Raw genomic sequence first — 56,985 nt, forward strand, 5'->3', positions numbered from 1 at the left:
ACAAGCTGCTCATTACCTAAATTAAGTTCCTGCGCCTCTTTAAAAGCTTCATCTAATGAACCAGAAAAAAAGGTCTCGCTCACTCCTTGTAAATCTTCCATAAGCGCATTAATTGCTTCTTGCTCTTGTTCATTTAATTCACCATTCACTGACATCGAAAATGAAAGCTCACGAGATTGTGATGACTCACTTACAAATGCTTCATTTCCACCACGCTTACTATAAGCACTGGCAGATTGGCTAGTATACGCATCTGCAAAACTGATACTCACTTCATCGCCTTCTGCTGTCGTGAATGTATACTCAGCATTATTTCGTAAACTTACATACTGTGCTTGGCTTACCGATACAGAAGCTGGCTTAGGGTTAAAAAGACTTTCCTCAAGTTGATCTATACCACTGAAGATACCTTCTTTTGATTTCTCAATACCTTCTTCAATATCATCATTTAGTAGATTTGAATCTTTCAGCTCTTCATAAGCCTCATCAACTCCCATTTGAACGCCTTTTCGGGCTTCACCTAACATACTTTTAAGCTTTTCGTCATCTGCACCATCCGCTTTTGCTTTGCGAATAGCGCCGCCAACAAAATCAAGTACATTCTTAACGATTGCTTCAAAGTCAAACAGGGGCTTATCTTTTTTTTCTTCTACTACAGGTAATCCTAACTCTGCGGCAAGTTTATCGCCGAGTACTTTGGCAGCTAACTCTCGCCCTCTTTGCTGATAGCTATCATGAGCACTTTGAATTGTAGGCTGCTGCAATGGTTGCTTACCATTGTACTTATTTACGTTTGTATTAGGCATATAGCCTTGGTTGCCAATTTTCATGATCCGACTCCATGTGATGATTACCTCATTATCGGCTAAAAGTTAGAAAACTTAAGTTTTCTGTATAAAAAAACAACACCAAAAATAAGTAACAAAACTAGACAAATCTTCTATGCCCCCTACAATAGCGCCGATATAAAGCTAAGAGATAAAAGGTAATCAGCCATGGCGGTTATAAAAATTGATACAACTCAATATGATGCACAACTAAGTGAAAAGGAGCAGCGCATCTTTTCACAGTTTCAACGTTTCGGTGTTGAAAAGTTAGAAGTATTTAGCTCTGATCCAATTCACTACCGTCAACGAGCTGAGTTTCGCGTGTGGCATGAAGGTGATGATCTATTTCATATTATGTTTGATCAACAAACCAAAGAGAAAATTCGCGTTGAGAGCTTTGACCCTGCTGCGCCTTTAGTCGGTGAGGTTATGCAGGCGATGATTGAAAACTTAAAAGGGTGTGAAATCCTACGCCGCAAATTATTTCAAATCGATTACCTATCAACTTTAAGTGGTGAGATTCTTGTCAGTTTGCTGTATCACAAGCCCTTATGTGATGAATGGTTAGAGGCAATTAAAGCACTAAAAGCAAAACTCAGTACACAATTTAACATCGACTTTATTGGCCGCGCACGTAAACAAAAAGAAGTGATTGGTAATGACTACGTCGTAGAGCGCCTAAACGTTAATGGTAAAGAGCTTATTTATCAACAAGTAGAGAATAGCTTTACCCAACCAAATGCCAAAGTAAATATTAAGATGCTTGAATGGGCACAAGCACTTTGTGAGCCATTAGAGAATGATTTACTCGAACTATACTGTGGTAATGGTAACTTCTCGATTGCTTTAGCGAACTCGTTTGATCGTGTACTCGCAACTGAAATTTCTAAATCATCTGTTTACTCTGCACAATATAATATTGCACAAAATAAAGTGGATAACTTAGATATCATTCGCATGTCGAGTGAAGAGTTTACGCAAGCTATGAAAGGTGAACGCACGTTTTCTCGCTTAGAAGGCATTGATCTGAAAAGTTATAATTGTCAGAGTATTTTAGTTGATCCACCCCGTGCAGGAATGGATACACTCACCTGTGATCTCGTAGCCAATTACGACAATATTATCTATATATCATGTAATCCAGATACGCTTGAACGCGACCTTGAACACCTTAGTAAAACACACGAAGTTAAACGCTTTGCTATATTTGATCAATTTCCATACACGCATCACATTGAGTCTGGTGTATTTTTACAACGTAAATAAGTTCAGTTTTCTGCCAGTGCTGCAAATAGCGCTGGCAATTGCTCTTCACTGAACACATCTATATTATTACTTTGTAATAACCGTGCGGTTAAACCCATCCCTATAACCTTATGCCCTGTATGGCTGCCATCATAGATAGTGTTACGCCCGCAGGATGGACTGGATTCTTTTAGTAAAGCAAAACGAATTTTATGCTTTTGGCAAATTTTTAAGGCTTGTTCTGCTCCTGCGATAAATTCAGCAGTGACATCTTCAGCATCTTTCGTTAACACTCGATCTTCTTTAATTTCAGCGGGCGGCCTTGGGATAGGTAAACCACCAGCCACTTCGGGACAAAAGGAAACTAACCTTTTTTGTTGTTTGAGTGATTCTAATCCAGGGTCTAATAAGTTTTGCGATTGGCCATCGTAGCGTACAGGATTCCCCAATAAACAGCTTGATACTAAAACTTTTTCCATGTTCTTCACCAATAAAAAAGCTCCGCGAGCGGAGCTTATTAATATATTTAGCTTATATTATTTATCAGCTAAATAGTTGATAAGGTCAGCCATACCTTTTGCATCACTGATACCTGACTCAGCACCTAAAATTAAACGATATTTACCATTCACAATGAATGTTGGTACACCTTTTAATGCGCCTTTTTGTTTGTAGTACTCTTGATCGCGTTTCATTTTTGATGCCATCGTACGTACAGAAAAGCTATTGTAGTATTTATCAAAATCAGCTTCCGTTACGCCTTGTGATACGAAGATATCTTTCATATCTGCTAATTCATTGATTCGTGCACGTTTACCATGAATATGATTAAAAACAGCAGCCACTAACGCATCTTTTTGTGGTAACACAGCCGCGGTTGCATAAGCTTGGGCTAACATAGATTGAATTTCTGGATCACGAGGTCCTGAAAAGTCTACATGGCTCTTTTTAAAAGCAACACCGTCATTCAAAAGCGGCTTTAGCTGTGCAACGATTGATTCAAAGCTATTACAATGCGGACAATAAAATGAGAAAAACTCTTTTACTTCAGGCTTTTTAGAAGCGCGCGCATCAAATGCTTCGTAATGCTTACCTTCTTCATATTGTGCAGCCGCTGCATTCGCTGCCAATCCTAATGTCATCGCCAATAAGGTGGCTTTAACTAACTTAATCATTACTTCTACACTCCAAAATTATTGTTCTAGTAAAAACTTAACCAGCTCATCAAGCTGCTCTTGGCTCTTGATGGTGTTTAAGTTTATTTTATATTTATCATTTACAATAAATGTTGGTACGCCTGTTAGTGCACCGATTTGTGAATACTTATTTTGTTTGTCTTGCATCGCTTTTTCTGCACTAATTACTGGCATGCTTGCGATTTCAGCATCAAATACTTCATTACTAATACCGTTCGTTGCAAGTAATGCTTTCACATCTTTAATATTTTGTAGTGGCGCACGTTGAACATGGATGCTATGAAAAATTTGATCTGCTACTTGCTCACCCTTTCCTTGTTGCTTAGCAATAAGGTAAGCATAGCTTAGGTTACTTTGTGTTTGTTTTGACACCCCACCTAAAAAGTTAACGTGGTTTTTAACAAACTCAGTACCCTCTGGCAGCGCTGCGGTCAGTGCTTTAGCCACTGGCTCAAACTTAAAACAGTGTGGGCAATAAAAAGAGAAAAACTCTGTCACTTGCGGGGTAGCACTTTTTTCAACTTTCAATACTTCATACTGGTTACCTGCTTCGAAGTCAGCCGCAAATGCAGCAAAAGGTAAACATAGAATGAGTAGACTTAACTTTAATTTTTTAAACATTGTTTTCTCGTCTTTACTTATCTTTTTAAAATTTATGGTAATAATTTTAACGGGGCTTCTTGTAATGCCGCAAGCTGTTCTTTTAGAGCCAGTATTTGTTGCTCCCAGTATTTGTCTTCTGCGAACCAAGAAAAGTTCCGTGGAAATGCAGGATCATCCCAGCGTTTTGCTAGCCACCCCATATAATGCACCATTCGCATGGCACGTAATGGTTCGATGAGTTTAAGCTGATTATGATCAAAATCACAAAACTCTTCGTACGCCGCAACTAAGGTATCTAACTGTAACAGTTGGTTATTACGATCGCCACTTAACATCATCCATAAATCTTGAATGGCTGGACCTTGACGACTATCATCCAAGTCTACAAACATAAGTGCATCACCTGACCAAAGAATATTGCCAGCGTGACAATCACCATGCAGGCGGATTGTTTCAACATTTTTATACTGAGCCGTCGTCTCGTTAATAACCAAATCCAAAATAGTATAAAACGGATTTTCAAGGGCCATAGGCACTAAGTTACTCGCTTGCAAATGAACTTTCGCTGTCTGTAAATATTCTTCGCAGCTAATTTCAGGGCGATGAGAAAAGGATTGTGCCTTTGCAGTTTGATGCATCCGCCCTATTAAGCGCCCAAGGACATCGAGTTGATCTAAGTTATCAACTTCAAAAATCCGCCCTCCTACGCTTGGGAATAATGCAAACAAATATCCATTATGTTCGAAGAGACTCTCACCTTCTCTACAAACCGGCGCAACAACAGGCACTTCAGCTTCCGCGAGTTCAAACGCAAAAGCGTGTTCTTCAAGTATTTGCTCCTTAGTCCAGCGTTCAGGCCTGTAAAACTTAACAACATAACGATAACCATCCTCAGCTTTAAACTGATAAACACGATTTTCGTAGCTATTTAAAGCCAATAGCCCTGACTCTGCGTAAATTCCGATACTTTCTACGGCGTCTAAAATTGAATCTGGCGTAAGGTCGACAAAACTAAATTTACTCATAACGTCCCATTATATAAAAAAAGCGGGAAAACCCCGCTTTTTATTGTATGTGCTCAGTGTACTTAATTATTGTCCCTTAAAGAAGTTGCTGGGCTGTGAAATCTGCACATCAGGCTCTGAATCGACAGAAAGTACAAACTCAAACTTAGTCATAGGCTTTTTCAAATCATAAGGGTCGACGACTAAAGATAGAGGCACATTGTATGATTCCCCAGAAGGAACAGTAAATGTTTGTTTACCTATATATTCAAAGTTATCTAACCCTTCTACAGCAATATTAAAGGTTTGCTCATACTGTGCTTTATTGATGACTTTAAGTGTATAGGTATTCTCTACCAAGCCATTAAAGTCAACGCGATAAAGTTGATTTCGGTCACGAATAATATCGAGTTCCATCGGCTTGCGCATCGCAATATTTGCAACCAGTGCTCCTGTTAAAACAACAAGAATTACCATATAACCTATCAACTTAGGACGTACAGCATGTGTTTTATTTTCAGGTGTTTCTAAGTTACGTTCTGTTGTGTAGGAAATGAGTCCTCTTGGATAATTCATTTTATCCATAACTCCATCACACGCATCAATACAAGCACCACAGTTAATACACTCATACTGCAGACCGTTACGAATATCTATACCCGTTGGGCATACCTGTACACACAAGTTACAATCTATACAGTCACCCAGTCCCAACTCTTTCGGGTCTTGTTTACGTGAGCGAGGGCCTCGGTTTTCACCACGAGCTTCATCATAGCTCACCGTGAAAGTATCTTTATCGAACATAGCCGATTGGAAACGTGAATATGGACAAATATGTAAGCACATAATTTCGCGCATCCAGCCTGCATTCCCATAAGTACATACCGCAAATAAGGCAATACAGCCATAGGAGTAAGCCGTTGCATCGAGTGTAAATACGTCAGGAAGTAAGTCTCTTATCGGTGTGAAATAACCAACAAAAGTCAAAGCTGTATAGAATGAGAATAGCCACCAGCTACTATGTTTTGCGGTTTTTCGCCAGAACTTGTCAAAATCCATTGGCCGTTGATCGAGTTTTTTTCGCTGATTAGCTGTGCCTTCAAACTTCTCTTCAAACCAAATAAAAATAAATGTCCAAACCGTTTGTGGACATGTGTATCCACACCAAACTCGCCCGTAAAAGGTCGTCACTAGGAATAAAGCAAACGCTGCTAACATCAAGATAAACGCTAAAATAGTAAGGTCTTGAGGCCATAGGGTTAAACCGAAAATATTAAATTTTTGACCAACAAGGTCAAATAATACCGCTTGTTGACCCTGAAAGTTAATCCAAGGCAGCAACATAAAAGCAAGCATGCCAATAAAGCCAATACGCTGTCTCAATAGTTGATGTAAACCGGAAACAGCTCTTACGTATATTCGGTTGCGAGGGTTAAATCTATCATCAAGGGAAGCGTTTTCCGGTTTCTGGATCTTTACTTCCGTTGGGATATTTTTAACCTTAATTTGTTTATCCATTAAAATTCCTCAACGCCACTAGGAAATAAATACTCAAACATTATGTTTGTAGTTTACAGATATAGACAATCCGTGAATAAATTAGAATGCATCTCATTACGTTCAAAGATTTCTGAAATTTCCAATTCATCAAAATCATTATACTCAATCTCTAAAAAATTTCAGGGATTGATCACGAATATGTCTGCTTAAATTATTTCATCGTATCTGCTTGCTTTTAAATTGGCCATTTTATTAAACTTGCAACCATACCTTATTCATTCAGATCAAAGTTTGTTGTGCTATGAAAAAATTTCTCATTTTAGTGCTTATAATTTTAGCATTATTCACTATTGATCACCCGTTGATCAAAGAGCCAAGAGAGAAACTACTCGGTGATGGCATTGGCTTTCTTTCAAATGCTAGCAAAGTCAACAGAAGCCCTGCCGCAAACATGGCAAAAAATAATATTAAGTCACAACTAAATTTGTCAGCTTCAGAGCTGGAATACGTCGAAGAAACATTCATAACCGATGAGAAGTTGCAGGTATTTCACCTACGCTATTGCAGAGAGAAAGATATCAACATCTACTTTTATGGTGAGCGTTTAGAGAATGTATGTAGCATTGTTTCAAGTGCATTGAAAGAAAGGCTAAATAAGTGATGGATTTTTCGACTCTGAATAAAAAAGCCAGTGATTCATTTGCAAAGCAGCGTAACTTACTAAAAAAATTAGCTAAGGGACAAACACTACACTGTGAAACCTGCAAAGGTGTTCTTACCCTTGATTTGCAAACAGACCAACCAGGAAAAGGCGTTGTACGCTGCAAAAATGGTTGTACTGATATTATTTTGGAATTAGGTAGTTAGCCTAATTCCACCCCTCATCATTGTACAGCTGACTGTTCATAGCAACCACCTCAATTAACTCAGCAAAGCCCGCTGCAAACTCCCCCATCAACTCGTATTGTTGCTGACAAAGCTGCCCCTCTGTTAGTTCATATTCACTGGCAATTGCGGCAATATCTAATTGCGATAAGCTAAAAAAGCCTAAACTTTGATGAGCGGTATCTAGTGCGGCTTTAAACTCTTCACTAAGCAAAGGCGCAGCTAATAATTTAGCAATATAGTCTTTTGCTCCAAGTAAGAAACCTTGACTCCAATGCTGGCACTCTTGAATATCCAAATATTGTTGCTGTTTTGAATTGACCTGCAAACTGACAGGCAAACTAAACCCAGTTCCAAAAACCTGCTCACTGATCTGCTGATACAATGCCATAAATGCAAACAACACCTGTTCATCCATTTGCCCATCACACCCTGGGCAAACCTGTTCGAGCCACTGATGGACATCAAGAGGTTCTGGCGCACAAATAACAGCAAATAAGTAGCCTTGTGTTTGCGCTAAAGACAGGGCATTTTTTTGCTCTGAAAGAAAGTGTGTTAATAACACTCTTTGCTCAGGTGAAAACTCAGGAATTTGCATATTACTTCTACTATTTACCTAAATTAGAAATTTAATGGGTAACGACCTTCACTATCAGGGCGACCAAGAAATTTAGTTGCATCATGTACTTCTTTAGGAAGACTTGCTTCTGGTTTGATATACCCTGCAACCTTAAAGTCTAAATTCGCTTTTAACGTTGCATCCGCTTCTAAACCTAAGCGGTTTTCAGGGTCAACTAATACAGCGATATCACCAGACTTACAGCTTAAACGACCACTTAAAGGCCCAATACTAAACCAGCCATTTAATCCTTTGACATCAATGTTTGGACTCGTTATTTCACCTGCTAACGTATCGCAGTACGGTTGGCCCGAACTGTACTCATCTAAGTCAACAATTACACGCCCTTGCGCACTAACAGGGAGTGGTAATTGTAAACGCGCCATTGCACGTTCAACGGTTAATCTTAAAACTGCATTCTTGATATCTATGGCTTGGTTAAACAAACCATATGAAAAGTCAGCACGACCGGAGATATCAGCTTTGTCTCTAGGATCACCAAAGCGCACTGTACCAACGAGCTTGCCACTAAAGAGTGACCAGCCCGAAATCTGCCAACGCACATTATTCAGTTGTTCATTTTCAAAACGCGCTTGCATTACACGACCATCCCATAATGAACCGCTGGCTTTACCTAGTTGTAATTGTTTAGGTAGGTATGGAGCGGCTAAATCAAGCGCTACAGCAGCCGGCGTTTTCACTATAGTGAAGACCAAAAAGCACAGTAAAAAAATGGCGACTAATAAAATTGTTTTCTTCATCGTCTACTTCTCTAATACCAACCGACTTACACGAACAAAGCCTGATTTATCATCTTTACTTAAATCCAAATTCTCAATAAGTACTCCTTGAGAATTAACAAGTTCATCAAGCCATTCAACTAATTTATTGAATTCAACAGAGTCAATTGTCAAACGAAGCGAGTTATCGTTTGGTTGCATTTTACTAATAGTGATTTGATAGCGATTACGCGTACTATTTACTATTTGGCTTAAGCTGCGATCATTGGTTACACGAGCACTTCCACTGGCTTTAAGCTTAATGATGCTCTCATCAACCCAAGCAAGCAATTCTTGCTGCTTTATGTTGTCTTGCTCTGCTTTTTCTATTGCATTGTTTAGGGGTCTAAAAATACCCATCACTAATATAAAAATAACAAAAACAGCACCGGCAATCATCACAAGTTGTTGCTCTTGCTCTTTTAAAGAACGCCAATAATTGACTAGTTGCTCTTTCATGCCGCACCTCGCAATTTAATCTCTCCGACAACAAAGTCGCCATCATTATTTAGCGATCCTTGATCAACGGTTAAACCTCGTTGCTCCAAAATTGCTTTCACCTTACCAAATGACTGAAAGTCTTTACCTCTAGCACGGATCCGTAATTCATTTCGTCGTTGATCATAGCGAAGTGTTTCAGGCGAAAAATCTTTTACTTCATCGAAAATCGATACTAAATCACTCGTTAAATCTAAGAAACCTGCTGTACTACCACCATCTAACAAGGCCAGCTCACTGCTGATCTGGCTACGTATTAACTGCGGTCGCACTTTCTTATCGGGAAACGCACGTTGGTAGTTAGATACCACTTGAGTCTTTGTTTGCTCTATTTGGTTATTGAGTTTATAAAGCTCTAGCGACTTAACGCCAACACTACACACTAACGCAACACCTGCTGCAATAGCGGCTTTTTTCCAGTATCCCCACCAAATAGCAGACTTCTTCTTTAACTGATACATGCCTTGGCGTAAGTTAAAGCTGGTATTAGGTAGCTGTTTAGCAAACAATGCTAATGGAAGGTCATAAGACTCTGTTTTAGCTATCAGATTAACCGTATCAGGAAAGCCTACAGCAGGACTGTAATGTATGACATCAGGGTTATTTAAAGCTGTCAAATAACCTTCTAACCAATCAGACTCAACCACTGCCACGTGCCAATTACCTAATTTGCATAACCACTGTTTATTTAGCTCAATCACACTCAGTTGATTAGTTTCATCTGAGCTTGGTAATAGTAATGCGTCAGGTAGTATTTTAAAGACTTCTAAATTATGTTCGTTAAACTGGGCTAACCATTGCTCAAACCATTCTCTGTCTGCCATGGCAATATTAATCGCATGCTTGTCACCAACCATTGTTGGCTCTGCAATTGCGATAAATAGCTCATCAACATCACACGCTATCTCTTCTTCAAGCATGTAAGGGAGGGCTTGTTCTAACTTACGGTTCCACTTAGTTGGGAGCTCAACAGTCTTCAGTTGTACCTGATCGCTTGGCAGTAGCACTATCACTTCTCTTGATTGTGCTTTTTCTGCTAATTCACCTAATTGTGTCGCTGCTGCTATTTCGCCGCTAGCAATGATTTCTTGTTCTGTAGGTGAGTAAATAAGCCAATTTAGGCTATCTGTTAATGTTCGACCCGTACGGATCAACAATATTTCTGTCACTGTACGCCTCCAAATTTTCGCGCCAGTATCGTTACTTTACCATTATTGGCATGCAGTAAGGTGGTCATCGAAAAACGCAGCTCAACAAATTCAGCTTGCGTCTGTAGTTTAAAATATTCACTGTTGATGGTGAGCAAGTCTTTCACGGCATCCACATTTTGTCCGCCTTGTTGCTTAACTTCCTCAAAAAATTCTTCTATATCATCAAATCCTTTATCTGGTCGTGATGATAAAACACTTTGCGCACCTGACAGGCTTAAACCGTCTATCAAGGAACTTAAAATAATTGCACTTTCCGTTGGTAAGGTATTAACGTTAATGGCCAAGCTCTCGTTGCCTGGAATGACACATACAAATGGCAGCACTTTTTCCATAACCAAAGGATTAAACCCTTTAACCAAGCGTAATTCAGAGGTAGACGCAAATAAGCTATTTGCGGTCATATACGGATATTTACGCGATAAATACTCATCTTCTTCTGCTCCCGAACGATAGGTGATGCTGTCTTCATCTAACCAATCGTATACACTATCAGCCATCGCTTCTTCTGATTCATCAGCAGGCAAATCTTCAATATTCTCAAGTAGGGCTAGTAATGCTTTGTGTGCAGGGTTTGTGGTGTTCGATGAACCACTTTGTTGCACCGGTTTTGCATGCAGCGCATTGAGGTTTAAACAGGCTTGTAAATCAGTAATAGTGCCACTTAAGGTGCCATTATCAACAGGATAAGGAACACCGCCTTGCTGTGCCCAAACTTGCCCTAGATTCGTACTATCAGGATCATCTTTCTTGGCTTGGTTTATCGCCTTAATAGCCAGTTCCTCAGCGGCAAATGCATACCACTTAGCCTGTTGGTGACCTTGGATGTTTGTGCTGCGCTGTACTTGCACCATTAGATTTGCACTCATTTCGACTGCCAACATGGCCGCAAGTGCTACAATAAATAGAACAATAACAAGTGCTGCGCCTTTTGAACGCTTTAAGGACATCATGATTGACTCTCAACACCGCCTTCGCCCGGCACTAAAAAGACGCGACGAATAGGCTCTTGTTCTATTTTCTGAATTGTAACAGCAACTGCTTTAGGCAATGCTTTTATTTGCCATTGCTCTTGCCACTCATTTTTGTCATCAAGAAATTCAAACTTTAAGTCTTCGATATCTTCAAGCAGTATTTGTGAGCGTGGCTCCATATTGTCTAGTTGATCAACATACACGCGATATACACGCTCTAGTTTATCGTCAATAACGCGGTAGCCAACGGCTTGTAATTCTGAACGTGGCAACAAGTTAATGGGATTGACCCAGCCATCGCGTACAAACCCAATCCCATCATACTGACTATCCAAAACATACCGTCCTGTCAGAATATAGGTTTCTTGAAAGTCCCCAGCTTCATTACGCACTTGTCTTTTCGTCATTTGACTGAAGTCTTGGTCCATTAAACGAAATGTTGTTTGAAAACCATTAAGCTCGGCAATTGTTTCATCAGACGCGTCTTTTGCTTTTGTGGTTGAGTCTAAAATTTGATGAGTCGATAAAACCACAAAGGCTAGAATCCCCATGGCTATGATTACTTCCAGTAAGGTAAAACCGCGTTGCTTCACTACTTATCACCTTTGTTTAAGTAAGTGGACAACTCATAAACCGGATCCGCGAGTTTTTCATCAGTGAATATATTAATAGTCACTTTTACAAAGCTTTTATCTGCAGTAGGTACAACATCTTGACGCCAATACCATTCATAACCAGCGAGTGTTTCAGTCCCTTTTGTACCGTTTTTGCCCTGCCACTCACGGCCTTTAGCACGTTGCTCAACCATCACATTCTCAGCAACCCATGAAGCATATGTTTGTTCTTCAATCGTAGCGAGATGATTTATATGCTCACCCGTTGCCTGCATTGCTGCAATACCTGCCATAGCGCATATAGCCAAGGCAACCATCACTTCAAGTAATGTAAAACCAGCTGCTTTAATCACTATTTAGGCTCCCTACGAAATTGGACCGGAGCCATAAACTCACCTTCAATAAAATAAATAGGCTCTCGCGCATTCTCAAGTTCGTAAGTAAGTTGAAAGGCACTCACTTCACCCGAGGATAAAATAAGCACTTGCGGTATTTTTAACTTTTTGAGTTCAAGTAAACTATCTTCATCCCCGCCACTCATAAGCTCACGCCAATTAGATTGCTCTAATAAGTTATCCTGTGCCCAAGCCAAATCCTCAAGGTTTAAGGTTAGTTTAAAACGGTTATCGACTTCTACCGGTTCGAATAGCTTTTCGCGATCAAAGGTGACCCATTTTTCACCATCAAAAACGAGAAACTCAAACACGTTTTTATCTAAATGAAAACCTAATTCAACTTGATTCAATATGGCAAATTCTGATGCCAAATTGATTGTGGTGTGTAATCTTAGCGCTTGCTTTTCTAGCTCTTCTTCAGCACCACCATCAAAACTATAGGCGACCATTTTAGTAACAAAGCCGATCACTACCAGCACCATTAGTATTTCGATGAGGCTAAAACCTTTTGTGTGTTTTACGCCTCGAGCCAAATGCAAACGACCAAGGCTTACCATAACAGTAAGCCTTGATGTGTAGATTGAGTAAACATCTGGCTGAGTTTACACATTATTGCTTTTCTTCGTCCCAGTTACCGATATCATCATCAGTACCCGCTTCACCATCTGGACCCATTGAGAAAATATCAACTTTACCAATTTCTCCTGGGCTAATTAGCTGATAAGGATTTCCCCATGGATCTTCCGGTAGTTTTTCAATAAAACCGCCTTCAGGAAAACGGCGAGGAATAGGCTCGATGCTTGTTTTATTCACTAATGCTTCAAGACCTTGCTCAGTGGTTGGATAGGTTTTATTTTTAAGCTTATAAAGACTCAGCGCGTCCTCAATTTGCTGAATATCTAAATGTGCTTTATCTATTGCAGCTTCTTCTTGCTGACCCATAATATTTGGCGCTACGATCGACATAATCATACCGATAATAACCAGCACCACCATAACTTCTAGTAAAGAGAAACCTGATTGTTTATTCACAAAATACCTCTAATTTTCTTCAATATTTATTATAAAACGTCACATCCTCATGATGCGTCGTTTTAACCTTCCTTAATTTAAAGACCAACAGCCTTGTTCATTGCCATAATAGGCTGGAGTATTGCCATAACGATAAACAATACAATAACAGCCATTGATGCGATCATCGCTGGCTCCAAAAGTTTTAAAGAGACATTCACCATACTCTCAAACTCTCGATCTTGATTGTTAGCAGCACGTTCAAGCATTTGTTCTAACTCACCGGACTTTTCACCACTGGCGATCATATGAAGCATCATAGGTGGGAAAAGCTTAGTTTGCTGTAAAGCAGCACGAAGGCTTGCGCCCTCACTGACACGAGTTGCGGCATCTTGCACTGACTTCTTCATTTTTTCGTTGACCAACACCCCACCTGAGATACGCATACCTTCAAGTAATGGTACTGAACTCGACGACAAAATACTTAAAGTTCGCGCGAAACGTGCAGTATTAACACCACGTGCAACCTTACCTATACCTGGCATGTGCAGCACTTTATCATCAAACCAAAAGCGAATTTTTGGCTTCTTTAAAGCATGCTTGATAGCCACAGACACAGCTGTAATTACGATTAAACTAATAAACCAATAGTTCTGTACAAAGTTACTCGCAGCCATCACCCATTCGGTAGTCCAAGGTAATACTTGTTTAGACTTTTCGAATGTTTTTAATATTTTAGGAACAACAGTCCCCAATAATACAGACACAATGGCAATCGCAAACACCACCAAAATGGTTGGATACACCATTGCCTGTGTTATTTGACTACGCATATGTTGGCGTTGTTCCGTGTAATCGGCTAAACGATTTAAAACCTGATCTAAATGACCTGATTTCTCACCTGCTGCTACCATAGCACGGTATAGGTCATCAAACACATGTGGAAACTCACTCATTCCATCAGCGAGGGTATATCCTTCTACAACCTTTGAACGAACCGACATCAACATGCGCTTTAAACGGGGCTTTTCGCATTGCTCAGCCACCGCCATTACAGCCCCTTCAACAGGCAATGCAGATTGAATTAAGGTCGCTAGTTGGCGAGTGATTAAGGCTAAATCTGAAGTCGAAATTTTTGCTTTAAAAAAGCTACCAAATAAGGTTTTTTTCGCTCCTTTAGCTTGCTTTTCACCTTCTGCCGCCGCAACAACCTCTAAGGGCATTAACCCTTGGTCACGTAGTGTCTGGCGAATTTGCTTTACCGTATCGGCTTCAAGAATGCCTTTTTTCTCTTTTCCTTTGCCATCGAGGGCACGGTATTCAAATGCAGCCATGGTTAACCTTCCTCACGTGTCACACGTAAGACTTCTTCCAGTGTCGTTCGCCCTGCTAATACGCGGTTACAACCATCTTGGCGAATACTTGGGCTACGAGTTCGAATATATTTTTCAACACTTTGTTCGCCTTTGCCACTGTGAATCATCTCACGGATTGTCTCGTCAACAACAAGCAGTTCATGAATACCTGTACGACCACGATAACCATTGAAATTACACTCTTCACAGCCCACAGCGCGATAAATTGTTGGGGGCTCAGATGGGTTAACACCTAATAATTGACATTCTCGCTCATCTGCAACATGTCCTTCTTTGCAGCTATTACATAATGTACGCACTAGACGCTGTGACAGTACACCCAATAGTGATGATGAAAGCAAGAAAGGCTCTACGCCCATGTCTTCCATACGGGTAATTGCACCGGCAGCCGTATTAGTATGCAGTGTCGACATAACTAAGTGACCCGTTAGGGATGCTTGCACACCAATTTGGGCCGTTTCAAGGTCACGGATTTCACCAACCATTACAACATCCGGATCCTGACGAAGAATAGCCCGCAGGCCACGGGCAAAGGTCATATCTACTTTCGTATTTACTTGAGTCTGACCAATACCAGGGATCTCATACTCAATCGGATCTTCTACGGTCAAAATATTGCGGTCACGCGAATTAATCTGACTCATACCTGCATATAAAGTGGTACTTTTACCAGAACCTGTCGGGCCTGTTACCAAGATGATACCGTGCGGTTTACTGATAAGATCTGCAAATAGCTCTCGGTTACGCTCTGTCATGCCTAAATCTTCCAGATTTAGGCGGGCATTATTTTTATCTAGTAGGCGCAGTACTACACGCTCACCAAAACTCGATGGCATGGTTGATACACGCACATCAACAGCACGACCCGCAATACGTAAACTAATACGACCATCTTGCGGGATACGCTTTTCAGCAATATCGAGCTTAGCCATAACCTTTATACGTGACACCAATAAAGAGGCAAGTTTACGATTTGGTTTTAATACTTCCTTTAAGACTCCATCAACCCTGAAACGAATAACTAATTCTTGCTCAAAAGTTTCAATGTGAATATCGGACGCACCTTCTTTGATCGCTTCACTTAACATGGCATTAATCAGTTTGATGATTGGCGCATCGTCATCACCAGCAAGGAGATCTTCTGTTTGTGGCAATTCATCAGCTAATGAGAATAAATCAACCTCATTGCCAATATCTTCCATCATTTGCTGTGTTTCAGAACTATCTCGCTGATAAGATGCTTCAAGCAATAATTCAAACTTATCATCTGTCAGTTGCTCTAAAGTAAAGCTATGGCCTGCAATTCGTCGCACTTCAAGCAAAGCATTTACATCTAGTTCGCCACGATAATAAACCGTCCAGTTATCAGCATTTTTACTAAGTAATACGCCAACACGACGCGCATATGAAAATGGCAAACGTTTAGCTGGCAAACTGACAAGATCATCACTTGTTAAAAGCTCACCGTGCTCAGTTGGCTCGTTATGGACTAGCTCGTCATTAATCTCTGTAATTGCATCAGTCATCTTTGCGATCATCTGCGTTTTGTTGTTTTAAATATTCTTCGTACGTTGGTGGCAAGACTAAGGCATCATTCCACTCTGGCAAGATTGGCATTTCTGTCAATGGCATTAAATCAATCCCATCTTCTTTTTGTTTATGCTGCTCACCACGAATGAAATTATATTTCACATGACTGAGTTTATTCATACTCATGCCATCACGAACGATTGTAGGGCGAATAAATACAATTAAATTACGCTTACGCTTGCTGGTACTGGTTGAACGGAATAAATGGCCAAGTACTGGAATGTCACCAAGTAATGGTACTTTTGACACACTTTCTTGAACGTTTTCGTCAATCAAGCCGCCTAATACAACCATTCCACCATCATCGGCCATCACTGTGGTTTTAATTGCACGCTTGTCTAATGAAATATCAACCGCTGTTGCACCACTGACACTCGATACTTCCTGCTCTATCGTTAACTGTACAGCTGAACCATCGTTAATTTGTGGCGTTACTTTAAGCTTTACACCAACTTCTTGACGTTCTACTGTTTGGAAAGGATTTGAGTTATCTGAGCCTGTTTGAGACCCTGTGATTATTGGCACTTCTTGACCAACAATCATTGATGCTTCTTCGTTATCCATAGTGGTTACTGACGGAGTAGCAAGAATATTTGAATTGGTATCAGAAGACACAGCTTGGATAATCGCGCCCCAGTCGTTTTTGACAATACCCATAGCTAAACCATTAATACCACCAAGTAAGGTTGCAAGTGGGCCTAAGTCACCTTCTACAGTTCTTTCGATTGGCGTAACATTACTTGTTTCAGTGCCAATGACGTTATCTGTAATTGTTTTATCTCGCGCTTGTTCGGCGGCAACAGCCAATGAGCCCACTGGCACTGTAGTACCATTATTAAACTGCATCATCCCGCCTTGCTCTGAAATCCATTGCAGACCAAAGTTAATACCATCAGCTTCAAAAACTTCGACAATAATTGCTTCAACCAACACTTGAGCACGGCGTATATCAAGACGCTCAATCACTTGTTCCAATGAACGCATGGTGTCTGGTTGTGCAGTAATAACCAATGAATTTGAGTCTGGATGAGCTTCTATACTGGTTTCGTTTTGATTACGTGTACGAGTTTTAGTTGCGCCGCCTTGAGCATCTTCTGCAAGCGTTTTACTTACACCTTGTAAAACTTTTACAAGCTCATCTGCTTTCGCATAATTTAAATAGATAACCTTAGTATTACCTTGGTTCTCTAATTCACCATCTAAGCGACTAATAAGCTCAACTGCACGAGTTCGGGCTTGAGCTTCACCACTTACAATCACGCTATTGGTTCGGCCGTCTGCCACCACTTTAGGAATTAAAAACTCAGGAACACTTCCCTTACCACTGTCTTTATAAATATTTTCAACAACAGAAACAACATCGTCCGCCGTTGCAAATTTAAGCTTTACGATATCAACACGCTTATCACCAGCTTGGTCAACCGAGCGAATAATTTCAACTAAACGATTTACTGATGCAGCATGTCCAGTAAGCATCATCACGTTAGCTGCATTAAAGTTTGCTACATGACCACCATCTTTTTGGTCGCTAAATTGACGTACTAATGGCCCTAACTCTTGAACGCTCACATTTTTAACACGCACAACGCGTGTCACCATCATGTCGCCGCTTGCTTGATTATCTTCTGTAATCAAAGGAACATTAGACTTTTTAGCGTCAGAGCTTTTCTCAATTTTGATGATACCGTTATCCATTTCTACCGCTGAATAACCATACACTTCAAGTACATTTAAGAAAAATTGATAATAGAGCTTCTCATCCATTAACTCATAACTGCGCACATTAACTTTACCGCGCACATTAGGGTCAATAATGACTGTTTTATTTAGGTTTTTCCCAACGATATTAATAAATTCATTAATATCTGTTCCTTTAAAATTTGCAGCGTACTCTACAGCCGAAACTGAGAGCGATAATCCTGTTAACAAAAAAAGCGCTGCATATTTAGCTAACCCTTTTTTAATTTTTTTGAGGTGTAGCGCGTGAACCATTTTATAAAAACTCCAAAGCTAGTTATTGCAGGCTAAATTGCACATCAATTTGCTCACCATCCCGCTCGATAGTGATACTTGCGTCAGTACTATTGCGTAATTCGTTTATAGCCGACATCGCCTGTTTTAAATCATTTAATTGATAGCCATTTATAGCAACAGCTAAATCATTATTCATTAATCCCATTTGCTTAAATAGCTCTGGATCTTTACCAGGGCTTAAGCGATAACCCACAAGCTCACCATCAACCATCGCTTGCGATACACGAATATAGTCGAATAGTTTGCCAGGATCGTTTAATACTTCTTCGCGCGTTTCAATAATCGCTTCTTTAATGTCTTCATCTACCGTTGGGTTTATTTCTCTTTCGGTATCAAAAGGCTGAGGACCTTCTTGTAATTCGGGCTCCGCCTTTGCGGCCAACACAGGCATAGAGACTGTTTTAGTGAAATCGAGGCCATCTAACATCAATGTTTCAAAACGACCACTCACATCTAAAATAACCCGATCAGGCAAAACTTGAGCTAACTTAGCCCGTGTTCCTTGAATAGCATCATCGACTACATATGTTTCTTGTCTTCCTTGAGATTCAATAATTGCTAAACCTGCTTGATCATCTTGGCTCACTGCGACAATGCCGGTTAAGTTGATACTTAACCGTGTTTCTGGGGCATTATTAATAACATGTGTTTGCTTAGCGGTAGGCTTTTTTGAGTCAACAATCACTTTTCCAAATAAATGCTGATCAATAATTTGTTGAGAACTGACAGTATCTGTGCGAGTCGTATTCAAACTTACTCGATTTGCAGGCAATACTTTTGCATTAGGCTCAGGCCATAACAACCAAAACAACTTAGATGACAAAAATGCTATATAAACAACAACTAATAGCACTACAAATGCACTCAATTTGGCATGTGGTAGGCCATTCAAAAATTGTCTAACTTGTTGTAAGTGTTGATCCATAAACTTTAATTCTTATTTTAATTTACTGCCTAATAGCTGGCTTATACTACCCTTTCATTTTTCATTCAACAAGCGCACATATATTAAACTTTGTAAACAGAGTGATTCTAACGAGTAGGAGTTCAAAGCAAGGCTTTGACTGTTTCTTTATAATTAAGTTTCATGATAAATTTTGCCTATATATTGAGTAGCTTTAGAAGAGCGTAATTGTGTCAAAAGTTAACACTAAACAGTCGCAAGACAAACAAGACGAGTTAAGCGTACGCCTAGATAAATGGTTATGGGCTGCACGCTTTTATAAAACCCGCTCAATAGCACGAGACATGGTACAAGGCGGTAAAGTGCATTATAATGGACAACGTACTAAACCAAGTAAAATAGTCGAAGTGGGTGCAGTAGTAAAACTACTACAAGGGGTCGACGAAAAGATAGTCACGATTGAAAAAATCCTTGATAAACGCCAAGGAGCCCCCATTGCACAAACCTTATACCAAGAAACTCAAGCAAGTATTGAGAAACGCGAAGCAAATGCTATCGCCCGTAAGAACAACAGCTTCTTTGCTCCACACCCTGATCGTAAGCCAGATAAAAAGCAAAGACGTGAACTGTTAAAAATGAAATCAAGTTAGGTAATGCTCCATGCAACAAGATTTACTTCATCGTTATATATTTGATCAACTCGATGTACGTGGTGAACTCGTACAAATAGACCAAACCTATCAAGAGATGATCGCTAACCACAATTATCCTGCCCCTGTGCAAGCTCTACTTGGTGAGTTACTTGTAGCAACTTGTTTACTCACAGCAACCCTAAAATTTGAAGGTGAGATAGCCGTCCAATTACAAGGAGACGGTCCAGTAAAATATGCTGTTATTAATGGCGATGATAAGCAAAATATGCGTGGCATTGCGCGCCTACAAGGTGAGGTGCAAGGGAACACAATTAAAGATTTAATCGGAAATGGTTATATGGTCATTACGATTACCCCAACAAAGGGCGAGCGTTACCAAGGTATTGTGCCTTTAGAGCACGATAGCCTAGATAAATGCCTTGAAAGTTACTTTGAACAATCAGAGCAATTGAAAACACGCTTATGGTTCGCAACAGAAGTGACGACTGACTCTGCCAAAGCGGCAGGCCTTTTCTTACAAGTATTACCGGTTAATAAAGAGAAATCTGTAGAAGACTTCACGCATCTAGAAGCGCTGAGCAACACAATTAAGGATGAAGAATTACTTCACCTAGATGCTAATACAGTGCTTACTCGCCTATATCATGAAGATAACCCACAGTTGTTTGAACCACAAAAAATTACTTTTCGTTGTGGATGCAGCCGTGAAAAAACAATTACTGCGTTAGTTAACCTTGGCCAAGATGCGTTACTTGAAGACGTAAAAGCAAATGGTGAAGTTAAAATTAGCTGCCATTACTGCCTAAAGGATTACATCTTTAACGAGCAAGATATTAAAGCTATTTTCAACTAAAGCAGCTCTTAATAATAATATTATATTAAAAGCCGTATTTATTACGGCTTTTTTGTATAATTTTATGACACCGGTATCATAAAAAACCACTCTTTCATGACACCGGTATCATTGAAATTATTCATGTTTTTTGCCAAATATATGTGTTTTTAAGGCCTTCAGACTATCGAATATCCCTAATCCTTCTGTTACTATTATTTCAGCTTAAGGGAAATAAGAACCCCAGAGCTATCCCGTTCAATCTCACACAATTTAGGTATAAACATGACTGCAAACGCTACTCGTTTTGTCGATCTAACTGCAGCTGAACTTGTCGAACACGCAATCCGTCGTGGCGAAGGGACTTTAGCCGCTAATGGTGCTTTTGTTGCAAATACTGGTCGTCGTACTGGCCGTTCACCAAAAGACCGTTTCATTGTTCAAGAACCAAGTACTGAAAACGAAATCCAATGGGGTAACGTAAACCGTCCTTTCGATGCTGACAAATTCGACGCCTTATGGGCTCGCGTAGAAGCACATGTGCAAAGTAATGACCACTTCATCTCTCACCTAGAAGTTGGCGCAGACCCTGAGCACTATTTACCTGTTGTTGTAACAACAGAAACTGCATGGCATCACATCTTTGCCAAAAACATGTTTATCGAACCTGATACTTATAATGCATCTGATTTACCTCAGTGGCAGGTAATGAATGTCCCTTCTTTTGTTTGTGATCCAGAACGTGATGGCACAAATAGCGATGGCACAGTAATTATCAACTTTGCACAACGTAAAGTGCTACTGGCAGGTATGCGTTATGCCGGTGAAATGAAAAAATCAATGTTCTCTGTACAGAACTTCCTACTTCCTGCAAAAGGTGTATTACCAATGCACTGCTCTGCAAACGTAGGTGAAGCTGGCGACACTGCGCTATTCTTCGGTCTTTCTGGTACAGGTAAAACAACATTATCTGCAGATCCTACTCGTTTCCTAATCGGTGATGACGAGCACGGCTGGGCACCAGGTAGCGTATTTAATATCGAAGGTGGTTGTTACGCTAAATGTATCGATCTATCTCAAAAGAATGAGCCTGTTATTTGGAATGCAATTCGCTTTGGTACAATCTTAGAAAACGTTGTACTTGACGATAACCGTGTGCCAGATTTCCATGATACTAGCCTTACACAAAATAGTCGCGCAGCTTACCCTCTAGAGCACGTTGAAAAACGTAAAGTAGAAAACCGTGCAGGCGAACCAAAAGCCGTTGTATTCTTAACATGTGATGTAAGCGGCGTATTACCACCAGTTTCAGTACTTACTGAAGAAGCTGCAGCTTACCATTTCCTAAGCGGTTACACTGCAAAAGTAGGTTCAACTGAAATCGGCTCAACAAGTGATATTGAATCAACTTTCTCAACCTGTTTCGGTGCACCATTCTTCCCACGCCCAGCAGGCGTTTATGCAGAGCTTCTAATGAAGCGTGTACGTGAATTCGGCGCTAAAGTATACCTAGTTAACACAGGTTGGACTGGTGGCCCTTACGGCACAGGTAAGCGTTTCGATATTCCGACTACACGTGCTGTAGTTGATGCAATCGTATCAGGTAAACTAGCAGATGTTGAAACTCAACACATCGACGTACTTAACCTAGATGTACCAGTTGCAGTTCCTGGCGTAGATAGCCAACTTCTAAACCCAATCAACACATGGGAAGATAAAGAGAAGTACGCAGAGTACGCAAACAAACTAGCTTCTGACTTCACTGAAAACTTCGCTAAGTACGATGTTTCAGAAGCAATCAAATCTGCAGGACCTAAAGCTTAATAACGAGCTTACTTCCTGAATAAAAACGCCAGCTATATGCTGGCGTTTTTGTTTTTACAGTAATAATGTTGGCATACAGCAGTGATTTTACTTTAGTATTAACGCAACCATTTTATTAATAACCTCTGCATTTTAGTCCCGAACAGCAGCGGGTGTAACCCGTCCTCAATAAGAACTACGCCCATGAGTCTCATCACGCGATGTAAAATCGCGACGACACACACAAAAAAGCTGCTGAATTTCTATGTTTATTTGGAGCTATACTGGGCTACGCAGTGGATACCTCGCTTTTTATGGCATCTGCCACACTCTCATTATATTGGATGGCTTATCGCGTAGCCGCGAGCTTACCCCACGTCATTGGCTCTCTATTCGCGGATAGAGCGCGATGTAAAATCGCAACGACAAATGTGTTGGGGCGGCTTTATCGCGTAGCAGCGGGTTTATCCCTGTCTCTTGATCACAACTTTTCATCAAGAGACATTGCTAATTCATAGCCTTCAAGGATGGTTTGAAGTTTAAACCATCCTTCCCATAGCGCTTCCCAGCCTACACGCTCATTCCTTTTACTATCGTGCCATCCCCCTAATTTCCCTATATTCAAGTAAGCCCACCTTAAGGATGGTACTTGCTTTGGTAGGCTTTTCTTCTCTCGCTTTTTCCACAATAACTTCCACTCAACTGTTGTCATTAATAGTTCACAGCTTTGCTTTTCTGCAAGTGATTTATTAAGCCCAAGGTAACGTAATTGATGTATGCGAACTGCAATAAACGCGAGAATAACTATCATCTTATCTAAATTATCTTTGCTGTGCATTCTTAGCTTCTCTACCTGAGTACCACCCGTTTTCCATGCTTTATGGAACTCTTCGACCAACCAGCGTTTTTCATAATAGGTGATGATAAGTTCAGCGTGCTCAGCCGAAGAAACAGACTCTGTTGTAAGCAAGTGCCAGCAAAGTCCGGCATCATTACCTCTTTCAACACAGCTAACATAAAATAAAGGCGTTGATTGACCTGGCTTACTGTAGGGCATTTTTATAGTAACGGATGCAAAGCGAACATCACATAGTGCAGTACGTGCTTTACGACCTCCTTTTTGAGGAATATAAACTTCCCGTGTCCCTGCACTTTGTAACTGGCTACCATAGGCATAGAGCTTGTTATCCGCTTCTTCTATATGACGACTTTGCATCGAACGGACAACAAAGCGTTGGTTGTTTTCATATTTATATTTAAGGTATTCAATCACGTCCGATTCTCGATCACATACGGATATCACTTTTGATATCTCAGGGCCTAATCGTTCGGCCATATTTTTTGAAGCTCGCTCCCACTTATAACTTTCTTTTTCTTCGTATTGCCGCTTAACTGCATTGTTACGCTGCCCCATTTTCCTGATATCACGCGCCCAGCGTGATTGCTCAACTAAACCTAGTACATGCTGCTCATCAGGCGCAAAAAGTAATATGCTGTGAGCTTGTACACCGCGAGCGTTTTTATAGGATGTAATATGGCCCAACTCTTCATGTACACTTGCGTGGGGAAACTGCAAGGAGGTGGTATCTTCTAAGGCGAGCAATGTATCGTAATGCTCAACTTTATCCGCCGTTGCTTTGAAGCCCGATTCAGCAATGGCATCTGCATCAAAGGAGGCGTTTCTAACAAATCGGTAAGCAGCTTCTATTTCTGCTGAAGAACTCGATGCTTTCACAATTGATTTCCCTAATTTATTTGCGAGTGAATGAGCTAATTTAATCAACCTATTCACACGGCGTTTATCGCCTAATTTTGCTTGATAAAATGTATCGTAAGCCCAATCGAGAGAATTGATAAGCATATAAACCTCCAACTATGTTGGAAGATCTGATCATGGATAATGAAAAGAGTTCAAAAAATCCCCAGCAGAGCTAGGAATTTGTGTATAAAAGACAGGGTTTATCCCGCGTCATGGGCTGTCTATTTACGGATAAAGCGCCATGTAAAAGCGCGACGACACACGCAAAAAACCCGCTGCATTGCTGCAACGGGTTTCTTTAATTAGGAGCCTGGCGTTGTCCTACTTTCACATGGCAAATGCCACACTATCATCGGCGCTGTTTCGTTTCACTACTGAGTTCGGCATGGGGTCAGGTGGGTCCAAAACGCTATTGTCACCAAGCAAAATGTGTTGTAAACGCGATATAAAATCGCGACTACTAAATTCGGAATGCTGATTGTAAGTAAATTCTACTTTAGTAATTTAACTTCTGTTTTGCGTTGTTACGCTGCCACAAAACGCGTTTGGCGTTGTATGGTTAAGCCTCACGGGTAATTAGTACAGGTTAGCTTAATGGCTCACACCACTTCCACATCCTGCCTATCAACGTTGTAGTCTTCAACGGCCCTTCAGAGACTTTAAAAGTCTAGTGAGAACTCATCTCGAGGCCTGCTTCGCGCTTAGATGCTTTCAGCGCTTATCAGTTCCGAACGTAGCTACCGGGCAGTGCCATTGGCATGACAACCCGAACACCAGCGGTTCGTTCACTCCGGTCCTCTCGTACTAGGAGCAACCCCTCTCAATTCTCAAACGCCCACGGCAGATAGGGACCGAACTGTCTCACGACGTTCTAAACCCAGCTCGCGTACCACTTTAAATGGCGAACAGCCATACCCTTGGGACCGACTTCAGCCCCAGGATGTGATGAGCCGACATCGAGGTGCCAAACACCGCCGTCGATATGAACTCTTGGGCGGTATCAGCCTGTTATCCCCGGAGTACCTTTTATCCGTTGAGCGATGGCCCTTCCATTCAGAACCACCGGATCACTATGACCTACTTTCGTACCTGCTCGACGTGTCTGTCTCGCAGTTAAGCTGGCTTCTACCATTACACTAACCGTACGATGTCCGACCGTACTTAGCCAACCTTCGTGCTCCTCCGTTACTCTTTGGGAGGAGACCGCCCCAGTCAAACTACCCACCAGGCACTGTCCGTAATCCCGATCAGGGACCAACGTTAGAACATCAACACTACAAGGGTGGTATTTCAAGGACGGCTCCACAAAGACTAGCGTCTCTGCTTCAAAGCCTCCCACCTATCCTACACATGTAGGGTCAATGTTCAGTGCCAAGCTGTAGTAAAGGTTCACGGGGTCTTTCCGTCTAGCCGCGGGTACACAGCATCTTCACTGCGATTTCAATTTCACTGAGTCTCGGGTGGAGACAGCGTGGCCATGGTTACACCATTCGTGCAGGTCGGAACTTACCCGACAAGGAATTTCGCTACCTTAGGACCGTTATAGTTACGGCCGCCGTTTACCGGGGCTTCGATCAAGAGCTTCGTCCGAAAACTAACCCCATCAATTAACCTTCCGGCACCGGGCAGGTGTCACACCGTATACGTCATCTTGCGATTTTGCACAGTGCTGTGTTTTTAATAAACAGTCCCAGCCACCTGGTCACTGCGGCTCCCGTCCGCTTAGAGAGTAAATCTCATCACAGATAGGAGCGTACCTTCTCCCGAAGTTACGGTACAATTTTGCCTAGTTCCTTCACCCGAGTTCTCTCAAGCGCCTTAGTATTCTCTACCTGACCACCTGTGTCGGTTTGGGGTACGATTCGGTATAATCTGAAGCTTAGAGGCTTTTCCTGGAAGTATGGCATCAGCAACTTCACACCCTTGGGTGCTCGTCTCGTATCTCAGTCTTAAGAGTCCGGATTTTCCTAAACTCTCAACCTACTTACTTTCACATGGACAACCAACGCCATGCTTGCTTAGCCTGCTCCGTCCCCCCATCGCAATTATACCAAGTACGGGAATATTAACCCGTTTCCCATCGACTACGCCTTTCGGCCTCGCCTTAGGGGTCGACTTACCCTACCCTGATTAACATGGGATAGGAACCCTTGGTCTTCCGGCGTGCGGGTTTTTCACCCGCATTATCGTTACTCATGTCAGCATTCGCACTTCTGATACCTCCAGCAAACCTCCCGGTTCACCTTCAACGGCTTACAGAACGCTCCCCTACCACTCAAACAAAGTTTGAATCCGCAGCTTCGGTGCATAGTTTAGCCCCGTTACATCTTCCGCGCAGACCGACTCGACCAGTGAGCTATTACGCTTTCTTTAAAGGATGGCTGCTTCTAAGCCAACCTCCTGGCTGTCTGGGCCTTTCCACATCGTTTCCCACTTAACTATGACTTTGGGACCTTAGCTGGCGGTCTGGGTTGTTTCCCTCTTCACGACGGACGTTAGCACCCGCCGTGTGTCTCCCGGATAGTACTTTACGGTATTCGGAGTTTGCAAAGGGTTGGTAAGTCGGGATGACCCCCTAGCCTTAACAGTGCTCTACCCCCGTAAGTATTCGTCCGAGGCTCTACCTAAATAGATTTCGGGGAGAACCAGCTATCTCCCGGTTTGATTAGCCTTTCACTCCTAGCCACAGGTCATCCCCTAACTTTTCAACGTTAGTGGGTTCGGTCCTCCAGTTGATGTTACTCAACCTTCAACCTGCCCATGGCTAGATCACCGGGTTTCGGGTCTATACCTTGCAACTCAACGCGCAGTTAACGCTCGCTTTCACTACGGCTACCCTAATCGGTTAACCTCGCTACAAAATATAAGTCGCTGACCCATTATACAAAAGGTACGCAGTCACCCTCGAAGGGCTCCTACTGCTTGTACGTACACGGTTTCAGGTTCTATTTCACTCCCCTCACAGGGGTTCTTTTCGCCTTTCCCTCACGGTACTGGTTCACTATCGGTCAGTTGGGAGTATTTAGCCTTAGATGATGGTCCACCTATATTCAGTCAAAGTTTCACGTGCTCCGACCTACTCGATTTCACTTAGATTGCATTTTCGTGTACGGGACTATCACCCTGTATCGTCAAACTTTCCAGAATGTTTCACTAACACAAAATAAGCTTAAGGGCTGGTCCGGTTTCGCTCGCCGCTACTTCCGGAATCTCGGTTGATTTCTGTTCCTACGGGTACTTAGATGTTTCAGTTCTCCGCGTTCGCCTCTTACACCTATGTATTCAGTGCAAGATACCTGCAAGCAGGTGGGTTTCCCCATTCGGAAATCCTAGTCTCAAGCGCTTTTTACTAGCTTGACTAGGCTTATCGCAAGTTAATACGTCCTTCATCGCCTCCAACTGCCAAGGCATCCACCGTGTACGCTTAGTCACTTAACCATACAACCCAAACGGGTCTTTGTTAGTGACAGCTGTTAACTTCGCCAGAAGTTAATTCATCAAATAATGATGAGAATACTAAAGTAGATACCAATTAATCTGTCGATTAATGGCATATTTTTTACTTTTGAAAACTCTTTATAAATAACAATGTTATCTATAAGAATTTTAATATCAGCTTTCCAAATTTTTAAAGAGCATATTAATTAGGTAAACCAAGCGGTTTAGCTAACTAACAATCATCTGTGTGGACACTACGAACAAATAAGTTCTAAATCGTATAAGGAGGTGATCCAGCCCCAGGTTCCCCTAGGGCTACCTTGTTACGACTTCACCCCAGTCATGAATCACTCCGTGGTGAACGTCCTCCCGAAGGTTAGACTATCCACTTCTGGAGCAACCCACTCCCATGGTGTGACGGGCGGTGTGTACAAGGCCCGGGAACGTATTCACCGCATCATTCTGATATGCGATTACTAGCGATTCCGACTTCATGGAGTCGAGTTGCAGACTCCAATCCGGACTACGACGCACTTTAAGTGATTCGCTTACCCTCGCAGGTTCGCAGCACTCTGTATGCGCCATTGTAGCACGTGTGTAGCCCTACACGTAAGGGCCATGATGACTTGACGTCGTCCCCACCTTCCTCCGGTTTATCACCGGCAGTCTCCTTAGAGTTCCCGACCGAATCGCTGGCAACTAAGGATAGGGGTTGCGCTCGTTGCGGGACTTAACCCAACATCTCACAACACGAGCTGACGACAGCCATGCAGCACCTGTATCAGCGTTCCCGAAGGCACCAAACTATCTCTAGTAAGTTCGCTGTATGTCAAGTGTAGGTAAGGTTCTTCGCGTTGCATCGAATTAAACCACATGCTCCACCGCTTGTGCGGGCCCCCGTCAATTCATTTGAGTTTTAACCTTGCGGCCGTACTCCCCAGGCGGTCTACTTAATGCGTTAGCTTTGAAAAACAACTCCGAAGAGTCGAGCTTCTAGTAGACATCGTTTACGGCGTGGACTACCAGGGTATCTAATCCTGTTTGCTCCCCACGCTTTCGTACATGAGCGTCAGTGTTGACCCAGGTGGCTGCCTTCGCCATCGGTATTCCTTCAGATCTCTACGCATTTCACCGCTACACCTGAAATTCTACCACCCTCTATCACACTCTAGTTTGCCAGTTCGAAATGCAGTTCCCAGGTTGAGCCCGGGGCTTTCACATCTCGCTTAACAAACCGCCTGCGTACGCTTTACGCCCAGTAATTCCGATTAACGCTCGCACCCTCCGTATTACCGCGGCTGCTGGCACGGAGTTAGCCGGTGCTTCTTCTGTAAGTAACGTCACAGCTAAGTGCTATTAACACTTAACCTTTCCTCCTTACTGAAAGTGCTTTACAACCCGAAGGCCTTCTTCACACACGCGGCATGGCTGCATCAGGCTTGCGCCCATTGTGCAATATTCCCCACTGCTGCCTCCCGTAGGAGTCTGGGCCGTGTCTCAGTCCCAGTGTGGCTGATCATCCTCTCAAACCAGCTAGGGATCGTCGCCTTGGTAAGCCATTACCTTACCAACTAGCTAATCCCACTTGGGCTGATCTTATGGCGTGAGGCCCGAAGGTCCCCCACTTTGGTCCGAAGACATTATGCGGTATTAGCAGTCGTTTCCAACTGTTGTCCCCCACCATAAGGCACATTCCCAAGCATTACTCACCCGTCCGCCGCTCGACGCCAAAGGAGCAAGCTCCTCTTCGTTTCCGCTCGACTTGCATGTGTTAGGCCTGCCGCCAGCGTTCAATCTGAGCCATGATCAAACTCTTCAATTAAAAGTTTTTTGAAACCGAAGTTTCGTGCTCAATGAATTCTGTATAAATTGACTATATAGTCACTCATAAGAAATTGAGACTCTAAATTTGTTTGCTCCACTTAGTAAACTAAGCGTCGCTGTTAGAACTCAATCTGTACGAGTGCCCACACAGATGATTGCTTTATATTGTTAAAGAACATTTGATTCACTTTCGTGTCTCAAGGGCTGTGCATTCTACGCAAGCCGTTATTTTTGTCAACACTTAATTTTGAGAAAAGTTTATTTTTTCAAATCTTAGTCTTACTTGACTCAACCAACTCGTCATTTTGCTTTTTTGTAAGCAGTCCGCCGTGTCGGTGGATGCGCATTATAGGGAGATCCGAATTGAGATCAACTGTTTTTTGAAGTTTTTATGAAAAAAATGACTGTTCGCGCAAAATACGAACGAAACGCGTAAAAATAGCACTAAATCACTCGTGTTAGGCCTATATAGCCACTGTATTTTATATATATGCCTGTTTTTAACTTCTATAAAAGAAGATGTAGCTATTAAAGAACGCGGTGTGATCTTTATATGTGATCTTAGTTGCTAGTTGCTAGTTGCTAGTTGCTAGTTGCTAGTTGCTTCAAGATTGTATGTGATGTTTGGGAATTGATAGAGTTAATTTATCGATAGTGAATTTCAGAAAGTAAAAAGCCGAGCATAAGCTCGGCTTTTTGGTGTCTTTACGACTTACTCTGCAGACTGCGCGTCTTCTTGAACTTCTTCGTTTGTCGCTGGGCGACCAACTAGTTCAATATAAGCCATTGGTGCATTATCACCAGCACGGAAGCCACACTTAAGAATACGAGTGTAACCACCAGGACGGTCTGTATTACGTGGACCGATTTCGCTGAATAATTTACCAACTACTTCATTATCACGCGTGCGAGCAAACGCTAAACGGCGGTTTGCTACACTGTCAGTCTTAGCCAGTGTGATTAAAGGTTCAATTACACGGCGCAACTCTTTAGCTTTAGGCAAAGTTGTTTTGATGATTTCATGTTTCACCAAAGAACCAGCCATGTTGCTGAACATCGCTTTGCGATGGCTGCTGTTACGGTTTAATTGACGACCACTCTTACGATGGCGCATGACCCTATCCTTCTAACTAAACTAATATAGTGATTTAGATTATTCAGCTAGGCTTGCAGGCGGCCAATTTTCTAGGCGCATACCTAGAGAAAGACCACGTGAAGCTAGCACGTCTTTAATTTCAGTTAGAGACTTCTTACCTAAGTTAGGCGTTTTAAGAAGCTCAACTTCAGTGCGCTGAACTAAATCACCGATATATTGAATTTGCTCGGCTTTCAAACAGTTTGCTGAACGTACTGTTAGTTCAAGATCATCAACTGGGCGAAGTAGAATAGGATCGAATTCTGGCTTCTCTTCTTTCTCTTCTGGCTCAGTTACATCACGTAAATCTACGAATGCATCTAATTGCTCAGCTAAGATAGTAGACGCACGGCGGATCGCTTCTTCAGGATCTAAAGTGCCGTTCGTTTCCATATCAATGATTAACTTGTCTAAGTCTGTACGTTGCTCAACACGGGCTGATTCAACCGAGTACGCAATACGTTCAACTGGGCTGAATGATGCATCAAGCAGCAGACGACCAATTGGACGCTCATCGTCATCAGAGGATAAACGACTAGATGCCGGCACATAACCGCGACCGCGCTCAACACGAATACGCATGCTGATCTCGCTGCTATCTGTCGTAAGGTGACAGATAACGTGATCTGGGTTGGCGATAGTTACATCACCATCGTGCTGAATATCAGCCGCAGTCACAGGGCCTACACCAGATTTAGTCAGGGTCAGAAAAACTTCATCTTTGCCTTCTAAAGTTACTGCTAGACCTTTAAGGTTCAACAGAATTTCAATGATGTCTTCTTGTACGCCCTCTTTCGCGCTGTACTCATGCAATACACCGTCGATTTCTACTTCAGTTACTGCACACCCAGGCATAGATGATAACAGTATACGGCGTAAGGCATTACCCAAAGTGTGACCAAAGCCACGCTCTAGTGGTTCTAAAACTACTTTAGAACGCGTTGGGTTGATAGCGTCGATATCGACTAACCTTGGTTTTAGGAATTCGGTAACAGAACCCTGCATTTTATCCTCTCTTAACTCTTAACTTTACTTAGAGTAAAGTTCGACGATTAGTTGTTCGTTAATGTCCGCAGACAGATCTGAACGCTCAGGTAGGCGCTTGAAGCTACCTTCCATTTTCTTACCGTCAACTTCAACCCAAGTCGGCTTTTCACGTTGCTCAGCCAACTCTAGAGCAGCGATGATACGTGCTTGTGTTTTTGACTTCTCACGAATTACAACAGTATCTTCTGGAGTAATTACGTATGAAGGAATGTTCACTACACGACCATTAACTAGAATCGCTTTGTGGCTTACTAACTGACGTGCTTCAGCGCGCGTGCTAGCAAAACCCATGCGATATACAACATTGTCTAAACGTTGCTCTAAAAGCTGTAACAAGTTTTCACCTGTATTACCTTTAAGGCGAGCAGCTTCTTTGTAGTAGTTACGGAATTGCTTTTCTAATACACCGTAGATACGACGTACTTTTTGCTTTTCACGTAGCTGTAAACCGTAATCAGATAAGCGACCTTTACGAGCGCCGTGCTGACCAGGTGCAGTCTCAAGTTTACACTTAGAGTCGATAGCTCTTACGCCGCTCTTAAGGAACAGGTCAGTACCTTCACGACGACTCAGCTTGAGCTTAGGGCCCAAATATCTTGCCATGTTATTTCTCCTAACCTATTGTTAAACGCGACGTTTCTTCGGTGGACGACAACCATTATGAGGGATTGGCGTCACGTCAGTGATGTTGGTGATACGGTAACCAGCAGCATTCAAAGCACGTACAGCAGATTCACGACCTGGACCTGGACCTTTGATGAAAACTTCTAGATTTTTTAAACCGTATTCTTGAGCAGCAGTACCTGCACGCTCTGCAGCAACCTGAGCCGCGAATGGAGTAGATTTACGTGAACCACGGAAACCTGAACCACCTGCTGTTGCCCAAGATAGTGCATTACCTTGACGGTCGGTAATTGTTACAATAGTGTTGTTGAAAGAAGCATGAACGTGAGCCATACCATCAGCAACTTGCTTTTTAACCTTCTTACGACGAATTGGTGCTTTAGCCATAATCTACCCCACCTTATTTCTTGATAGGCTTGCGAGGACCCTTACGAGTACGCGCGTTAGTCTTAGTACGTTGACCACGTAGTGGTAACGAACGACGGTGACGTAGGCCACGGAAACAACCAAGGTCCATAAGGCGCTTGATATTTAATGTAACTTCACGACGAAGGTCACCTTCTACAGTGTACTTGCCAACTGCTTCACGCAATACGTCAAGTGTTTCGTCTGAAAGTTCACCGATTTTTGTGGTCTCGGCGATACCAGTCGCTGCTAAGATTTCCTTAGAGCGAGTCTTACCTATGCCATAAATAGCAGTTAAACCGATAACTGCATGTTTATGATCAGGGACGTTAATGCCAGCGATACGGGCCACTAACACATCTCCTATATTTGAATTTGGTTATCATCTGTTTGAAAAGCCCGCAAGGATACTCAAACGAAGACCAAATCACATTAAAAACACAGGCCGAGTGAATAACTCAGCCTGCACGACTGTTTACTTAGCCTTGCCTTTGCTTATGCTTAGGCTCACTGCAAATTACGCGTACTACACCAGCACGTTTAATAACTTTACAGTTACGGCATATTTTCTTAACGGAAGCACGTACTTTCATTGCTCAACTCCGTAAACTGACCTTATCGACCGTAGCCTTTAAGGTTTGCTTTTTTCAGCACAGAATCATACTGATGTGACATCAGATGCGTCTGTACTTGTGCCATAAAGTCCATGATTACAACAACGATAATCAAAATTGATGTACCGCCGAAATAGAATGGCGTTTGCCATGCCATAGTCATGAATTCGGGCACCAGACAGATAAAGGTTATATACAAAGCACCTGCCAATGTCAGGCGTGTCATCACTTTATCAATGTATTTAGATGTCTGCTCACCTGGACGAATACCTGGGATAAATGCGCCAGATTTTTTCAGGTTATCTGCTGTTTCACGCGGGTTAAATACCAACGCGGTGTAGAAAAAGCAGAAGAAGATAATAGCCGCAGCTAAAACCATCGCATATAAAGGTTGACCCGGAGTCAACGTTGTAGCGATTGCTTGTAGCACATCAGCGACCGGACCTTCACCCTGGCCGAACCAGCTTGCAATTGTACCAGGGAACAGAATTATACTGCTAGCAAAGATTGGTGGAATAACACCCGCCATGTTTACTTTTAATGGTAAGTGCGTGCTTTGAGCAGCAAATACCTGACGACCTTGTTGACGCTTTGCATAGTTAACGACGATACGACGTTGACCACGCTCAAAGAATACAACGAGGTAAGTAACAGCGAATACGATTACAGCAATCAATAACAGTACAAGTACATTCAGATCACCTTGGCGCGCCATTTCGGCTGTCGAACCAATAGCAGACGGCAGGTTAGCTACGATACCAACAAAAATAAGAACAGAGATACCGTTACCGATACCGCGCTCTGTAATTTGTTCGCCCAACCACATCAGGAACATAGTACCAGTTACTAAACTCACTACAGCAGTGAAGTAGAAACCAATACCTGGGTTAACAACTAACCCGTCCATCATACCCGGTAAGCTGGTAGCAATACCGATTGATTGGATAGTAGCAAGCACAAGCGTGCCGTAGCGTGTGTACTGGCTAATTTTCTTACGCCCTTGCTCACCTTCTTTCTTAAGCTCTATAAACGGCGGATACATATGCGTTAATAGTTGCGTAATAATCGAAGCCGAGATATACGGCATAATACCCAGTGCTAACACTGAAGCGCGCTCAAGCGCACCACCGCTGAACATGTTAAACATTTCAACAATGGTGCCCTTTTGTTGCTCGAAGAAATCGGCAAGTACAGCGGCGTCAATCCCAGGGATCGGCACGAATGAACCTAGACGGTAAATAATGATAGCACCTAATACAAATAGTAATCGACGCTTCAATTCCGAAAGCCCACTTTGTGCACTTTTCATATCTTGACCTGGTTTAGCCATTAGTACTTCCTTAGTCTTCTACCTTGCCTCCGGCAGCTTCGATAGCTTCGCGAGCACCTTTAGTCACTTTAAGACCTTTAACGGTTACTGCGCGTGAAACTTCGCCAGATTTAACTACTTTAACGAACTGGATGTTCTTTTTAACTAGACCAGCTGCTTGTAACGCGTTTACGTCTACTACATCGCCTTCAACTTTAGCGATTTCAAAAAGGTTAACTTCAGTAGATACTAGTGATTTACGTGAAGTGAAACCAAATTTTGGTAGACGACGTTGCATAGGCATTTGACCGCCTTCGAAACCAACGCGAACTTTACCGCCAGAACGTGATTTTTGGCCTTTATGACCACGACCACCAGTCTTACCAAGACCAGAACCGATACCACGACCTAGACGTTTCTTTTCAGTTTTTGCACCTGCAGCAGGTGAAAGTGTATTCAAACGCATCGAATTAACCCTCAACCTTTACCATGTAAGAAACTTGGTTAATCATACCACGCACACATGCTGTGTCTTCTAACTCAACAGTGTGATTGATACGACGTAAACCAAGACCGCGTAATGTAGCTTTATGCTTCGGTAAACGACCGATAGAGCTCTTTACTTGTGTTACTTTTACAGTTTTATTAGCCATGGTTTACCCCGTGATTTCGTCAACGCTAAGACCACGTTTAGCAGCGATTGACTCTGGAGAGTTCATGTTCTCTAGAGCTGCAATCGTTGCACGAACGATGTTGATCGGGTTAGTTGAACCGTATGCTTTTGACAATACGTTCTGTACACCAGTTACTTCTAGTACTGCACGCATCGCACCACCGGCGATGATACCTGTACCTTCAGAAGCAGGCTGCATGTATACTTTAGAACCCGCGTGGCGACCCTTGATTGGGTGCTGTAGCGTGTTACCGTTTAGGTCTACACTGATCATGTTACGACGTGCTTTTTCCATTGCTTTTTGAATAGCAGCTGGAACTTCACGTGCTTTACCATAACCGAAACCTACTTTACCTGCGCCGTCACCAACTACTGTTAGTGCAGTGAAGCTAAAGATACGACCACCTTTAACCACTTTAGACACACGGTTTACCGCGATTAGCTTTTCAGCCAAATCAGGCTGTTGTTGCTTTGCTTCTACGTTAGCCATTGTCTACTCCTAGAATTGCAGACCGGCTTCACGCGCTGCATCAGCAAGCGCCTTCACACGGCCGTGATATTTAAAGCCACTGCGATCAAAAGCAATCTTTTCGATGCCTTTGTCAGCTGCACGTTCAGCAACCGCTTTACCAACTGCTTGAGCAGCTGCAACGTTACCTGTGCCTTTAACTGTTTCGCTAATTGCTTTTTCAACAGTAGAAGCAGCAGCCAGTACAGTACCCTCAGCGTTTACAACTTGAGCGTAAATGTGACGTGGCGTGCGGTGGATAACAAGACGCGTTGTGCCTTGTTCAATGTAATTTCTACGAGTGCGTTTAGCACGACGTAGACGAGCTGTTTTTTTATCCATCGTCTTACCTTACTTCTTCTTAGCCTCTTTACGGCGTACATTCTCGTCCGCGTAACGAACACCTTTACCTTTATAAGGCTCAGGTTTACGGTATGCACGGATGTTAGCAGCTGTTTGACCAACTAACTGCTTGTCTACGCCCTTAACTAGAACTTCTGTTTGGCTTGGTGTTTCAACCGTAATACCTTCTGGTACTTCGAAGTTTACCGGGTGTGAGAAACCAAGAGTTAAGTCTAATACTTTGCCCTTAGCTGCTGCACGGTAACCAACACCTACTAACTGAAGCTTCTTCTCGTAACCTTCATGCGTACCAACAACCATGTTGTTGATTAGAGCGCGAGCAGTACCTGCTTGTGCCCATGCATTTGCTACGCCTTCACGAGGTAAAGTTGTAATAACGTTATCGTTAACTTGTACTTCAACAGCGTCGTTGATTGTACGAGTTAATTCACCGTTTTTGCCTTTAACTGTGATGTCCTGGCCTTTTAATGTAACTTCTACACCGGCAGGAACATTGATTGGTGCCTTTGCTATGCGAGACATAGTTCCCCTCCGATTAAGCTACAAAGCCAATGATCTCACCACCAACGCCTGCACTGCGTGCTGCGCGGTCTGTCATTAGGCCTTTAGAAGTTGATACGATAGCGATACCAAGACCACCCATTACCTTTGGTAATTCGTCACGTTTCTTATAGATACGTAAACCAGGGCGGCTAACACGCTGGATATTTTCAATAACAGCTTTGCCTTCGAAGTATTTTAACTCGATAGAAAGCTCAGGCTTCGCTTCGCTGTTTACAGCGTAATCTGCGATATAACCTTCATCTTTTAGTACTTTAGCTACTGCTACTTTCAGTTTTGAAGTTGGCATCGATACTGATACTTTCTTCGCTGACTGACCGTTACGGATACGTGTAAACAAATCCGCAATAGGATCTTGCAAGCTCATAGTCTTACTCCCGTGATTCTATTACCAGCTAGCCTTTTTAAGGCCAGGAATTTCACCGCGCATAGCTGCTTCGCGAACTTTGATACGGCTCATGCCGAATTTACGAAGGTAACCATGTGGGCGGCCCGTAACGTTACAACGATTACGTTGACGTGAAGAGCTAGAATCACGCGGTAAAGACTGTAGCTTTAATACCGCGTCCCAACGATCATCGTCAGATGTATTTACATCACTGATGATAGCTTTTAGTGCCGCACGCTTTTCAGCATACTGAGCAACTAATTTAGTGCGCTTTGCTTCGCGCGCTTTCATAGAATTCTTTGCCATAACCCTACCCTTATTTCTTGAATGGGAAGTTAAACGCTTCTAACAACGCACGGCCTTCCTCATCAGATTTCGCAGAAGTAGTGATTGTGATATCCATACCGCGTACACGGTCTACTTTATCATAATCGATTTCTGGGAAGATGATTTGCTCACGTACGCCCATGCTGTAGTTACCACGTCCATCAAAAGACTTAGCACTTACACCACGGAAGTCACGGATACGTGGGATAGCGATTGAAACCAAACGCTCAAAAAAGTCCCACATACGCTCGCCACGTAGGGTTACTTTACAACCAATTGGGTAACCTTCACGCACTTTGAAGCCTGCAACTGATTTGCGTGCTTTAGTGATTAGAGGTTTCTGACCAGAGATTGCTTCTAGATCCGCAACAGCGTTATCTAGGATCTTCTTGTCAGCTAGAGCTTCGCCCACACCCATGTTTAATGTGATCTTTTCGATCTGAGGGACTTGCATGACAGAGCTGAAACCAAACTTCTCTTGAAGCTCAGCAACTACTTTGTCTTTATATACTTCATGCAGTTTCGCCATCATTCTACTCCAACTATTAGATAGTTTTACCAGTAGATTTAAAGATACGTAATTTCTTACCATCTTCAATCTTGAAACCTACACGATCTGCTTTACCCGTTTCCGAGTTGTAGATCGCAACGTTTGATACGTCGATAGACGCTTCTTTCTCAACAATACCGCCAGCTTGGTTCAACTGAGGAACAGGCTTTTGGTGCTTCTTGATTAAGTTGATGCCTTCGACAAATACTCGACCAGACTCAGTAACAACTGAAAGCACTTTACCGCGCTTACCTTTGTCTTTACCGGCTAGTACGATTACTTCGTCATCACGACGGATTTTTGCTGCCATGATAGACTCCTTATAGTACTTCTGGGGCTAGTGAAACGATTTTCATGAACTTTTCAGTACGAAGCTCACGAGTCACAGGGCCGAAGATACGAGTACCAATTGGCTGTAAGTTATCATTTAAGATAACAGCCGCATTGCTATCGAAACGGATCAATGAACCGTCCGGACGACGAACGCCTTTTTTAGTACGCACAACTACTGCGTTTTTAACATCACCTTTCTTCACTTTACCGCGAGGAATTGCTTCTTTTACAGAAACTTTGATGATATCGCCAACCGCTGCATAGCGACGGTGCGAACCGCCAAGGACTTTAATACACTGCACTTTGCGAGCGCCGCTGTTATCAGCAACGTCCAGCTGAGTTTGCATTTGGATCATGTTAATGACCTCCGGTGTAGAAATTACAACACGCCTTAATTTTGTTTAAAATCAAGACATTTCGGTTAAATTCCACTCAAAAAACACGCGAGTTGTCTCTTAAGGGCGGGCAATTGTATCAGCAATGACAGTGAAGTGGTAGGTTATTTTTTAATTAATTTTATAATTAAGTGTTGCTAAGTTGAGGGGGTCTGTATGGAATATCAGCACTTGTTATTGATTATAAAACAAACAGGGCGCCAATACGCCCTATTTTGATTTACATATTAAAGTTTTATTAATTACCGAATAGGCCTTTTAATTTATCTCTAATTTTATCTTTTGCCTTTTCCTTTACTTCTTCCTTCGCTGCGTCACTAACGTCAAGCTTGAAACCAACATCATGGAAAGGACCTTTTATACGTAATGGGATCTTAAAGCCTGTACTGTCATCAGTCGTGCCCTGGCCTTCAATTGAATCAACAATTCCTGTCACTAAACGATAATCGACATTAGTCATTGGCAAGTTCACTTTACCTGCCCCTGTAATGCGAATTAATGGGCTAAGTAATGATAAGTCATTGTTTGTCCCTACCCCATCTGTAAAATTAAAGCGACCTGTAAGTGCTGAGAAGTCTGTTTGCTGAGAGTTATCGAAGCCAGTATCTAACCCTTCAGACACTGCATTTAAGTTCCCTTTAATGAGCTCTTTACCTTTGCGCACCATCTCTGCCACATTCGCACCTTTAATTGCACCATCTGCAAACTCAAATGCTAATTGACCATCTAATGCATTAACAAAGTCTTTTTGACTTTGTCCTGTGGTCGCTAGATCCCAGTTTAAAGAGCCTTTACCCATAAGCTTATCGAAACCTGCTGCATCAGTCAGTAAGGGCTGTGCATCAATTTTATCTAAAGCAAAATTAGTGCTAATTTTATAGGGTGTTTGCTTGGCATTGACTGTGATCACACCTTTACCACTGCCTTCATAAGCAACAAATTTATCTAAGCTAATTTTTGCTAGTGCATTTTTAAGGTTCACCGTTAACTGGTTTTCACCAAGTGTAATATCATTTGCTTTTAGACCACTTGAACGCACAACAATATTTGCATCAAGTGCATTTAAGCCACTCATATCAATTGGTGTATCATCCCAAACAATTGGCTGTGCAGGCGTATCTGTGGCTGGTTCTGCTTGCTCTTCTTTAGCCACACCCTCTGGTAGGTAAGGGTTCAAATCAAGCATACCTAAATCAATATCGGCATTCACAGCTAAGCGACTCCCTAAGTTAATGTCGCTTTTACCTTTAATTTGTAGCTCATCTAAGGTGGCAAGTAACTCAGTGAGCTTAAATTTATCACCTTTTAAGTGCATTGACCCTTTTACATTAAAGGCATTAAACGCATTTTCTTTTGCATTAAGTTCAACACCTTGCCAGCTTGCGATCTCTTTAACTGAGTCACCACTTACTGATAACTGACCTTGCACATCTTTACCCATTTGGGCGATCGCGCCTTTGAAGTTTACATCCACTAAACGTGAATCAACCTCGGTGCTGACATTAAAAGTTTCGCCTTCAATCGCTTTTACCGGTGTATCTAAGGTGACATCTAAATCAAAACGTTCACCCATATAGGTAATACCGCCTTTTAACTCAAGAGTCTTACGAAGAGAGGGTAGTAAGATGGCTAACTCTAAATCGCTTATCTGTTGCTTTGCCCCAGTTTTGCCATCAAGGTAGGTGAAAGTCCCGCCATAAATTGCCACTTCACCAAGCTCGATATCAAAGTTATCTGGTAAGTTAACGGCGCCAGAACTCTTTTGCTGCTCTGTCTGTGGTTGCTCAGCAACTGCATCAAATAGCTGCCAGTTTGCTTTACCATTTTTATCGGTTTCTAATAATATTGTTGGTTCATTAATAACAAACTTATCTAGTTTGAAATCACCGCCAAATAAAGACATCCATGGAATACGGATAGCCAACTGTTGCATGCTCGCCATGTCTTTTTGTGAACCTGTTTGCATATTAGCAAAATGTACATCGTTGAGCTCAAGCGTTAATGATGGAAATACCGACAACTTTTTATCACCATTAATAGTCAGACTACGACCTGTGGTTTGTTCTACTTGCTCCGATACTTTGTTAAATATCGCGTCTGTAGGTATGAGGAATGGTGCTGCGACTACTAATGCAATCAGTAATACGAAAATGACACCAACAATTTTCAGTAAGGTTTTCATAATCATCCTTAAACATGGGCAAACAATGTTCATATCATAGCGGGAGTTAGGCGCAATTGCATTGCCCAATCCATAAAAAGGTTTGTAAACAAGCTTAGGTACAAGAATATGAATCAACGCTGAAATATTTTGATACCTATAGGTTACAAAAAGATCTTGACCGAATGATACCCTAGGGTTACATTGATACCTGTAGGTTACATTTGAGTTTAAAATAAAAGGAAACGATTATGTCTAAGCAAGATATCAAAACGGAAGAAAAGTTTATGAGTCATAACGCATGGTTTTCAATATTCATGGGAGTCACGTTATTAATTATTAGTGTTTACCCAATGCTCAAGCAAACATCAGCACCGTTACTGTTTATTGGCGGTAGCGCATTTTTAGGATCTTTCTTTATGTTTGTAATTAGAGGTGGATTTACATGGAAACTTGGCTATCGCCTTACATATAAGGATGAATTTTTAAATACGATTGATACCATCGCTTATAAACATGTTGTGCTTGGATTACTTTTTAGCATGGGGGCTATTTTTTTATTGTCTAACGAACTTGCTTTAAATGTATCGCATAGCATGATGGCCACATTTTATCTTGCCTTGATGAGTTTAATATATGGCGTATCAATTCTTTGGCAAAGTAGAGACTAGGTGTAAAAGTGCAAAATAATATCGCTAAATTCCGTAAAGAAAAGGGGTTGTCGCAGCAAGAGCTTGCTGATGCCATTGCAGTATCACGTAAAACCATTAGCACAGTTGAAACAGGCCGCTTTATTCCCTCGGTGATTATCGCGTTAAAAATTGCTGCTCACTTTGAACTCAGTGTTGAGCAATTATTTACACTCGATGACAATAATTAATTAACCTCGTCAGTCGCAATCTTACTTATAAATTATCAGTAAGATTGCATCATTTCATTACTTCGGTATGATGCACGACCCTGTTGTTTTTGCACCCTGTGTACTAAAATTAAACAACCTAATTTGGTCAAAACTGGAGTATCGATTAAGCATGAAGAAACTGCTTATTTCACCGTCAAAAATGGCGCTTGGCGAGCAAGAAAGTCAAATTTATCAAAACATCCTCAAGCAAGCCTCTGATATCAGCTTAAATCTAATGGCAGTTAAAGTAGAAAACCACCCTGAAGACTTTTTAGGTTGGTGCTATGAGCTATTGAGTGCAAGCCGTGATCGCATTAATTACGATCTATTGGAAGATAAGCAATTACCGACACTTAAAAAACTTCATGACTTATTAATTTCTGCAATCAGCTTTTTGCAGTTAAAAACATTAAGAGTTGCGCCATGGCCAGTTATCGCAAGTTTCATCGAGCAGCATAAAGAGCTTGTAGCGCTTGATGAGCAACTACGCTTAGCTAATTACATTGCTGCAATTAAATCGCAATCACTAAAAGAGATGATCCCAGAAGACCGTTTAGCGTTTTCAGGTAAGCACAGTGCCTCGCTCGATCCAAGCAGCTATAACTTTGACGTTGAATGGTTTGCTCCTACTAAAAACGCCAAAGGTTTCCATCAAATGTTGAGTGATTTACCTGGTGCGTTCGATGAGGCTCTTGCACACATTCCACTTGAGGGTGAAGTAACTCAAGAACATTATCAGCATTTTATGGTTGCTTACTTCATGGCGTTTAATGGCAGCGATGAAAAGCCAACGCTTGCTCCTGCTACTCGCTTGCTTGCGATGCGCCGACCTGACGTGTTTACACCAATCGTAAATAGTAAACTGGATGCCCTTTGTGCAGCCCTTGGCATTACGAAGCTAAATAACCGCGATTTCGAGCGCTACTGGCAAGATGTTGTCGAAGCCATTCATAGTATGCCTTGGTTCAAAATGGCTAGTGCGGCAAATGAGCTTGAGCAATCTCTAGTTGAAATCAAAGCCCTATTGCCCAGCTTCTTTTATTATGCAGATAAAAGTACCGCTGATAGCTCTAACTATATTAAGTTACTAAACAAGCCTAAAAGCAGCACAAGCTCTGCGGGTAAGAAGACTGTACGCCGCGGTAAAGAATCGGCTGAAATACTGGTAGACCGAGCATTAGCAAGTGATCATATCCCTGAACATATCAAAGCTAAGCGCGACTCAATCATCAGTGAAGTTGAAAAAGGCCGTAGCGTTGAAGAAACCATTAGTTTAATGCGTGCCATTTTCGGCTAAGTCTCTATCAAGTAAGAAAAACCTGGTTGCGTCTTCATTGTGCAACCAGAAAATTTATTGCACCATGCAAGTGCGCATGAATAATTCAAATACAAGTCAACTTTAACCAAAAGAATACTTACAAGACTGTTTTAAAAGAAATAAAGCATAAAAATTCCCACCGTAAATTAACTTGGCACAACCAGTGCTATATCGTATCCAGACAACACATAAAAATAATGCCCCGACAAATAACCAGACTGCAATCTGAAATGGGCAAAATCAACATAACAACAGGATACAAAACATGCTAAAACTAAAAAAAGTGGTCGCGGCCAGCGCCCTCACGCTACTTACTTTAAGCTCGACGTATAGCTTTGCAGAAATAACAGCTAACGCGGCAGCAACCTCAAACTACTTATGGCGTGGTCAAGAGCAAGGCGGCGGAGATGCCGCAATTCAAGGTGGTATTGATTACGCAAGTGAATCTGGCTTTTATGCGGGTACTTGGATATCAAATGCTAGCTGGGCAGAAGATATGACCTACGAGCTGGATCTCTACGCTGGTTTTGGCGGCGATATCAATGAAACCTTTAGCTACGATGTAGGCTACATCTATTATGCATACCCAGATGCGGCCTCGTTTACCGATGCAGACTTTTCAGAGATCTACGGTAGCATTAGTATGGGTAGCTTCACGTTTGGCGCAGCCGTACTAGCTTCATCAGCAGCAAGCGGCGATGGCACCGACTTTGGAGATTCACTGTATTTAAATGCCGATTATAGCTTTCCAATCGGAAGTAATGGCACAGAGCTGGCGCTGCATGTCGGCCATTACTCAGGTGATTTCATTGGTGATGACAATATCATCGACTACGGTGTTTCGGTATCTAAAGACGGCTTTACATTAGGCGTTTCAGATACTGACATTGATGGAACAGATGTGAAAGTGTATGTCGCTTACGCGGTAGATTTTACACTTTAAAAAAGAATGTGTTACTTGCTGCAACACGAAGGGCCGCAAGGCCCTTTTCTAGTTTAGAAGCTTAAGGAACACTGTGGCCTGTTGAGCCCTGCCAAATACGATACCACTGCTCACGGCTTATCTTAAGAGCCTTAGCAGCAACAGCTGATTTAACGCGTTCAATATTACCCGTACCTAGCACTACAGATGGCGCACTCGGATGCATCAATAACCAGGCATACACCACTTGATCAAGAGAACTTGCACCAACTTCAGTGCCGACCTGCTCTAACACTGCGCGTAAACGTATCGCTTTTTCATCATCACTTGAGAACAGACGTCCACCTGCTAATGGTGACCAAAGCATTGGTTTGATATCGAGCAATTGACATTGATCTAAAGTTCCATCATCAAGGGCTTTCATTTCGTAAGGCGAAAACTCAATCTGATTGGTAACCAATTCAAAATCTAAACGGGATTGTAATAAGCTGAGTTGAGATGACGTAAAGTTAGATACACCAAAGTCAATCACATCACCATTCGATTTGAGGGTATTGAATGCTTCTGCCATTTCATCGGCGTTCATCAAGTAATCAGGGCGATGGATAAGTAATACATCTAAACGATCAGTGTTGAAGTTTTTAAGTGACTGCTGTGCTGAGGCAATTATATGCGCGGCACTTGAATCATAATGGTTAGCCTTACCTTGTAATCCTAAACTTGCAAATGCGGGTTTGATACCACACTTGGTAATTATTTTAATTTCATCACGAATACTTGGTTTCAACTTGAGCGCTTTACCAAATTCGGCTTCGCAGCCATATTCACCATAGATGTCAGCGTGGTCGGTATGTGAAACACCCATATCAATTGCTTTTTCTAAAAAATTTAAGCATTGCTGTGGCGTTATCTGCCAATCTAACAAGCGCCAGAACCCTAACACCAACTCATCAATACAACGTCTATTGTTATTCGTCATAACGACCTACTTTTCCTAATAAATACGACTCAAATTAATCCTTTAACCATATCATAGATTTACTAATCACAACTGTTAACATACTGTTACAAAAATTGCTAAAGAATCAAAAATCAGGATATTAATGGATATGGTGCTGCGGCACTGATTTCGTTTTCAGTGCCGAGCATGCCAGATGCCTACATACCGGGTTGGGCAGTTATACTGTCATTTGGCTTTACTTCATTGATTGGTATTGTGTTTGGCTTAGCGCCCGCTATTAAAACGGCACGCTTAAACCCAATTGATGCTTTGCGATACGAATAATTAATCGGCTTTATAGGGTACCTGAGCACAGCTCACTTCCACTGTTTTCGGGTACCAAATAGGCCCACCAATTTCATTAACCGCCTCGCCTGCTACAACATTAAGGAATGACTTGTAAGTATGTACACTTTGCCACTCGGAATTTGGGCAGTATGTTGATAAGTCCACTGGCTTGGAGCCTTCATACAACGCAGCAGCAAAATTATGATGCCAACGTTCTGTAACTGCTCCCTTATTTGCTAAGATAGGACTACCATTATCAAAATAAATATGTGTACAACCACTTAAAGCAGCAGCAAGAATTACAGTTAAGCATACATGTTTCATAATTGCTCCTGCCCATATTGTTCACACCATACTTTCACTGTGTGAGGCGCATAGATACCCAATGTAACCAACCCCAGTGCACCATCTGTAAATGTTTGCTGGGATTGCATTTGCATTACTTTTTTATCTTGGCAGACCGCTTTAACATCAACACGCTGTTCACCAACTAACCCCCACAAGTAGAAGGGTCGACTATCTTGATAGTCGGCATTTCGTGTTAATTTATCTGCCTTATTAGGCACTATAGTCACCGATGAACATGCTACTAACGATAATGTAAGTAACACGCACACTAACTGCTTCATGTGTTTTCCTTCAGATATTTTTTGAAGTTGAAGTGTACAACATGAAGTTTCTATAATGGGTAAAAAACTATATGAAATTGTAAAAAAATGCAATAATCAACCGGCATAAATCTTGACCATTTTAAAGCTAAAAATGATAAGAGTAACTCAGAACGATACTTTCTGAACCAGGGTTAGTTTTACCAAATCCTGCATTAGAAATATGCCCAAGCTCACCCCGTAGGCGATGAACTTCTGATATTTTATATTTTGCAAAAATGAAACTATAAAACTCTAAGTCGTATCCAAGGACATCAATATTTCGAGCATAGCCCATATGAGTAGCGATACCCCAATCCCAGTTTTTATTAATGGTGTAAGTTTTAGCTGCACCAATACCAATATATTGTTGATTTTGTTCAGCTAAAATCATAATCGCTCTAGGTTGTATACCCCATAGGCTCTCTATTGCTTCATACTCATAATCTAGATGTATTGCAAAATGATCAAAATTGTCAAATACAGCCCAACCTGTCACACCAACACTAAATGAAGAAGACTCTTCAGCTAGAATATGAGGAGAGAAAATGCTCGTAATTAAAGTGAAAGAATAAAATATTTTCTTCATTAGAAAATCTCACAAACTTATTTAAGAGGGCTTGTTAAACAGGCTTAAAGTATAGCCATTAACCTCAAAAAATAACTAAATAGTTCTTTTAATTATAAAGGGTATCGTTTTCTAATTGAGTAACTCTGTGTATTTAAATTGTAAAAAAGCTACAGTTTCTTACAGGCTCAGTTTGAACTAAACTGGAAAGGATAAAGACTAATCAGGAAGATCTGCAAGTAAAGGTAATTATGACGTCGTATCTACATTTATTGTTCTTAAGTTTATTGTCTTGGCAAAGTCTTGCAAATACTCCAAACTCTGATGAGCAACAAGGCATTACCAAAACTGCAGCCAACCTAGCAAACTGCCAACAACAATTAGCACAAAGCCGTGTGCAAACTTACGCAGCACATTATATTTTGCCCTATCAATTCACATTGTTGAGCTGGAATATCTACAAAGCACAAATAGATGGCTTACTCACAGATTTGCAAAAGCTAAATGCCGATGCTGATATTGTGTTACTACAAGAAGCTATCAAAGAGCCTACTCTAACCAAACTAAAACCTTACTGGCGTTTTGCTAAAGGGTATAAAAGTGGCAGTGTGCAATCTGGTGTTATGACACTCAGCCGCTGGCCCGCCGCGGTGCATTGCACACTCACCCATATAGAGCCTTGGTTACGTAGTCCAAAAGCGACCAACATTGTTGAATATGCCCTGCCTAATCAACAGTTATTACTAAGTATTAATCTACATGGCATTAACTTCACAATAGGTGTGAATGACTTTAAACAACAGCTTGAAGATGCAGCGAGCATCATGCGTATGCATCAAGGACCGATCATATTTGCTGGTGATCTTAATACTTGGAGCGACCGAAGACAGTCTCTTTTAAAACAAACACTTAACAAGTTAGGGCTACATGAAGCTATTTATTTAGATGATAAACGTACAAAAGCATTTGGATTAGCACTTGACCAAGTATGGGTACGTGGTGTCAAAATAGAAACAACTATAGTGCCTGAGCTTGTAAGCTCAGATCATAATCCAATAATTGCAACCCTAACCATAGAGCAAAAAGTACAGTGAAAGTAACAATGAAAGGATATTGGTTAATCGCATTAATGTTATTGAGCATTAGCCAATTCAGTGATGCAGCAACCCCAGAACAAGAGATAAATCACCTCATTGATTTTGTCGCTAAAAGCGATGCCGTATTTATTCGCAACGGCACCGAGCACTCAAGCCAAGATGCAGCCGAACACCTTGCTATGAAGTATCGAAAAGCGACCCGCTATGCAAAAACTGCCGAAAAGTTTATTGAAAATTTGGCGAGTAAAAGCTCATGGAGCGGTAAGCCTTACAAGGTAAGATTTAGCGACGGTACTTTAATTAATGCAAAAGACTGGTTAAGTAATGAGTTGGCAGACTATCGCCGTAACCAGCATAGACAACAATAACACTATTTTATCATCAACACACAAGAAGCGAAAAGCCATGCAAGAACACAAAAACAAGCCACTCAATGACTTTATTGAGTACCCTCATGACGAGATGCTTAAACGCGCCGAAGAGTTTTTAGCCGTGAGTCAGCGTCGCCATAGTATTCGCAGTTTTAGCGACCGCCCTGTGCCAAAAGAAATAATCGAAATCTGTATTAGAGCGGCTGGCACTGCACCGAGCGGTGCCAATCATCAACCTTGGCACTTTGTAGCAATACACAGCAGCGATGTGAAAAAACAAATTCGAGAAGCAGCTGAAAAACTAGAGCGCTCATTTTATGAAGGTCGCGCAGGTGAAGAATGGTTAGATGCGTTAAAACCACTTGGCACCGATGCCAGTAAGCCCTACCTTGAACATGCACCTTGGCTAATTGCCGTGTTTAGTCAAAAGAAAGGCGGTATTTCTGCCGATGACAAAAATACCAATTACTATGTTCATGAATCTGTTGGCCTAGCGACCGGCTTTTTAATTCAAGCACTACATAGAGCGGGCCTTGCAACTCTTACACATACACCAAAACCAATGAGTTTTTTAACCGAGATTTGTGGCCGTGATAAAGATAATGAGCGCCCTTACATGCTGCTAATTGCAGGCTACCCAAGCACAGATGCAACCATCCCTGAGCATGCCTTAGTGAAAAAGTCGCTGGACGAAATAGCGACCTTTATTTAGTTTTAAAATCAACAGCCAGCACATCACCTGGGTTTAAACCTGAAACGATGTGCTGCTGGCCATCGACCATTTCGCCAAGGCGCACATAGCGACGCACTATCTGATTATTTTCAAGTAAGTAAACCATACTCAATTGGCCATATTGCTGCACCCAGCTTGGCTCAATCAACACCCCTTTTTCAGTGGCGAGCGGTAATTGTAATTGCGCATAAAGACCAGGCATTAAGCCAGTTTGGGCATCTGTTTCTAAACGGATTTCCATACTACGCGCAGCACTATCAGCAACGGGCACAATTTCTGTCACTGTGGCAGGCATTGACGTAGATAAAGCAGGTAATTTGACCGTTAAAGTTTGACCAACATTCAATTTAATTGCTTGTTGTTCTCTGACATTAAATGCTAATTGCAATTGTTGTGGGTTATACAGTGCGAGTAATGGCGTACCAGGAGTTGCGGTATCGCCAGGCTCTGCAAAACGCTCAACCACAACACCTGAAATCGGCGCTTTAATTTGCGTAAAACTCAATGCAACTTGCGCTTGTGTTTGCTGCTGTTTAGCAATCGCTAGGTTCGCCGTTAAATTATCGAACCTTGCTTTTGCATCGTCGTATTCGCTAACAGATACCAAACCTTGCTTGTATAAATCGTTAATACGCTTTAGTTGTTTCTCTGCTTGAGTCAGCGACGCATTAATTGCATTTATTTGTGCTTCGCTTTGAGCAAGCCCTGCTTTAAAGTCATCTTGCTGCAAGGTAATTAGCACGTCACCTTGTTTTACAGTATCGCCAGCACGTACATTTAAACGCTCAACTTGTGCCATAACCCGTGATGAGATTTGCGTATTTTGTTTTGCAATCACGGTGCCCGGTACAACTTCATCACGCGCAATATCTGCCAGTGTCACTGTCACTAACTGACCAGTGTAATCATTTGCTGATGGGTTTTTCATGCCTGCAGCTTGCTTATCGGAAAAACTGCCCGCCATGTAAAGTACCGCCACAATGATCACAGATAACACGATGATTGAACCAATAAGTTTCGATTTACCCTGCATGAGCTTGTTCCTCTTTGGCTGCATCCTTTGCAAACACTAAATAATAAACCAGCGGCACCACAAATAATGAGAACAATGTTGATGCCACAATACCAAAAATAATCGCAATCGCTAGACCGCTAAATACCGGGTCTAGGGTGATCACCAAGTTACCTAATAAGGTGGTTCCCGCGGTGAGTAACACAGGGCGCATACGCACCGTACCTGCGGCGATTAAAGCCTGTTTAATTGCCATACCTTGGCCGCGAGCTTGATTAATAAACTCAACTAAAATAAGTGAGTTACGAACCACAATACCGGCAAGTGCAATCATGCCAATCATGGCTGTTGCAGTGAATAACACCGGCTCTGGGGCACCAGCAATACTGCGTTCTCCAAATTGATTTAATAGCCAAAAGCCCGGCATGATCCCTATTACGGTTAATGGAATAGCCGACATGATGATCAGTGACAAACTCGCAGAGTGTGTTTGAATGCGTAAGATGATGAAAATGGCAGTGAGCGCAAACGCAAAGGCAATACCCATGTCTCTGAATACATCAATGGTAATTCGCCATTCACCTTCACCACTAAAGGTCACGTCAGTACCAACAGGTAATTGCCAAGCTTGGCTACCACCATTATTGAAAAAGTGCCTACTTTGCCAATCAGTTTGGCTAAATTCGTCAGCGCTAATGCCTAAGTCAGCATTGACGTCAGCAATAATTTCAGCGGGTGTACGGCCATTTAGCTCAGCCATTACATACACAACATTACGCTGATCTTTACGCATAATTGGCTTGGCAACATCTTGACGGTGAAATTCACCCAATTCAGATAGCGCCACCAGCGGACGCGGTGCACTTTGCAGCCCAAATTCATCGCTGGTTTTTGCAAGCTCCCTATCACCACGAACTTGTAATGCCAGCAATTGAGCAAATTGGTTACGATCTTGATATGGCAGTTGCAGTTTTATATCGACAGGGTCTGTTTCGCCGCTAACATATAACACCCCAACATTTTGCCCATGCGAGGCAATGGCTAAGGTCTGGGCAATATCTTGCGTAGACACCGCCGACAATGACGCTTTACTTTTATCGGTAACAAAACGCTGTAAGGGCGAATTGGCAGCAATACTGGTATCAACTTCAACCACATGCGGCTCTTGTTTTAACCTTGCAGCAACAGCAAGGGCTGCTTGATAGTGCGTGTCTGTATCAACAAATGGCTCACTGTAAACTTCAGCCACTAAGGTACTTAAAACCGGCGGGCCTGGTGGCACTTCAACCACTTTAATTACAATGCCATCGGTTGCCAGTGGTGCTAATGCGGCACGCAAGCGCATGACCACGCCATGAGATTGATGATCACGCTCAGTTTTATCGAGCAGTAATACTCTGAGCTCAGCAAGGTTCGCGGCTTCACGTCGATAATAACCACGCACCATACCATTAAAGTCCATGCTTGATGGCTGACCAACGTAAGCTGCCGCCTCGCTTACTTCATTTAATTGCCAAGTGATGGTTTGTACTTGTCGAGTAAAAGCGGCGGTTTGCTCAAGGCTTGTGCCTTCTGGCATATCGATTAAAACTTGTAACTCGTTTTTATTATCAAACGGTAATAGCTTTAAAGGCACTGCACGCATTACGGGTAACATGGCACTTGCGATAAACAAGGCTAATGTGCTCCATAAAACAAGTTTGGCGCGGCCTTTAGACTCAAGTAATGGTGATAATATGCGCTCGTATAAGCTATGCTGATTGGCATCGAGCTGTACGCTGTCATCGACTGGCGCTTTAAGTAATTTCATGGCCAACCATGGCGTGACAAAAAATGCCACTATGGTCGAAACCATCACACTGACCGGTACATTGAATGCCATCGGTGCCATGTACGGCCCCATCATGCCGGTGATAAACGCAAGTGGAATAAATGCCACCATAATGGTCAATGTAGACATAAACAGCGCCACACGAATTTCGCTCATGGCATCAACTATGCGTTGTTTTTTATCGCCTTTTTTTGTTAAAAAGCGACTTATATTGTCTATCCCAGTAATAGGATCATCAACCAATAAACCTAAAGAAAGTATTAATGCAAACAGTGTGACTCGGTTAATTGTATAGCCAAAGGCAAAATCAAGTGTCAGGGTGATGCCGTAGCAAATAGGTACCGCTAGCCCCACCACAATCGCTGGTCGCCAACCTAGAAATACGCCAACAAAAATAACCACGGTAAATACCGCAAACACTAAGCTCGAAGTAAGGTTATTTACTTTTTCATTCGCGGTTTGACCATAGTCACGCAGTACGGTGTAGCCCACTTCATCTGGCAATAGATTAGCCGATAAACTGTCCATCATACTGTGCACTTCGTTGGCTACAGCGACCGCATTGGTGCCAGCTTGTTTAGCGACACTAATGGTCACTAAAGGAAGTTGTTGCTGGTTATCTGATTGAGCCAGCCATTGATAGCTTTGTGCTTCGCTTGGACCATCACTCACCTCGGCGACATCACTTAGGTAAACACTCTTACCGTTTACCACGTTGACAACTAGCCGTTCAATCGCAGATTGAGAACGTAAAACATCACCCACTTGTAAGGCAATTTGCTGCTTACCTTCAACAACACTGCCCACGTTCACCAATTGATTAGATACGCTAAGCGCATAATACACATCGGTTAGGGTTGTTTGATGTGCAGCAAGGGCGCTTGCATCAAGGTTAATCGTTAATTGACGAGTTCTACCAGCAATCACTTTCACTTCGCTGGTATTTTCGATGCGCTGTAAACTGTTAGCGATTTCGTTGGCAAAACGAGTTAGTTGATAGTCATCGTAAAGTTTTGGATCTTTACTAAATAAGCCCAGCATCACAATGGGCACATCGTTCACTTCAACCGGACGTATTTGCCATGAGCTGATCACTGACGCCATCGTGTGTTGATAGCTATAGAGTTTAGCGTAAGTGTCGAGGATGGCTTGCTCACGATCGTGACCGACTTCAAAGCGAAGAGTAACAACAGCAGCATTACTTTGTGTAGTCGAGTAAATATGCTCAACGCCCGTTAACTGCGCCAATAACTTCTCCAATGGCTCAGTTACCAGCCTAGCTACTTCTGGCGCTTCAACGTTTGGCGCTGCCACATATATATCAAGCATAGGAACCACAATTTGCGGTTCCTCTTCACGCGGGGTTTGCTTTAATGCCATTAAGCCAAGCAGCACCGACATAATAAAAATAATGACAGGGAGGCGACCACTCAAGCTGTTTTTTACTGCATTATCGATAGCATTCATTACCTAACTACCTTTGCAAAATAAACCATATAAGGTTGCAAGAATAGCCACTACATTCTTATCTATTACACGGTAATAGATGGTTTGGCTTTCGCGTCGAGTCGCGACGATCTGAGCTTTTCTCAGCGCCGCTAAGTGTTGCGATAATGCTGACTGCGCCAACGGCACAGCTTCGTTTAATTCGCTCACGCTCATTTCACCATCTTGTAGGGAACATAAGATCATCAAGCGATTTTTATTCGCCAGTATCTTTAGCATTTGCTCTGCTTGTTCCACATTGTCGGCCATAGCCGCAAAATCGATGTTCATAATCACACTACTCTATATTCTTAAAATACCGCTAAAGTATAGATTGATATATTAGAAAAGTCTAATATTAAAATTTACTAATGTAGTGTTATCTAATATATTAAATACACCACTCTGTTATCGAGGTCTTATTATGAAACTAAATGACGCGCTTCGCTTAATTGCTGGTGTAATGATCTGTATTTCATTGTTGCTACAACAGTTTAACAGTCCGCTGTGGATTTGGTTTACGGTATTTATTGCTCTAAACTTAATTCAATCGGCATTCACTAAGTGGTGCCCAATGATCACCATTTTACGCAAACTTGGCATGGAGGATTAGTATGCTGACCCCAATTCCTGACTTAATGAAAATTATTGCTCCAAACCAGCGTCGAATTAGCGCTGACCAAGCAAAACAAGAATTAAGCGAAAACCATGGTTTATTAATTGACGTACGTGAGCCTGCTGAGCACGCCACTAAAGCAGCAACAGGTGCAATTAATATCCCACGCGGTGTACTTGAAATGAAATTAATGGAAATTGAAAAAGATCCTGCAAGACCCATTTATTTACACTGTGCAAGTAGTGCCCGTGCCACACTGAGTGCCGAAGCACTGACTCGTGTTGGCTACGAAAATGTTACGGTAATTACCTGTAATACAGAACAAATTTGCCAAGTCTTTTAGCTTCATAGAATAGTAACACTGGTCGGATAAGCTCGTACTTTTCTACTCATAGGTACAGAGCAATGACTTTTACACGGAGACGTTTTTTAAAAGCATCGGCGGCGGGTTTTGGAGCCGCCGTATTATCTTTTGGTTTAACGGGCTGTAGTCTTAATGACGATGATGACGAAACTACAAAGCTTACTCCCGTCAGCTTTGATCACGGTGTTGCCAGTGGCGACCCGCTCGCTGACAGTCTCATTATTTGGACTCGTATAACACCTCTTGAAAACGTCACGAGTGTTAACGTAGTTTGGCAAGCCTCCACAGATGCTAACTTCACAACTATTAGCCACGATGGCGAAACACAGGTAAGCGATGCAACCGACTTCACCTTAAAAGTTGATCTGCAAGGTCTCGATGCCAACACCACCTATTACTACCGCTTCATAAGTAATGGTAAAACCTCACCTACTGGAGCAGGTAAAACGCTTCCAACCGACAACATAGAACAAGTAAAATTTGCCGTTGTCTCTTGCGCTAACTACCCTGCTGGCTACTTTCATGTGTATGGTGAAATCGCAAAACAAACCGATTTAGATGCAGTACTTCACTTAGGTGACTACATCTATGAATATGGTAATACAGGTTATGCCACTGAAGATGCCGCCGAACTTGGTCGTTTATTGCCTGATGACAATAGCGATGAAATCATTTCTTTATCGGATTATCGCAAACGTTACGCCCATTATCGTAAAGACGAAAACCTGCAAGCTGCTCACGGTCATTGTGCATTTATTACGGTTTGGGACGACCATGAAATAACTAATGATACATGGCACAGTGGCGCTGAAAATCACAACGACGGCGAAGGTGAATTTAGCGAGCGAAAAATGCATGCCTTACAAGCCTACTTTGAATGGATGCCTATCCGTAATGTAGCCGATAAAGAACGTATTTATCGACGCTTCGAGTTTGGTAATTTAGTGTCATTACACATGCTAGATACCCGTGTTTTAGCTCGTGACGAGCAAGTTAATTATGCCGATTTCGACTTAACCAGCAGCCAAGGACAAACTGACTTTGTTGCAACAATCAGCTCACCTACTCGTGCTCTATTAGGCAGTGAGCAACTTACATGGCTAACCGATGGTTTAACGACAGCAACAACACAATGGCAAGTGCTTGGGCAACAAGTGCTGATGACCAAAATGCATTTGCCATTTGAGATTTTACAGTTACTTATGAATATTCAAATGACTCAAGCAAGCGGTGCTGATCCATCTGCATTACTTGCTCAAGCAAACACGTTATTTAGTGAGCTTGCGCAAATTAAAGGACGTATATTAGCTGGCGATCCAACGGTTACTAGTGAGCAGCGAGCACGCGTAGAAACAACAGCGCCTTATAATCTTGATGCATGGGATGGCTATGCTTATGAACGAGAGGTAATACTTGGGACAGCAATTGCAGCGCAAAAGAACTTGGTGGTTTTAGCTGGTGATACGCATAACAGCTGGGCAGGACAATTAGTCACTGATGCAAGTAACCCTATTTCTGCTAAAGCTGCAGCTGGTGTTGAATTTGCCACATCTTCAGTTTCTTCACCAGGCCTTGAAAACTACTTAGCGTTAAATACGCAATCGAGTGAAGCTGTCGCACAAATTGAGCAAGTCATTGCATTGCTGGTTAACGACTTAGCTTATAATAATTTAGTTGAACGTGGTTACTTAACCGTCACTTTTACTCAACAGCAAGCGCTTGCCCAGTGGCATTATGTAAGTAGCGTTAAAACAGCCGATTACACACTGCTTAACGAACGGCAAAAAGCGCTCAGCGTACAAGCTGGTAGCCCTACTTTACACATGGCTTAACGCTTTTCATCTAGTAGCGTAACTAACATTTGCTCAATGTTTTTTACGCTATAAGTTAGTGAGCGCAGCAGTTCTAACTGACTATCTTCTGGTTGATGCTCAGCTTTAGCACTGGTTTGAGATATTTCATCTTTTTGTTTCAAGATTGCTTCGCGAAACGTCTCTGCATCAACCACTCCAAGCAATGATACTAATGCACCTTGGCCTGATTGACCTGCCGTTTCAAAGCTAAGTCGATAAAGGCCAAATTGACGCATCAAAGGACCCTGGCTTAGTGCCACATCGGTTATTTTTTCAAGTGGAATCGACTTTTCTTCTTTAAAGAATACACCGCGTTTTACTACCAACTTACGAGTTAATAATGTGGCTGACATCGCCGCTAAAATACGCCCTGCCACCAGCCAGATTATTAACGCAACAATGGGAATGAAAGGAATACCTACCATACTAATCACACAGGTAAACATACCCAGTAATAGCCAATACTGTTTTACTTTAGGGCTAAAACTGGCATTCAATAAACTGCTTTCTGTCATTTCGAATTCCTTATAAAGTGACGACAACGCGAACTGCCAGAGCAATAAAAATCACCCCCAGTAGCTTTTCAAACCAAGGATTTGCCTTGGTAAAACCAACACGTTTTTTTGATATTTCGGTTAACAGTGCAACAAGTAGATACCACCCCGTATCGAGCACAAACACCGTTAAACACATGATCACCCCAACCTGAAACGTGAGGTTTTCTGGGTCAATAAATTGTGAGAACAGCGCCAAAAAGAATATCGCAAGCTTTGGGTTCAAAAAGGCAATGGCAAAGCCATCTTGCAAAGCTGCACGAGGGCTTGGCTTCGCTTTCTCAACATTCAGTGTTTGCGAGCTGGACCTAACTAATAAAATACGAATCCCTAAATAGGCAAGATATGCTGCACCGCCATAAACTAGTACTTGATAAAGTGTTGGCAGTTGAGTCATCAATGCCCCTAACCCTAGCAACGAAGCACAGGCGTAAAACCCGACCCCGATACCATGGCTAAGT

Annotated in this window: 64 protein-coding genes and 3 rRNA genes (2 of these 67 cut by a window edge); 17 read left to right on the plus strand and 50 right to left on the minus strand. The window is 42.2% G+C overall.

Going from position 1 to position 56,985, the window contains the following annotated elements; translation table 11 throughout:
* Positions 1 to 830, minus strand: partial view of a DUF5610 domain-containing protein gene (locus tag LY624_RS15625; RefSeq protein WP_341803428.1) — the 5' portion only. Its footprint begins 292 nt before the window's first position; the window shows 830 of its 1,122 coding nt (coding positions 1–830); its start codon is at positions 828 to 830; the stop codon falls past the left edge of the window.
* A gap of 165 nt (positions 831 to 995) precedes the next feature.
* Between LY624_RS15625 and trmA the strand changes: the two genes are divergently transcribed.
* Complete coding sequence (gene trmA / locus LY624_RS15630; protein WP_341803429.1) at positions 996 to 2,093, plus strand: tRNA (uridine(54)-C5)-methyltransferase TrmA; 1,098 nt, start codon at positions 996 to 998, stop codon at positions 2,091 to 2,093.
* A 2-nt stretch (positions 2,094 to 2,095) separates the two neighbouring features.
* Here trmA and LY624_RS15635 read toward each other — a convergent pair whose 3' ends face one another.
* From LY624_RS15635 to ccoG, 5 genes are all read right to left on the minus strand, one after another.
* Positions 2,096 to 2,551: a DUF523 domain-containing protein gene (locus tag LY624_RS15635; RefSeq protein ID WP_237120520.1), complete on the minus strand. Its 456-nt coding sequence runs from the start codon at positions 2,549 to 2,551 to the stop codon at positions 2,096 to 2,098.
* A 57-nt stretch (positions 2,552 to 2,608) separates the two neighbouring features.
* Complete coding sequence (locus tag LY624_RS15640) at positions 2,609 to 3,247, minus strand: thiol:disulfide interchange protein DsbA/DsbL (protein WP_130149096.1); 639 nt, start codon at positions 3,245 to 3,247, stop codon at positions 2,609 to 2,611.
* Positions 3,248 to 3,265: 18 nt separating this feature from the next.
* Positions 3,266 to 3,889, minus strand: a complete 624-nt coding sequence (locus LY624_RS15645) for a thiol:disulfide interchange protein DsbA/DsbL (protein WP_130149095.1) — start codon at positions 3,887 to 3,889, stop codon at positions 3,266 to 3,268.
* Between the two features lie 32 nt (positions 3,890 to 3,921).
* Positions 3,922 to 4,896, minus strand: coding sequence for a serine/threonine protein kinase (locus tag LY624_RS15650; protein ID WP_130149094.1), 975 nt, complete (start codon positions 4,894 to 4,896; stop codon positions 3,922 to 3,924).
* A 66-nt stretch (positions 4,897 to 4,962) separates the two neighbouring features.
* Positions 4,963 to 6,393, minus strand: a complete 1,431-nt coding sequence (gene ccoG / locus LY624_RS15655) for a cytochrome c oxidase accessory protein CcoG (protein ID WP_237120516.1) — start codon at positions 6,391 to 6,393, stop codon at positions 4,963 to 4,965.
* A gap of 283 nt (positions 6,394 to 6,676) precedes the next feature.
* On the opposite strand from ccoG, the gene LY624_RS15660 reads away from it, so the two are divergent.
* Positions 6,677 to 7,036, plus strand: a complete 360-nt coding sequence (locus tag LY624_RS15660) for a hypothetical protein (protein WP_130149092.1) — start codon at positions 6,677 to 6,679, stop codon at positions 7,034 to 7,036.
* On the plus strand, positions 7,036 to 7,242 hold the full coding sequence (locus LY624_RS15665) for a hypothetical protein (protein ID WP_130149103.1): 207 nt from the start codon (positions 7,036 to 7,038) through the stop codon (positions 7,240 to 7,242). The genes LY624_RS15660 and LY624_RS15665 overlap by 1 nt, the downstream gene beginning before the upstream one ends.
* A 1-nt stretch (position 7,243) precedes the next feature.
* On the opposite strand, the gene LY624_RS15670 is transcribed toward LY624_RS15665, so the two are convergent.
* From LY624_RS15670 to gspC, 13 genes are all read right to left on the minus strand, one after another.
* Positions 7,244 to 7,858: a UPF0149 family protein gene (locus tag LY624_RS15670; RefSeq protein ID WP_130149091.1), complete on the minus strand. Its 615-nt coding sequence runs from the start codon at positions 7,856 to 7,858 to the stop codon at positions 7,244 to 7,246.
* 23 nt (positions 7,859 to 7,881) lie between these two features.
* Positions 7,882 to 8,640, minus strand: coding sequence for a type II secretion system protein N (locus tag LY624_RS15675; protein ID WP_341803430.1), 759 nt, complete (start codon positions 8,638 to 8,640; stop codon positions 7,882 to 7,884).
* Between the two features lie 3 nt (positions 8,641 to 8,643).
* Positions 8,644 to 9,117, minus strand: coding sequence for a type II secretion system protein M (locus tag LY624_RS15680; RefSeq protein WP_341803431.1), 474 nt, complete (start codon positions 9,115 to 9,117; stop codon positions 8,644 to 8,646).
* Positions 9,114 to 10,325 carry a type II secretion system protein GspL gene (gspL, locus tag LY624_RS15685; RefSeq protein ID WP_341803432.1) on the minus strand — a complete coding sequence of 404 codons (1,212 nt, stop codon included), beginning with the start codon at positions 10,323 to 10,325 and terminating at the stop codon, positions 9,114 to 9,116. Before gspL ends, LY624_RS15680 begins: the two co-directional genes overlap by 4 nt.
* Positions 10,322 to 11,314 carry a type II secretion system minor pseudopilin GspK gene (gene gspK, locus LY624_RS15690; RefSeq protein ID WP_341804416.1) on the minus strand — a complete coding sequence of 331 codons (993 nt, stop codon included), beginning with the start codon at positions 11,312 to 11,314 and terminating at the stop codon, positions 10,322 to 10,324. Before gspK ends, gspL begins: the two co-directional genes overlap by 4 nt.
* Positions 11,314 to 11,931: a type II secretion system minor pseudopilin GspJ gene (gene gspJ / locus LY624_RS15695; protein WP_193987922.1), complete on the minus strand. Its 618-nt coding sequence runs from the start codon at positions 11,929 to 11,931 to the stop codon at positions 11,314 to 11,316. Before gspJ ends, gspK begins: the two co-directional genes overlap by 1 nt.
* Entirely contained in the window at positions 11,931 to 12,269 is a 339-nt protein-coding gene (gene gspI / locus LY624_RS15700) for a type II secretion system minor pseudopilin GspI (RefSeq protein ID WP_445936744.1), read from the minus strand. Before gspI ends, gspJ begins: the two co-directional genes overlap by 1 nt.
* A gap of 35 nt (positions 12,270 to 12,304) precedes the next feature.
* Positions 12,305 to 12,904, minus strand: a complete 600-nt coding sequence (locus LY624_RS15705) for a prepilin-type N-terminal cleavage/methylation domain-containing protein (RefSeq protein WP_341803433.1) — start codon at positions 12,902 to 12,904, stop codon at positions 12,305 to 12,307.
* Between the two features lie 52 nt (positions 12,905 to 12,956).
* Positions 12,957 to 13,379, minus strand: coding sequence for a type II secretion system major pseudopilin GspG (gspG, locus tag LY624_RS15710; protein WP_130149085.1), 423 nt, complete (start codon positions 13,377 to 13,379; stop codon positions 12,957 to 12,959).
* 77 nt (positions 13,380 to 13,456) lie between these two features.
* Complete coding sequence (gspF, locus tag LY624_RS15715; RefSeq protein ID WP_341803434.1) at positions 13,457 to 14,692, minus strand: type II secretion system inner membrane protein GspF; 1,236 nt, start codon at positions 14,690 to 14,692, stop codon at positions 13,457 to 13,459.
* Between the two features lie 2 nt (positions 14,693 to 14,694).
* Positions 14,695 to 16,260 carry a type II secretion system ATPase GspE gene (gene gspE, locus LY624_RS15720; protein WP_341803435.1) on the minus strand — a complete coding sequence of 522 codons (1,566 nt, stop codon included), beginning with the start codon at positions 16,258 to 16,260 and terminating at the stop codon, positions 14,695 to 14,697.
* Complete coding sequence (gene gspD, locus LY624_RS15725) at positions 16,253 to 18,316, minus strand: type II secretion system secretin GspD (RefSeq protein ID WP_237120511.1); 2,064 nt, start codon at positions 18,314 to 18,316, stop codon at positions 16,253 to 16,255. The genes gspE and gspD overlap by 8 nt, the downstream gene beginning before the upstream one ends.
* A 22-nt stretch (positions 18,317 to 18,338) precedes the next feature.
* Complete coding sequence (gspC, locus tag LY624_RS15730) at positions 18,339 to 19,283, minus strand: type II secretion system protein GspC (protein WP_341803436.1); 945 nt, start codon at positions 19,281 to 19,283, stop codon at positions 18,339 to 18,341.
* Positions 19,284 to 19,489: 206 nt separating this feature from the next.
* On the opposite strand from gspC, the gene hslR reads away from it, so the two are divergent.
* The 3 genes from hslR to LY624_RS15745 all read left to right on the plus strand — a co-directional run bounded on the left by hslR (position 19,490) and on the right by LY624_RS15745 (position 22,571).
* A complete protein-coding gene (gene hslR, locus LY624_RS15735; protein WP_371353126.1) occupies positions 19,490 to 19,912 on the plus strand; it encodes a ribosome-associated heat shock protein Hsp15 in 423 nt (140 codons plus the stop codon).
* A 10-nt stretch (positions 19,913 to 19,922) separates the two neighbouring features.
* Positions 19,923 to 20,768: an Hsp33 family molecular chaperone HslO gene (hslO, locus tag LY624_RS15740; protein WP_130149079.1), complete on the plus strand. Its 846-nt coding sequence runs from the start codon at positions 19,923 to 19,925 to the stop codon at positions 20,766 to 20,768.
* A gap of 264 nt (positions 20,769 to 21,032) precedes the next feature.
* Positions 21,033 to 22,571, plus strand: coding sequence for a phosphoenolpyruvate carboxykinase (locus LY624_RS15745; protein ID WP_193987926.1), 1,539 nt, complete (start codon positions 21,033 to 21,035; stop codon positions 22,569 to 22,571).
* A 460-nt stretch (positions 22,572 to 23,031) separates the two neighbouring features.
* Here LY624_RS15745 and LY624_RS15750 read toward each other — a convergent pair whose 3' ends face one another.
* The 22 genes from LY624_RS15750 to LY624_RS15855 form a co-directional block, all read right to left on the minus strand.
* Positions 23,032 to 24,411, minus strand: coding sequence for an IS4 family transposase (locus tag LY624_RS15750; protein WP_341803437.1), 1,380 nt, complete (start codon positions 24,409 to 24,411; stop codon positions 23,032 to 23,034).
* Positions 24,412 to 24,617: 206 nt separating this feature from the next.
* Positions 24,618 to 24,732 (minus strand): 5S ribosomal RNA (rrf, locus tag LY624_RS15755).
* Positions 24,733 to 24,864: 132 nt separating this feature from the next.
* Positions 24,865 to 27,747: ribosomal RNA gene (locus LY624_RS15760) — 23S ribosomal RNA — on the minus strand.
* A 281-nt stretch (positions 27,748 to 28,028) separates the two neighbouring features.
* Positions 28,029 to 29,569: ribosomal RNA gene (locus tag LY624_RS15765) — 16S ribosomal RNA — on the minus strand.
* Together the 16S, 23S and 5S rRNA genes form the textbook arrangement of a ribosomal RNA operon.
* A gap of 714 nt (positions 29,570 to 30,283) precedes the next feature.
* Positions 30,284 to 30,685 (minus strand): 50S ribosomal protein L17, encoded by a 402-nt coding sequence (gene rplQ / locus LY624_RS15770; protein ID WP_004589197.1) that lies wholly within the window; start codon positions 30,683 to 30,685, stop codon positions 30,284 to 30,286.
* A gap of 39 nt (positions 30,686 to 30,724) precedes the next feature.
* Positions 30,725 to 31,711 (minus strand): DNA-directed RNA polymerase subunit alpha, encoded by a 987-nt coding sequence (locus LY624_RS15775; protein WP_004589198.1) that lies wholly within the window; start codon positions 31,709 to 31,711, stop codon positions 30,725 to 30,727.
* Positions 31,712 to 31,735: 24 nt separating this feature from the next.
* A complete protein-coding gene (gene rpsD, locus LY624_RS15780; RefSeq protein WP_036974007.1) occupies positions 31,736 to 32,356 on the minus strand; it encodes a 30S ribosomal protein S4 in 621 nt (206 codons plus the stop codon).
* 21 nt (positions 32,357 to 32,377) lie between these two features.
* On the minus strand, positions 32,378 to 32,764 hold the full coding sequence (gene rpsK, locus LY624_RS15785) for a 30S ribosomal protein S11 (protein ID WP_036974009.1): 387 nt from the start codon (positions 32,762 to 32,764) through the stop codon (positions 32,378 to 32,380).
* A gap of 13 nt (positions 32,765 to 32,777) precedes the next feature.
* A complete protein-coding gene (gene rpsM, locus LY624_RS15790; RefSeq protein ID WP_054562818.1) occupies positions 32,778 to 33,134 on the minus strand; it encodes a 30S ribosomal protein S13 in 357 nt (118 codons plus the stop codon).
* A 127-nt stretch (positions 33,135 to 33,261) separates the two neighbouring features.
* Positions 33,262 to 33,375 (minus strand): 50S ribosomal protein L36, encoded by a 114-nt coding sequence (rpmJ, locus tag LY624_RS15795; RefSeq protein WP_002959476.1) that lies wholly within the window; start codon positions 33,373 to 33,375, stop codon positions 33,262 to 33,264.
* Positions 33,376 to 33,397: 22 nt separating this feature from the next.
* Positions 33,398 to 34,726 (minus strand): preprotein translocase subunit SecY, encoded by a 1,329-nt coding sequence (gene secY, locus LY624_RS15800; RefSeq protein ID WP_036974013.1) that lies wholly within the window; start codon positions 34,724 to 34,726, stop codon positions 33,398 to 33,400.
* Positions 34,727 to 34,736: 10 nt separating this feature from the next.
* Positions 34,737 to 35,171: a 50S ribosomal protein L15 gene (gene rplO / locus LY624_RS15805; RefSeq protein WP_036974015.1), complete on the minus strand. Its 435-nt coding sequence runs from the start codon at positions 35,169 to 35,171 to the stop codon at positions 34,737 to 34,739.
* 4 nt (positions 35,172 to 35,175) lie between these two features.
* Positions 35,176 to 35,358, minus strand: coding sequence for a 50S ribosomal protein L30 (gene rpmD, locus LY624_RS15810; protein ID WP_016710201.1), 183 nt, complete (start codon positions 35,356 to 35,358; stop codon positions 35,176 to 35,178).
* 3 nt (positions 35,359 to 35,361) lie between these two features.
* Positions 35,362 to 35,868: a 30S ribosomal protein S5 gene (gene rpsE / locus LY624_RS15815; protein WP_036974018.1), complete on the minus strand. Its 507-nt coding sequence runs from the start codon at positions 35,866 to 35,868 to the stop codon at positions 35,362 to 35,364.
* A gap of 9 nt (positions 35,869 to 35,877) precedes the next feature.
* The gene (gene rplR / locus LY624_RS15820) at positions 35,878 to 36,228 is read right to left on the minus strand and encodes a 50S ribosomal protein L18 (RefSeq protein ID WP_062568277.1); all 351 of its coding nucleotides are present in this window, start codon (positions 36,226 to 36,228) and stop codon (positions 35,878 to 35,880) included.
* Between the two features lie 9 nt (positions 36,229 to 36,237).
* Entirely contained in the window at positions 36,238 to 36,771 is a 534-nt protein-coding gene (rplF, locus tag LY624_RS15825) for a 50S ribosomal protein L6 (protein ID WP_062568278.1), read from the minus strand.
* A 13-nt stretch (positions 36,772 to 36,784) separates the two neighbouring features.
* A complete protein-coding gene (rpsH, locus tag LY624_RS15830) occupies positions 36,785 to 37,177 on the minus strand; it encodes a 30S ribosomal protein S8 (protein WP_062568279.1) in 393 nt (130 codons plus the stop codon).
* A 21-nt stretch (positions 37,178 to 37,198) separates the two neighbouring features.
* Complete coding sequence (gene rpsN, locus LY624_RS15835) at positions 37,199 to 37,504, minus strand: 30S ribosomal protein S14 (RefSeq protein ID WP_062568280.1); 306 nt, start codon at positions 37,502 to 37,504, stop codon at positions 37,199 to 37,201.
* Between the two features lie 10 nt (positions 37,505 to 37,514).
* Positions 37,515 to 38,054, minus strand: a complete 540-nt coding sequence (gene rplE, locus LY624_RS15840) for a 50S ribosomal protein L5 (protein WP_010392500.1) — start codon at positions 38,052 to 38,054, stop codon at positions 37,515 to 37,517.
* Positions 38,055 to 38,070: 16 nt separating this feature from the next.
* Entirely contained in the window at positions 38,071 to 38,385 is a 315-nt protein-coding gene (rplX, locus tag LY624_RS15845; protein WP_036974032.1) for a 50S ribosomal protein L24, read from the minus strand.
* A gap of 10 nt (positions 38,386 to 38,395) precedes the next feature.
* Positions 38,396 to 38,764, minus strand: coding sequence for a 50S ribosomal protein L14 (gene rplN, locus LY624_RS15850; protein WP_010378257.1), 369 nt, complete (start codon positions 38,762 to 38,764; stop codon positions 38,396 to 38,398).
* Between the two features lie 277 nt (positions 38,765 to 39,041).
* Positions 39,042 to 40,985, minus strand: coding sequence for an AsmA family protein (locus tag LY624_RS15855; protein WP_341803438.1), 1,944 nt, complete (start codon positions 40,983 to 40,985; stop codon positions 39,042 to 39,044).
* Positions 40,986 to 41,215: 230 nt separating this feature from the next.
* On the opposite strand from LY624_RS15855, the gene LY624_RS15860 reads away from it, so the two are divergent.
* The 4 genes from LY624_RS15860 to LY624_RS15875 all read left to right on the plus strand — a co-directional run bounded on the left by LY624_RS15860 (position 41,216) and on the right by LY624_RS15875 (position 44,126).
* A complete protein-coding gene (locus tag LY624_RS15860; protein ID WP_237120290.1) occupies positions 41,216 to 41,635 on the plus strand; it encodes a hypothetical protein in 420 nt (139 codons plus the stop codon).
* 8 nt (positions 41,636 to 41,643) lie between these two features.
* Positions 41,644 to 41,844, plus strand: coding sequence for a helix-turn-helix transcriptional regulator (locus LY624_RS15865; protein ID WP_341803439.1), 201 nt, complete (start codon positions 41,644 to 41,646; stop codon positions 41,842 to 41,844).
* Between the two features lie 151 nt (positions 41,845 to 41,995).
* Complete coding sequence (locus LY624_RS15870) at positions 41,996 to 43,162, plus strand: hypothetical protein (protein ID WP_341803440.1); 1,167 nt, start codon at positions 41,996 to 41,998, stop codon at positions 43,160 to 43,162.
* A 286-nt stretch (positions 43,163 to 43,448) separates the two neighbouring features.
* On the plus strand, positions 43,449 to 44,126 hold the full coding sequence (locus tag LY624_RS15875; RefSeq protein ID WP_341803441.1) for a TorF family putative porin: 678 nt from the start codon (positions 43,449 to 43,451) through the stop codon (positions 44,124 to 44,126).
* A gap of 61 nt (positions 44,127 to 44,187) precedes the next feature.
* On the opposite strand, the gene LY624_RS15880 is transcribed toward LY624_RS15875, so the two are convergent.
* On the minus strand, positions 44,188 to 45,084 hold the full coding sequence (locus LY624_RS15880; protein WP_130149117.1) for an aldo/keto reductase: 897 nt from the start codon (positions 45,082 to 45,084) through the stop codon (positions 44,188 to 44,190).
* Positions 45,085 to 45,252: 168 nt separating this feature from the next.
* Between LY624_RS15880 and LY624_RS15885 the strand changes: the two genes are divergently transcribed.
* A complete protein-coding gene (locus tag LY624_RS15885) occupies positions 45,253 to 45,390 on the plus strand; it encodes an ABC transporter permease (RefSeq protein WP_445936715.1) in 138 nt (45 codons plus the stop codon).
* Here LY624_RS15885 and LY624_RS15890 read toward each other — a convergent pair whose 3' ends face one another.
* The 3 genes from LY624_RS15890 to LY624_RS15900 form a co-directional block, all read right to left on the minus strand.
* On the minus strand, positions 45,391 to 45,717 hold the full coding sequence (locus LY624_RS15890) for a Bor/Iss family lipoprotein (protein WP_130149118.1): 327 nt from the start codon (positions 45,715 to 45,717) through the stop codon (positions 45,391 to 45,393).
* The gene (locus tag LY624_RS15895) at positions 45,714 to 46,022 is read right to left on the minus strand and encodes a Bor family protein (protein ID WP_130149119.1); all 309 of its coding nucleotides are present in this window, start codon (positions 46,020 to 46,022) and stop codon (positions 45,714 to 45,716) included. Before LY624_RS15895 ends, LY624_RS15890 begins: the two co-directional genes overlap by 4 nt.
* A gap of 127 nt (positions 46,023 to 46,149) precedes the next feature.
* Positions 46,150 to 46,629 carry an acyloxyacyl hydrolase gene (locus tag LY624_RS15900; protein WP_130149120.1) on the minus strand — a complete coding sequence of 160 codons (480 nt, stop codon included), beginning with the start codon at positions 46,627 to 46,629 and terminating at the stop codon, positions 46,150 to 46,152.
* Between the two features lie 230 nt (positions 46,630 to 46,859).
* Between LY624_RS15900 and LY624_RS15905 the strand changes: the two genes are divergently transcribed.
* From LY624_RS15905 to LY624_RS15915, 3 genes are read left to right on the plus strand one after another with little or no spacing between them, the layout of a single operon-like run.
* Positions 46,860 to 47,702: an endonuclease/exonuclease/phosphatase family protein gene (locus LY624_RS15905; protein WP_130149121.1), complete on the plus strand. Its 843-nt coding sequence runs from the start codon at positions 46,860 to 46,862 to the stop codon at positions 47,700 to 47,702.
* Positions 47,699 to 48,073, plus strand: coding sequence for a DUF5329 domain-containing protein (locus tag LY624_RS15910; protein WP_341803442.1), 375 nt, complete (start codon positions 47,699 to 47,701; stop codon positions 48,071 to 48,073). Before LY624_RS15905 ends, LY624_RS15910 begins: the two co-directional genes overlap by 4 nt.
* Before the next feature lie 37 nt (positions 48,074 to 48,110).
* Entirely contained in the window at positions 48,111 to 48,788 is a 678-nt protein-coding gene (locus tag LY624_RS15915; protein WP_341804417.1) for a nitroreductase family protein, read from the plus strand.
* Here the strand turns inward: LY624_RS15915 and LY624_RS15920 are convergent.
* The 3 genes from LY624_RS15920 to LY624_RS15930 are packed head-to-tail and all read right to left on the minus strand — an operon-like array spanning position 48,781 to position 53,428.
* The gene (locus LY624_RS15920; RefSeq protein ID WP_341803443.1) at positions 48,781 to 49,842 is read right to left on the minus strand and encodes an efflux RND transporter periplasmic adaptor subunit; all 1,062 of its coding nucleotides are present in this window, start codon (positions 49,840 to 49,842) and stop codon (positions 48,781 to 48,783) included. The two genes, LY624_RS15915 and LY624_RS15920, sit on opposite strands and share 8 nt — an antisense overlap.
* Positions 49,832 to 53,119, minus strand: coding sequence for an efflux RND transporter permease subunit (locus tag LY624_RS15925; RefSeq protein WP_341803444.1), 3,288 nt, complete (start codon positions 53,117 to 53,119; stop codon positions 49,832 to 49,834). The genes LY624_RS15920 and LY624_RS15925 overlap by 11 nt, the downstream gene beginning before the upstream one ends.
* A gap of 3 nt (positions 53,120 to 53,122) precedes the next feature.
* Complete coding sequence (locus LY624_RS15930) at positions 53,123 to 53,428, minus strand: ArsR/SmtB family transcription factor (RefSeq protein WP_062568294.1); 306 nt, start codon at positions 53,426 to 53,428, stop codon at positions 53,123 to 53,125.
* A gap of 133 nt (positions 53,429 to 53,561) precedes the next feature.
* On the opposite strand from LY624_RS15930, the gene LY624_RS15935 reads away from it, so the two are divergent.
* From LY624_RS15935 to LY624_RS15945, 3 genes are all read left to right on the plus strand, one after another.
* Entirely contained in the window at positions 53,562 to 53,750 is a 189-nt protein-coding gene (locus LY624_RS15935) for a YgaP family membrane protein (protein WP_341803445.1), read from the plus strand.
* 1 nt (position 53,751) lies between these two features.
* Positions 53,752 to 54,096, plus strand: coding sequence for a rhodanese-like domain-containing protein (locus LY624_RS15940; RefSeq protein WP_138618402.1), 345 nt, complete (start codon positions 53,752 to 53,754; stop codon positions 54,094 to 54,096).
* A 62-nt stretch (positions 54,097 to 54,158) separates the two neighbouring features.
* Positions 54,159 to 55,949, plus strand: a complete 1,791-nt coding sequence (locus LY624_RS15945; RefSeq protein WP_341803446.1) for an alkaline phosphatase D family protein — start codon at positions 54,159 to 54,161, stop codon at positions 55,947 to 55,949.
* Here the strand turns inward: LY624_RS15945 and LY624_RS15950 are convergent.
* On the minus strand, positions 55,946 to 56,485 hold the full coding sequence (locus LY624_RS15950; protein WP_341803447.1) for a PH domain-containing protein: 540 nt from the start codon (positions 56,483 to 56,485) through the stop codon (positions 55,946 to 55,948). The two genes, LY624_RS15945 and LY624_RS15950, sit on opposite strands and share 4 nt — an antisense overlap.
* A 10-nt stretch (positions 56,486 to 56,495) precedes the next feature.
* A protein-coding gene (locus tag LY624_RS15955; protein WP_341803448.1) for a LysE family translocator crosses the window boundary here: on the minus strand, positions 56,496 to 56,985 show its 3' portion. It continues 128 nt past the right edge of the window; the window shows 490 of its 618 coding nt (coding positions 129–618); its start codon lies off the right edge, out of view; its stop codon occupies positions 56,496 to 56,498.

The organism is Pseudoalteromonas sp. N1230-9, assembly GCF_032716425.1.
Classification (GTDB): Bacteria; Pseudomonadota; Gammaproteobacteria; order Enterobacterales; family Alteromonadaceae; genus Pseudoalteromonas.

Bases quoted from the DNA above. Each gene is read 5' to 3' on its own strand.
- trmA (WP_341803429.1), top strand. From the start codon at position 996: ATGGCGGTTATAAAAATTGATACAACTCAATATGATGCACAACTAAGT.
- LY624_RS15635 (WP_237120520.1), bottom strand. From the start codon at position 2,551: ATGGAAAAAGTTTTAGTATCAAGCTGTTTATTGGGGAATCCTGTACGC.
- LY624_RS15640 (WP_130149096.1), bottom strand. From the start codon at position 3,247: ATGATTAAGTTAGTTAAAGCCACCTTATTGGCGATGACATTAGGATTG.
- LY624_RS15645 (WP_130149095.1), bottom strand. From the start codon at position 3,889: ATGTTTAAAAAATTAAAGTTAAGTCTACTCATTCTATGTTTACCTTTT.
- LY624_RS15650 (WP_130149094.1), bottom strand. From the start codon at position 4,896: ATGAGTAAATTTAGTTTTGTCGACCTTACGCCAGATTCAATTTTAGAC.
- ccoG (WP_237120516.1), bottom strand. From the start codon at position 6,393: ATGGATAAACAAATTAAGGTTAAAAATATCCCAACGGAAGTAAAGATC.
- LY624_RS15660 (WP_130149092.1), top strand. From the start codon at position 6,677: ATGAAAAAATTTCTCATTTTAGTGCTTATAATTTTAGCATTATTCACT.
- LY624_RS15665 (WP_130149103.1), top strand. From the start codon at position 7,036: ATGGATTTTTCGACTCTGAATAAAAAAGCCAGTGATTCATTTGCAAAG.
- LY624_RS15670 (WP_130149091.1), bottom strand. From the start codon at position 7,858: ATGCAAATTCCTGAGTTTTCACCTGAGCAAAGAGTGTTATTAACACAC.
- LY624_RS15675 (WP_341803430.1), bottom strand. From the start codon at position 8,640: ATGAAGAAAACAATTTTATTAGTCGCCATTTTTTTACTGTGCTTTTTG.
- LY624_RS15680 (WP_341803431.1), bottom strand. From the start codon at position 9,117: ATGAAAGAGCAACTAGTCAATTATTGGCGTTCTTTAAAAGAGCAAGAG.
- gspK (WP_341804416.1), bottom strand. From the start codon at position 11,314: ATGTCCTTAAAGCGTTCAAAAGGCGCAGCACTTGTTATTGTTCTATTT.
- gspI (WP_445936744.1), bottom strand. From the start codon at position 12,269: ATGGTTGCCTTGGCTATATGCGCTATGGCAGGTATTGCAGCAATGCAG.
- LY624_RS15705 (WP_341803433.1), bottom strand. From the start codon at position 12,904: ATGGTAAGCCTTGGTCGTTTGCATTTGGCTCGAGGCGTAAAACACACA.
- gspF (WP_341803434.1), bottom strand. From the start codon at position 14,692: ATGGCTGCATTTGAATACCGTGCCCTCGATGGCAAAGGAAAAGAGAAA.
- gspE (WP_341803435.1), bottom strand. From the start codon at position 16,260: ATGACTGATGCAATTACAGAGATTAATGACGAGCTAGTCCATAACGAG.
- gspD (WP_237120511.1), bottom strand. From the start codon at position 18,316: ATGGTTCACGCGCTACACCTCAAAAAAATTAAAAAAGGGTTAGCTAAA.
- gspC (WP_341803436.1), bottom strand. From the start codon at position 19,283: ATGGATCAACACTTACAACAAGTTAGACAATTTTTGAATGGCCTACCA.
- hslO (WP_130149079.1), top strand. From the start codon at position 19,923: ATGCAACAAGATTTACTTCATCGTTATATATTTGATCAACTCGATGTA.
- LY624_RS15745 (WP_193987926.1), top strand. From the start codon at position 21,033: ATGACTGCAAACGCTACTCGTTTTGTCGATCTAACTGCAGCTGAACTT.
- LY624_RS15750 (WP_341803437.1), bottom strand. From the start codon at position 24,411: ATGCTTATCAATTCTCTCGATTGGGCTTACGATACATTTTATCAAGCA.
- rplQ (WP_004589197.1), bottom strand. From the start codon at position 30,685: ATGCGCCATCGTAAGAGTGGTCGTCAATTAAACCGTAACAGCAGCCAT.
- LY624_RS15775 (WP_004589198.1), bottom strand. From the start codon at position 31,711: ATGCAGGGTTCTGTTACCGAATTCCTAAAACCAAGGTTAGTCGATATC.
- rpsD (WP_036974007.1), bottom strand. From the start codon at position 32,356: ATGGCAAGATATTTGGGCCCTAAGCTCAAGCTGAGTCGTCGTGAAGGT.
- rpsK (WP_036974009.1), bottom strand. From the start codon at position 32,764: ATGGCTAAAGCACCAATTCGTCGTAAGAAGGTTAAAAAGCAAGTTGCT.
- rpmJ (WP_002959476.1), bottom strand. From the start codon at position 33,375: ATGAAAGTACGTGCTTCCGTTAAGAAAATATGCCGTAACTGTAAAGTT.
- secY (WP_036974013.1), bottom strand. From the start codon at position 34,726: ATGGCTAAACCAGGTCAAGATATGAAAAGTGCACAAAGTGGGCTTTCG.
- rplO (WP_036974015.1), bottom strand. From the start codon at position 35,171: ATGCGTTTGAATACACTTTCACCTGCTGCAGGTGCAAAAACTGAAAAG.
- rpmD (WP_016710201.1), bottom strand. From the start codon at position 35,358: ATGGCTAATAAAACTGTAAAAGTAACACAAGTAAAGAGCTCTATCGGT.
- rpsE (WP_036974018.1), bottom strand. From the start codon at position 35,868: ATGGCTAACGTAGAAGCAAAGCAACAACAGCCTGATTTGGCTGAAAAG.
- rplR (WP_062568277.1), bottom strand. From the start codon at position 36,228: ATGGATAAAAAAACAGCTCGTCTACGTCGTGCTAAACGCACTCGTAGA.
- rplF (WP_062568278.1), bottom strand. From the start codon at position 36,771: ATGTCTCGCATAGCAAAGGCACCAATCAATGTTCCTGCCGGTGTAGAA.
- rpsH (WP_062568279.1), bottom strand. From the start codon at position 37,177: ATGAGCTTGCAAGATCCTATTGCGGATTTGTTTACACGTATCCGTAAC.
- rpsN (WP_062568280.1), bottom strand. From the start codon at position 37,504: ATGGCAAAGAATTCTATGAAAGCGCGCGAAGCAAAGCGCACTAAATTA.
- rplE (WP_010392500.1), bottom strand. From the start codon at position 38,054: ATGGCGAAACTGCATGAAGTATATAAAGACAAAGTAGTTGCTGAGCTT.
- rplX (WP_036974032.1), bottom strand. From the start codon at position 38,385: ATGGCAGCAAAAATCCGTCGTGATGACGAAGTAATCGTACTAGCCGGT.
- rplN (WP_010378257.1), bottom strand. From the start codon at position 38,764: ATGATCCAAATGCAAACTCAGCTGGACGTTGCTGATAACAGCGGCGCT.
- LY624_RS15855 (WP_341803438.1), bottom strand. From the start codon at position 40,985: ATGAAAACCTTACTGAAAATTGTTGGTGTCATTTTCGTATTACTGATT.
- LY624_RS15860 (WP_237120290.1), top strand. From the start codon at position 41,216: ATGTCTAAGCAAGATATCAAAACGGAAGAAAAGTTTATGAGTCATAAC.
- LY624_RS15870 (WP_341803440.1), top strand. From the start codon at position 41,996: ATGAAGAAACTGCTTATTTCACCGTCAAAAATGGCGCTTGGCGAGCAA.
- LY624_RS15875 (WP_341803441.1), top strand. From the start codon at position 43,449: ATGCTAAAACTAAAAAAAGTGGTCGCGGCCAGCGCCCTCACGCTACTT.
- LY624_RS15880 (WP_130149117.1), bottom strand. From the start codon at position 45,084: ATGACGAATAACAATAGACGTTGTATTGATGAGTTGGTGTTAGGGTTC.
- LY624_RS15885 (WP_445936715.1), top strand. From the start codon at position 45,253: ATGCCAGATGCCTACATACCGGGTTGGGCAGTTATACTGTCATTTGGC.
- LY624_RS15890 (WP_130149118.1), bottom strand. From the start codon at position 45,717: ATGAAACATGTATGCTTAACTGTAATTCTTGCTGCTGCTTTAAGTGGT.
- LY624_RS15895 (WP_130149119.1), bottom strand. From the start codon at position 46,022: ATGAAGCAGTTAGTGTGCGTGTTACTTACATTATCGTTAGTAGCATGT.
- LY624_RS15900 (WP_130149120.1), bottom strand. From the start codon at position 46,629: ATGAAGAAAATATTTTATTCTTTCACTTTAATTACGAGCATTTTCTCT.
- LY624_RS15905 (WP_130149121.1), top strand. From the start codon at position 46,860: ATGACGTCGTATCTACATTTATTGTTCTTAAGTTTATTGTCTTGGCAA.
- LY624_RS15915 (WP_341804417.1), top strand. From the start codon at position 48,111: ATGCAAGAACACAAAAACAAGCCACTCAATGACTTTATTGAGTACCCT.
- LY624_RS15920 (WP_341803443.1), bottom strand. From the start codon at position 49,842: ATGCAGGGTAAATCGAAACTTATTGGTTCAATCATCGTGTTATCTGTG.
- LY624_RS15925 (WP_341803444.1), bottom strand. From the start codon at position 53,119: ATGAATGCTATCGATAATGCAGTAAAAAACAGCTTGAGTGGTCGCCTC.
- LY624_RS15930 (WP_062568294.1), bottom strand. From the start codon at position 53,428: ATGAACATCGATTTTGCGGCTATGGCCGACAATGTGGAACAAGCAGAG.
- LY624_RS15935 (WP_341803445.1), top strand. From the start codon at position 53,562: ATGAAACTAAATGACGCGCTTCGCTTAATTGCTGGTGTAATGATCTGT.
- LY624_RS15940 (WP_138618402.1), top strand. From the start codon at position 53,752: ATGCTGACCCCAATTCCTGACTTAATGAAAATTATTGCTCCAAACCAG.
- LY624_RS15945 (WP_341803446.1), top strand. From the start codon at position 54,159: ATGACTTTTACACGGAGACGTTTTTTAAAAGCATCGGCGGCGGGTTTT.
- LY624_RS15950 (WP_341803447.1), bottom strand. From the start codon at position 56,485: ATGACAGAAAGCAGTTTATTGAATGCCAGTTTTAGCCCTAAAGTAAAA.